Genomic DNA, 56,322 nt, shown 5'->3' with positions numbered 1-56,322 from the left:
GGTATCGGCCAGGCTCACACGATCCGCACCGGCGTCGAGCAGTGCCTGCATCAATCGCAATACCTCGGCGGGATCGACTGCACCCTGCAAGGTACAGCCGAAAGCGGTGCCCACCCCGCCTTCGATGAGCGTGCGCGCGCCCGCCGCGTCGCGCGCCGCGCGCATCCGGGCGACCTCCGCCACCACCTCATCCGGCGTTTTGCGCAAGTTCGCCTGGCTGTGCAAGGCGCTGGCCGACAGCGGCACGACGATCACGTCGGCCTGCGCGGCAAAAGCCCGCTCGGCGCCCTTCAGATTGGGTACGAGCACCGATACCGTCAAGCCGGGCAACGTGCGCGCGTGCGCCACCACGATCTCGGTATCCGCCAGTTGCGGCAAGAGCCGCGCCGGCACGAACGATCCCGCTTCGATCTCTCGCTGACCTGCGGCATACGCGGCATCGATCCACGCAAGCTTGTTCTCGGTGCTGACGATGGTGGCCACGCTTTGCAATCCGTCGCGCAGGCCGACCTCGCGGATCGTGGCGCGCGCCGGCCACGCGGCAGGGCGCGACGCTGCTGCGCCGCCCGTGTTGCCCTGGCCCAATGCGCCTCGCATGCCGCCTTGTGAATTGCCTGCCGTCATGTCGTCTCCTCTCCGGTCTCATCGTCTGGTTTGAGTTTAGGATTTCTGATCGGAGATTGAACTGCTGATTCAGAAGCCCTATGCTTCCGAAACGGAATATCTCAAGGCTCTTCTCATGCGCGATCTCGACATGACCACTTTGCGGCTGTTCGTGGCCGTCTGCGAGCAGCACAGCATCGCGCGCGCGGGCGAAGCCGCCAATATCGTGGGATCGGCCATCAGCAAGCGGCTGGCGGCGCTGGAAGACACGGTGGGCATGAAGCTGCTCGTGCGCGGCCGCCGCGGCGTGGCACCCACGCCGGCCGGTGAAGCCCTGCTCGACCACGCGCGCGCCATCCTGGGCAATGTCGCCCGGATCGAACGCGACATCGGCGCGTTCTCCTCCGGCGTCAAAGGTCAGGTGCGCATCCTTGCCACCGCTTCCGTCCTGGCGGCCTCGCTGGCCGAAGACGTGGCGACGTTTCTGCACGATCCCGCGCATGCCGATATCCGTGTCGATATGGAAGAAGGACTGAGCCATCACATCATCCGCGGCGTGCGCGACGGCGTGGCGTCGCTCGGCATGTGCTGGGATGCGGCAGACTTTCTGGGTCTGGCCTGCCTGCCCTATGGCGGCGATCGATTGGCCGTGGCGGTGCACCCGCGGCATCCGCTGGCGCGGTATCGCGAGGTGTCGCTGACCGACACGCTCGATCATGAGCAGGTCACCTTGCCGGATGCCAGCGCCGTGACCCGTACGCTCACGCAGCTCGCCCGGCAGAGCGGCAAAACCCTCATGCGGCGCGTGATCGTGTCCAACCTCGACTCCGCCATGCGCGTGGTGGGCGCCAACCTTGCCATCGCCATCGTGCCTACCACCACGGCCCAGTACTACGCCGCCTCGAAAGCAATGCGGGTGGTGGCGCTCACGGACGACTGGGCCGACCGCCGCTTTGCCCTCTGCTTTCGCGGCGAGGGCGAACTGTCGGCGGCGGCGCGGCTGCTGCGCGACCATCTGGTTGCCGCACGAGCGCCAGCGGCCGCACCGTTAGGCCCAAGTTAGCGGTACGCTTGAGCGCACAACAAAATCCCCCAACGATGAGGATGGGATGGAGACATACGACTACATCATTGTGGGCGCGGGCTCGGCCGGCTGCGTGCTGGCCAATCGCCTGAGCGCCAATCCCGCCCATCGCGTACTGCTGATCGAGGCCGGCGGGCGCGACAACTATCACTGGATTCACATTCCCGTCGGTTATCTGTACTGCATCGGCAATCCCCGCACGGATTGGATGTACAAGACGCAGCACGAGGCCGGCCTGGATGGCCGCGCGCTCATCTATCCGCGTGGCCGCGTACTCGGCGGCTCATCGTCGATCAACGGCATGATCTATATGCGCGGCCAGCGCCAGGACTACGACGACTGGGCCCGGCTCACCGGCGACGAGCGCTGGAACTGGGATCACGTGCTGCCCGTGTTCAAGGGCAGCGAAGACCATTACCGCGGCGCCGACGCGCATCATGGCGCCGGTGGCGAGTGGCGGGTCGAAGCGCAACGCCTGCGCTGGGACATCCTGGAATCCTTTGCCGAGGCCGCGCGCCACGAAGGCATCCCGCGTGTGACCGATTTCAACGGCGGCGACAACTTCGGCGCCAGCTATTTCGACGTGAATCAGAAAAGCGGCTGGCGCTGGAACACGGCCAAAGCCTTTCTGCGCCCGGTCAAGCGCCGGCGCAACCTGCATGTGCTCACCCAGGCAGCGGTACGCCACCTCACGTTCGAGGGCACCACGTGTACCGGCGTGGTGCTGGATCATCAGGGCAAAACGCGCGACGTACGCGCCAGCCGCGAAGTCATTCTGGCGGCCGGCGCCGTCAATTCACCGCTCTTGCTCGAGCGCTCCGGCATCGGCCAGGCGGATCGCCTGCGCGACGCCGGCATCGCCCTGCGCCACGACTTGCCCGGCGTGGGCGAAAACCTGCAGGACCATCTGCAATTGCGCGTGGTGGTCAAAGTGCAAGGCGTGAAAACGCTCAACAAAATGGTGGCCACCTGGTTGGGTAAGGCCGGTATCGGCATCGAGTATCTGCTCAAGCGCACCGGGCCCATGAGCATGGCGCCATCGCAGTTGGGCGTATTTGCAAAGTCGGATCCGGCGCAGCAGCGCGCCAATCTCGAGTTCCATGTGCAACCGCTGTCATTGGGGGCTTTCGGCGAAGCACTGCACGCCTTCGATGCGTTCACGGCCAGCGTGTGCAACTTGCGCCCCACCTCGCGGGGCTCGGTGCACATCGATGGCACGGGTGCCACGCAGGGGCCGATCATCGCGCCCAACTATCTCAGCACGGCCGAAGACCGCCGCGTGGCCATCGATGCGATCCGCCTGGTCCGGCGCATTGTGCAAGCGCCCGCGTTAGCCGGCTATCGGCCCGAGGAGTGGTTGCCTGGCCCCGCCGCACAAAGCGATGCGGAACTGGCTCAGGCCGCAGCCAAAATCGGCACCACCATTTTCCATCCGGTAGGGACCTGCACCATGGGCAAGCATGCCGACGAAGGCGCGGTCGTGGATAGCGAACTGCGCGTGCATGGATTGCAGTCGCTGCGGGTGATCGATGCGTCGATCATGCCCACCATCACGTCAGGCAACACCAACTCCCCCACCATCATGATCGCCGAACGCGGCGCCGCCTTGATCCAGGCGGCGGCACGTGAGCGCTGACGGCACGTTCGCGGTGCCTGCAACGTCGTAGCCGCGCACGACAGGAAGCGCGCGTGCGCGGCTACGCCCGGCATGGCGGCGCCAAGCGGGTACCGCTGTGATTCATGATGGTGCAACCGCCCGATTTCAGGCATGAGTTCTACTTATGCGTAGCGGATTTTTAATCGTTTGCGACGCTGCGCGGGCGACCCTAGACTGCCCTGGCATCGTCTTCGCGGCCCGCCTGTTTCCAGGCTCGGCCGATCGCCTTTATCCAGGAGTTTCGGTCATGTCTCGCATGCGTTGTCTGCTCATCAGCCTCTCGATCGCCGCCGGCGCCTGCCTGGCACCCCTGGCCCACGCCGCCGATCCTTATCCCAATCGCGCCGTGCGCGCCGTCATTCCCTTTCCTGCCGGCGGCATCAACGACACCATCGGCCGCGTGCTGTTCAAGCACCTGTCTGATACCTTGCCCGGCAACATCGTGGTCGAGAACAAGCCCGGTGCCGGCGGCACGATCGGCACGCTGAACGCCATCAACAGCCCCGCCGACGGCTACACGCTGCTGCTGGGCGCAGCCAGCACGATCGCCGTGGCGCCCAATCTCTACAAGGATGTGGGCTATAGCGCCGAAAAGAATCTGATTGCCGTGGGCGGCATTGCTGCGGTGCCAAGCGTGGTGATCGTGGCCGAACAATCGCCCTACACAAAGTGGTCCGATCTGGTGGCGGCGGACAAGGCCAAGCCGGGCAGCCTGAACTACGGATCGGCCGGGTCGGGCACCAGCCATCATGTGCAGGCCGAGCTGCTCAATCTGCGCGCCGGCACCAAGTTCATGCATGTGCCGTACAAAGGCGGCGCCCCCGCCATGACCGATCTGATCGGCGGTCAGCTCGACCTGCTGGTCGATCCCTTGCCCACCACACTGGCCAATGTGAAAGCCGGCCGCGTGCGCGCCCTCGCCGTCACCACCGACACCCGCGTGCCCGAGTTGCCTGACGTGCCCACATTAAAAGAACTGGGGCTCGACTACAATGCGAGCACATGGTTTGGCCTATTCGTGCCGGCCGGCACGCCGCCCGATGCGGTCGCCAAACTCAGCGCCGGCCTCGCGGCCGCTCTGGCCGACAACGCATTGCAAGCCGACTTCCGCAGCCGCGGCATCGCGCCGCTGACCATGGACGCCCCGGCGTTTACCGCTTACGTGCGCGATGAAGACCGCACCTGGCGCGACGTCATCACCCAGGCGGGCATTCAGGTGCAATAGTGCCGGCCGCCGCAACTGCCGCGCGCGCTATGCCAGTCACGAGAAATCTGCCGCCGCTTACCACCATCCGTGCTTTCGAAGCGGCCGCCCGCCATCGATCGTTCACGCTCGCGGCCGAAGAACTCAGTGTCACGCAAAGCGCAGTCAGCCTGCAGATCCGCAAGCTCGAAGCGTTTCTTGATAAACGGTTGTTCGTGCGCGGGGCGCGGCAGGTGGAATTGTCCGAAGCCGGCTTCGTGTATTTCGAAACCTGCCGGCGGATTCTTGCCGAACTCGAAACGGCCACGCATCGCGTGCGGGACCGGCAGCGCCGCGAAGTGCTCACGGTCAACACCATCCCTACGATCGGCCAACTCTGGCTGATGCCGCGCCTGGCCGAGTTCACCGCCCAGCATCGCGACATCGAGATTCGCGTGGTGTCCGACATCCGGCCGCTCGATATGCTGGCCGATGGCGTCGATCTCGCCATTCGCGTGGGGCCGCTCGCCGGCACGCGTTACCCGCGCGACGCGCCCGGCGTCGATCTCACGCTGGTCAAGAACTGGGACGGCATCTGCGCCGACTTCCTGTTCGACGACATCCTGGTACCGGTCATGTCGCGCGATCTGCATGCGCAAGGCGGTCCGATCACCTCGCTCGACGACCTGACGTCATTCGAACTCATCCACACCGCCAGCCGCCCCGATGCGTGGCGCGACTGGTTGCGCGCGCAAGGCGCGTCGCTGCCGGCCAAACGCGCCAAGCTCGAATACGGCCACTTCTACATCGCCATGCGGGCCGCGCAAGAGCACAAGGGCATTGCGCTGATCCCGGAGATCCTGCTGGACGGCTACCCCGGACGCAACGAGCTGGTGCTGCCCATGCGCCCCGCCACGCCGCTCAAAAGCGCCGGCGCGTATTACCTCTTAACCCACAACGGCGCGCACGACCGCCCCGCCATCGCCACCTTCCGCACCTGGGTGCTGAACGAGGCGCGGCAATCGGGCAACGCCGCGCCGGCATTGTCTTAACCCTCGTTTCTGTGAGCAGATCATCATGACCCACTATCGTGTTGGCATCGCCGGTTTCGGCGCCATCGGAAAATCGTTGGCACAAGCCCTCGACGCCGGTATTCCCGGTCTCACGCTTACGGCCATCGGCGTTCGCGAGCCGGCCAAGGCGCCTGCAATCGACTGGCAGCACGACGCGCCGCGCTTCACCACGATCGACGACATGGTCGACGATTGCGACGTCGTCATCGAATGCGCACCGGCCGCCCTACTGCATCGCATCGCCGCGCCGTTTCTGCGCGCCGGAAAGAAAGTGATCGTGTTGAGCTCGGGTGCATTGCTGCAGAACGAAGACTTGATCCCGCTCGCCGCCGAGCATGGCGGTCAGATCATCGTGCCGTCGGGCGCCATCCTGGGCCTCGATGCGCTGACGGCTGCGGCGGAAAACACGATCCACTCGGTCACGATGATCACCCGCAAACCGGTGCGCGGTTTGCTGGGCGCGCCGTTCCTGGTCGAACAGGGCATCGATATCGCCGGCATCACCGAACCCAAGCTGATCTTCAAAGGCTCGCCGCGCGAGGCCGCGATTGGTTTCCCCGCCAACCTCAACGTGGCGGTGAGCGTGTCGCTGGCCGGCATCGGGCCCGATCGCACCACGCTCGAGATCTGGGCCGATCCTGATATCGATCGCAACACGCACCGCGTGGAAGTCGATGCCGATTCCGCCTCGTTCACGATGGAAATTCGCAATATCCCATCGGAAAATCCCAAGACGGGCCGCATCACTGCGCTGAGCGTATTGTCGGCCTTGCGCAAACTGACGGGGCCGCTGCGCGTCGGCACGTAAGGCGTCGTCCGTCGGCTCCTCGGTCTCACCGGACGGTTGCAGCCCGGTGGGGCGGCACCGCCGCGTAGCGCCGGCCAGATCGCGTTATTGCACCTGATCCGCCGCAACGTCCAACGGCACGTCCGGCACACTTGCCGATCGCGTGCCGGGCAACGGCGGATTGCTCGCTGCGTGATAGGTATTCACCACCGAGATCTTTACATGATCGGTCGCGTTCTGGCTGGCCGCGTGCAGCGTGCGGCAATGAAACAGCAGCACGTCGCCGGGCGCGAGCGTAAGGGGAATCGCCTGCGCGAGCACCGGCACATTGCGCGGATCGTCGGCCACGAAAAACTGCTCGCTATCGAATTGATCTGCAGCAAACGTCATCGCGTGCGAACCCGGCACGACCCACAAACCACCGTTTTCCGACGATTCGTGGCCGAGCGCCAACCACGTCGACACCAGATCGGGCCGCCCGAACGACCAATACCGGATATCGCGATGCCAACCGGTGAGGCTGCCGTAAAGCGGATGCTTGGTCATCACGCAGTTGTGATGCGCGCGCGACAGCAAGGCGGGTTCATCGAAATAGGCCGTCATCCAGGCCGCGATGGCGGGGTCGCAGGCCCAGGCGGCAAAGGCCGCATCGCGCGCGTACGCGTCGCGCAAACGCCGGATGGTTGCGCCACCGTCTGCCTCACGTGACGCCGGTGCCCCGGGATAACGCAGATCGGCCTCGAACTCCAGCGAGCCCGCAGGCACCAATAACGTATCGTTGACCACCGCCAGCATGGCCTCCCGGCGCGCCGCCGGCACCATGCCGTGAACAATCACATAACCCTGCTCGCGCAGAACCGCTATCTGGTCTTTCGTTGTGGTGGTCACACTATCCGCGCCTTGGCGCCTGACTGCTGGAAAACCCTATTCTTCCACAACGGTGCAGGTTGCGGGAGGCCGCACTGCCCTCTGAGAACAACGCCACCGTTGGTCGCTGCGGCGTCGCGGCCTCCCCATACGGATCATGTTCGGGTTTTCGCTAGTGTGACAACCGACCGGCGCCGCTATACTTGCGCCAAGTCATACGACAACATACAACTAGTGGAGACAGCATGGCCCTCGATCGTCGACAGTTTCTGACTGCGGCGGCTTCCCTGCCGCTGACCGGTCTTTCCTTGCCCGCGTGGGCGCAACAGACATGGCCGTCGCGCCCTGTGCGCATCGTGGTGCCGTATCCTCCCGGCGGGTCGTCGGACATCATCGCGCGCCTTATCAGCCAGCCCCTCTCGGAAGTGCTGAAACAGACGGTCGTGGTCGAGAACAAACCCGGTGCCAATGGCAACGTTGGGGCTGGACTTGTCGTACAAGCTGCGGAAGAAGGGCACACCGTGCTGCTGTGCGACGTGGGCGCGCTGGCCATCAGCCCGTCCGTCTACACCAAGCTGACGTTCGATCCGGCAAAGGATCTGCGCGGCGTCAGCATGCTGGCGTACTCGCCGCACGTGCTTGCCGTGCATCCTGACGTGAAGGCCAATACCTTGGGCGAATTGGTGGCCTTGTCGCAGAAGGAACGCCTGAATTTCGCCGTCACGGCGATCGGCAGCGCGCCCCACCTGGCAGCCGTGGCCGTCGAGCAAGCGACCAAGGCGAAGTGGGAATACGTGCCCTACAAGGGCGGCTCGCAAGCCGTGACGGACACCATCGGCGGGCAAACGCAGATCATCATGAACGGCCTGCTCGCCACGTTGCCGCACATCAAGAGCGGCAAGCTTCGGCCCATTGCGATCTCCAAGCGTGAGCGCATGACGCTGGTGCCGAACATCCCGACAATCGCCGAACAGGGTGTGCCGAACTTCGAATCCGGCACGTGGCAGGGCATCATGTCGCCCAATACGTTGCCCGAGGCAACCGCCAAGATGCTGGCCGAGCGCCTGGCCGCCATCGTCAATCAACCCGACATCGCCGCCAAGCTCAACGAGCAGGGTGCCGAAATCGTGGTGATGGATCCGGCCAAGCTCAACGCGTTCTTCGAATCGGAACGTCAGCGCTGGGCCAAGATCGTGGCCAGCGCCGATATCCGTCTCGACTAAGCGTTCTCGGCAGCTTCGGCTGCCGCGGTCAGCGCCAGGCTGCGGGACTTCACCACCCGGTGAACGAACTGCAGCTTGCCGACCACGGCATGGGGCAGCACGAAGGGATAAAAATCCCGTTGCCCCATGCTGCGCGACAACTCGTTGAGCACACCGGTGAGCTCCACCCAGGTGTTCACGAGATTCAAAAACTCCTCCGCATCCGGCGCGTCCTTGTCGATCAGCACGTCCTTCGTGAAAGACGCGTAATCGCGCTTGACTACGCGCGTGCTGATCCCGAAACTGAGCGCCGTATCGAGCGTATCCATCATGTGCAGGTAATGCGCCCAGGTTTCGGCCCAGTCTTCCCAGGGATGGCAGGCGGCATACGTACTGATGAAGCGGGTTGGCCAGTCTTCGGGCGGACCGTTTTCATAATTGTTCTTGAGGGCTTCCGCATAGTCCTGCCGCTCATCGCCGAACACCTCGCGAAAGTGGGCCAGCCACCGCGTCGGCTTGATCAACAGATCCCAGTAATAGTGGCCCACTTCGTGCCTGAAATGACCCAGCAGCGTGCGATACGGCTCATGCATGTCTTCGCGCAGTTTTGCGCGATAGGCATCGTCGGCTTCGAGCACGTTGATCGTGATCACGCCCTCGTCGTGTCCGGTGAGCGGCGCCTTGCCGTTCTCATCAGGCCCGAGCAGATCGAACGTCAGTCCGCCATCGTGCGGCACGATCGCCGGCGTCACAGGCAAACCCAGCGTCAGCAACTGTGCGACCAACCGCCGCTTGGCAGCTTCGAGTTTGCACCAGCGCTCGCCGTTCTCAGGAATCGACAGATCAGGGATCATGCGATTGAGCTGGCACGCCAGGCACAGATCGTGGCCGTCTGCGGCCGGCACGAGCCAGTTGCACACGGCGGGCATCGTCAAATTGGCGCACCGCTTGTAAACCGTATCGTCGCCGGCATCCGTCATTACCCAGGTATCGGGCGCGGTGCCGGGCGTGAGTGCGTGCACCTCACCCAGATCGGGGGCATACCCCAGCTGCAGACCGCACGCCAGACACTGCGTATTGTCCAGAAATACCGGCTGGCCACAGGTGCAATGGAAGATCTTGCCGCTTGAGCCTGACGGCCGGTACTTATGCGCGTCGACCAGGCGCGAACCGATGACATCGAAAAAATTGCTCATGCGCGAAACGCCGTAAAAAGAAGGGGATGGGGGATGCGGGGAGCGAGAATGAAGCAACTAACGCGCCCAAAAACGCCGGCACACGACAGCATCGGGCAGCCGCCACGGTACTCCCTATCACGCGCAGCCGTCCGGCCGGGTTAACCTTCACGTCAAGCCGCCCGCGGCACCCGATTGCCGGTTTCCAGGCTCCACATTCCTGACACGATGACATCTACCGCAGACAATCTCGCCACCATCAGCCAAGAACTCCGATCGGCGGCCGCCGTTCTGGACGCCTTTCTCAGCGACGCCGATCAGTTGGCACGCGTGGACGCGGCCGCGCGGATGCTGGCGACCGCGTTCGACCGTGGCGCAAAGGCGATTTCCTGCGGCAACGGCGGCTCGCACTGCGACGCCATGCACTTCGCCGAGGAACTCACCGGGCGCTTTCGCGACGACCGCAAGGGGTTCGCTGCCATCGCGATCTCGGATGTCAGTCACATCTCCTGCGTCGGCAACGACTTTGGCTTCGACTACATCTTTTCGCGGTATGTGGATGCGGTCGGGCGCCCTGGCGACGTGCTGTTTGCGCTGTCGACCTCCGGCAACTCGGCCAACGTGGTCAATGCGCTGGCGTCCGCCCGTGCAGCCGGCATGACGTCGATCGTGCTCACCGGCAAAGACGGCGGCCGCATCGCGCGCGAGAACCTGGCCGACATCGTGATCACCGTCCCGCACCATGGCTATGCCGATCGCATCCAGGAAGTGCACATCAAGGTGATCCACATCCTGATTTTGCTGATCGAGCGCCTGGCGCGATCCTGAACCCCATCCCACACCCTCGGAGTTGCTTGTGCCCTACGTCAAGATCGACATGTTGAAAGGCCGTTCGGAAGAACAAAAGGCAGCCATTGCCGCGACCGTCACCCAGGCCCTGGTAGAACACGGCGGCGCCAATGCCGCCAGTGTGTTCGTGGTGTTTCAGGATGTCGAGGCCGGCGATTGGGCCACGGGCGGCACCCTTGTGTCGCAGAAGCCCAAACACGGCTGAGCGGCCTCACACGGCCCGCGCGTGCGCCTCGCCGGTCGCAAGCGCCGCAATCTCCTCTTCAGTCAACGCCCGCGTCGCCAGATCGGCGCGCGGCGGATGCGTGGCCAACCCCCGCAATGCCGGCACCGGCTCGCGCAATGCGCTCAGGTCCGGCACGGGCCGGCGCAATTGCGGATCGTAGGCAAACGCGTGCTCCATCGCCAGCCCACACGCGAGCACGTGGGCGTCGCCGCGAAAACGCCCCACGACCTGCAAGCCGAACGGCATGCCGCGCCCGTCTACACCGCACGGTAGCGCCAGCGCGGGATTGGTCAGCAAGGTCACCCCATAGGTCAACCCCAGCCAGTGGTAGTAGTTGCGCGCCGGCTTGCCCTCGATGGTCTCGGCATAGAGCGTGGACCACGGGAAGGCCGACACCGGCGTGGTCGGCGACAACACGATGTCGTAGTCGCGATAAATCTCCTGGAACGAGCGAAACATCTTCGTCTGCGCCAGATGGGCCCACGCCCGATCGGCCAGCGTCATCTGCGCACCGATCTCGTAGTTGGCGCGCACATTGGGCCCCAGCAGACCGGGATCGCGTTCATACGTGTCGCGAAAGGCCGCCACGAAACTCTCGGCGCGGATCACATCGAAACAGCGATCGGCATCAGGCAGTGAGATCGCCACGGGATCGCAGCATTTGAAAAACCGGCGCATCGCCGCAATCTTGGCGCGAAACGCCACACGAATCTCTTCGTCGACCGGGCAGACACCGAAGTCTTCGGTGTAGGCCACGCGCAGATTGCCGAGATCCACCGGCCGCAGTTGCGCAAACGAGGCGCCATCGGAGGTGTACGACAGCGGATCGCAATCATCCAGCGCGATGCTGGCCGAGAACTGCAAGCAGGCGTCGGCCACCGTGCGCCCCATGGGTCCCACCACCGAGATGGGCGTCCATCCCAGTTGCCGCCGTTCGACCGGCACCAGGCCAGGCGAGGGCCGAAAGCCCACCACACCGCACTTGGCGGCGGGAATTCGCAACGACCCGCCCGTATCCGATCCGGTGCACAGCGGCAGCATGTCGGTCGCCAGCGCCGCAGCCGATCCCCCCGACGAACCGCCCGCGTTGAGCATGGGGTTGAACGGATTGCCGGTGGCGCCCCACACCGGATTGCGCGAGTTCGCCCCCGCGCCCATCTCGGGCACATTGGTTTTTCCCACCACCACGGCCCCGGCGGCGCGCAGGCGGCCCACCAACGCGTTGTCGCGGGCCGGCACGTGATTCAGGAAGTTGGGCGAGCCGTGCGTGGTCAGTAACCCGCCGGTGTCTTCGAGATCCTTCACCCCCAACGGCAAACCGTGCAGCACGCCCAATGTGTCGCCCCGCATCATGGCGGCCTCAGCAGCTCGCGCTTCGGCACGCGCACGGTCGTAGCAGGTGGCCGTGACCGCATTCACAGCAGGATTGATCGCTTCGATGCGCGCGATGCAGGCTTCCAGCACCTCAACGGGCGACAGGGACTTGGCGCCGATCCGGCGTCGCATCTCGACGGCGGACAGTTGCAGGATCGAATTGGAATCGCTCATCGCGGAGTGCTCCTGTGCGCGGCACATCGCGTGCCGCATGTGGGGTTACTGGGCCTTGATGCCGGCGCGTTTGGCGATCTCGGCGAAGCGCGGCGTTTCTTCCACGATCGTACGCTGCACCCCTGCGCCATCCATGAAGGTCGGCTCAAAGCCGCCATTGCGCAGTTGCTCTTGCGTGGCTTGGTCGGCAAGGGTTGCGGCCAATGCCTTGGTCAGCTTTTCGCGCGCCTCGGGCGGCGTGCCTTTGGGTGCAAACACGGCGATCCAGGTGTCCATGTTGACGGCGGGATAGCCGCTTTCGGCAACCGTCGGCACGTCGGGCAGGAAGCCCGATCGTTGCGCGGTGGTGACGGCGATCGGCTTCACCTTGCCCGATTTGATGTGCGGCATGGCCGACACCACCGTGTCGAACAAGATCGGGATCTGCCCGCCGATCAGATCCGTGATGGCCGGCGAACTGCCTTTGTAGGGAATGTGCGTCATGCGCGTACCGGCCGCTTCCTGGAACATCTCGCCCGCAAAGTGCGACACCGTACCGATGCCGAACGAGCCGTACGAGAACTTGTCCGGATGGGGCTTCACGGCAGCGACCAGGCCCTTCACGTCCGAAAAGGGCTCTTGCGGATTGGCCACGATGATCAAGGCCGCGCGGCCCACCATGCCGACCGGCTCGAAATCGCGCACGGTGTCGTACGGCAACTTGTCGTAGATGGCCGGGTTGACGGTGAATGTGGTGCCCGAACTCAACAGCAGGGTGTAGCCATCCGGCTGGGCGCGCGCCACATACTGCGCCCCCAGGATCGTGCCGGCACCCGCCTTGTTTTCCACGATGATCGACTGGTTCAACTCGCGGCCCAATCCCTTCGCGAGAATGCGGCCCAGCACATCGCCCGCACCACCCGGCGGGAAGGGCACCACAAGCTGCACGGGCCGCTCGGGATACTCGGCGGCGCGTGCCGCCCCCGCGCTCAACACTGCCGCCATGGCGGCCATCAGAACGACGATCTTGCTCGACTTCAACATCATGATTTTTTCCCCTTGTATGTTCAGTCATCGCTCACGCGCGTCCCTCGGACGTGCGCGTAGATTCGTACGGCTAACGCAAGCGCGCGGGCAGCAACGCATCGGCGTCCACACCGTGTGCCCGCAGCGCGTCGGGCACCGGCTCGCCCAGCAGTTGCGATTCGGCCAGTTCGGACACGCCAGCCGCCGACTGGATGCCGTAGCCGCCTTGCGCGGCCAGCCAGAAAAATCGCGGCGCGGCGTTATCCCAACCGATCACGAGATCGCCGTCGGCCACAAACGATCGCAGGCCCGCCCACACATGTTTGGGTCGGCGGATCTGCAAGGTGGTCGCGGTCTCGATATGGTAGATACCGGTGGCCACATCCAGTTCTTCCGCCACCACATCGTGCGGATCGACGGGATCGGCGTTGGCCGGCGACCCCAGCAACTGGCCGGCGTCGGGTTTGAAGTAGAAGGTTTCGTCCAGGCTGGCCACGGTGGGCCAGGCGGCAAAGTCGCCGTCGTCCGGGCCGGCAAACGTAAACGCCGTACGCCGGCAGGGTTGCAGGCCGATCGGGGTCACACCGCATAAGCGCGCCACGTCGTCGGCCCAGGCACCGGCCGCATTCACCACCGTGCCCGCGCGAATCACCGCGCCATCGGCCAAGGTCAACGACCACAGCGCCGAGCGGCGCTCGGCCGCCACCAGCGCCGCTTTGCACCGCAACTGACCACCGCGCTTGCGCATGGCGCCCAGAAAGCCTTGATGCAACGCATGCACATCCAGATCGCGTGCATCGGTTTCGAGAATGGCGCCACCCACCCGTTCAGGACGCAGGCAGGGCACCAGCGCGCAGGCGGCCGCGGCGTCGATCAACGACACATTGGGCGACCGCGCGTGTAACGCAGCAAACTCGGTCTCCAGCAGTGCGCGTTGCTCGGGCGTCGCGATGTAGAGGCAACCGCGTTCCGCCAGAATCGGATGATCGGTGAAGCCCTCGGGCGGGTGCTCGTAAAACGCGCGACTCGCCCGTGTGAGCGCCTGGATCTGCGCCGTGCCATAGGTTTCCATGAACATCGCGGCCGACCGGCCCGTCGAGTGATAGCCCGGCTGATCCTCGCGCTCGAGCACCAGCACACTGGCGTGCGCGGCCAGGCGATAGCCCAGCGACGCGCCGGCGATGCCGCCCCCCACGATCACATAGTCGAAAACCGTATCGGCCGAATTTTCCTGCGCAATCATTGCACCATCCAGAATTCTCATTTATGAGAATTCTCTGATACGAAAACATAGGCGTCAATGCAAAATGACGGCACAATCCCCGCAAACAACGATTTCAAGGGAAATCCCCAGGAGTTCCATCGCATGCCCAAAGGCACGCTTGCCGTTACCCCGCAGGATCCAACCATCGACCGCGCCAGCATGGGCATGCGGCTGCGTGCCGTGCGCAAGGCGCATGGATTGACGCTCAAGGCCTTGTCGGCGCAAACCGGCGTGGCGCTTTCCACACTCTCGAAAATGGAACTGGGCCAGGTCTCGATCGGCTACGAAAAGTTCGCCGCCGTGGCGCGCGCGTTGAAGGTCGACATCGGTGAGTTGTTCGGCGCACCCGGTAGCGCGGCCGGTGCGCCCGCGCCGACGGCGGTGCATTCCGTCATGGCCGGCACACCGAGCTATCGCGGCAGCACGTACGAATACCGCCTGCTGGCTGGTGATTTTCCCGCACGCCGCATGACACCGATGTTCGGCCGCATTCACGCGCGCAGCGAAAGCGAGTTCGACGATTACGTGCGCCATGAAGGCCAGGAATTCATCATCGTGTTGTCGGGCAAGGTGCGCCTGCAATTCGTCACCGGCGAAGTGCTCGAACTCGCCAAGCATGACTCCGCCTATTTCGACAGCAGCGTGGGGCACATGTACTTGAGCCTGAGCCGGGCGCCCGCAGAAATCATGGTCGTGATGGCGGAATGATGCGCGCGATGGCTGGCGTCTGCCCCGCCGCACGTAACGCCCAGGGCTGTGCTCGGTGCGTGCAACGCCTGAGCATTCTCCGTTACAGCCTATCCAGCCGCGAGCGCAGGTCGGCTGCCTGCGCCTGCAGCGCCGCGCGATCGCCGGCCGACATCGCGGCGAGTTGCCGATAGGGCATCGCCAGCCGGCGGTTGACCGACAACATCGCTTCATTGCGCAAAAAGAAATCCCAGTACAGCGCATTGAAGGGACAGGCCCGCTCGCCCAGCCGGGCACGCTTGTCGTAGTGACAGCCCTTGCAGTAATCGCTCATGCGATCGATGTACGCCGCGCTGGACACGTACGGCTTGGTGGCCAGTTGGCCGCCATCCACGAACTGGCTCATGCCCAACGTATTGGGCGCCTCCACCCACTCGAACGCGTCGATATACACCCCGAGATACCACGCGTGCACGGCCTGCGGATCGCAACCTGCCAGGAGCGCAAAATTGCCGATGACCATCAGCCGCTGGATGTGATGGGCGTGCGCATCATCCAGCGACTGGCCCACCGCATGCGCCAGGCATCGCATTCGCGTTTTGCCGTCCCAGAACCAACCGGGCAGGGGCAGCGTATGGCCGAACGTATTCTGCTCGGTATAGCCCGGCATATGCGCCCAGTACACCCCTCGCACATACTCGCGCCATCCCAGGATCTGCCGGATGAATCCTTCCACCGCCGCGAGCGGCGCATGGCCGCTGCGCCAGGCCGCCTCGGCCCGCGCCACCACCTCTTGCGGCGTGAGCATCTTGGTATTCAGCGCAAACGACAGCAGCGAATGAAACAAGCGCGGTGCCACGGTATTCATCGCATCCTGAAAGTCGCCGAAGTGCGGCAACGCCTCATCGATGAAATCGTCCAGATGCGCCAACGCCTCGCGCCGGTTGAGCGGCCATACGAAGCGCGAAGCCTGCGGGCGGCCAAAACTCTTCACGCCCGCCGCCACAATGGTGTCCCACAGCGCGCCGTGGTCGTGCAGGGGCCGCTTGTCGAACGGCTCCTGTGGCTTGCCGCGCCACGGCTTGCGGTTGTCGTGATCGAAGTTCCATTGGCCGCCGGCGGGCGCGTCGCCGGCGTCGAGCAGCACGCGGTGCTTGATGCGCATGCGCCGGTAGAAATCTTCCATCAACCAGTGCGGCCGCCCGGCAAAGATCGCCGCCGCTTCATCGCGGGCGGTGTAGAAATGCGCGCTATCGACACAGGTGCAGACGATGGCGGAGCGCTGCGCGTAGTCGGCCAATTGCGCATCGAGCCGCCACTCGTCCGGCGCTTGATACTCGACGGTGCGGACCGCGTCGCGCGCGATCAGGCGGTCGAGATTGACGGTGATGGCGTGTGCGTTGTCCGGGTCGTCGATCGCCAGGTAATGCACGCGATGCCCGGCCGCACGCAGGGATTGCGCAAAGTCGCGCATGGCTGCGAAGATCGCAATGATTTTCTGTGCGTGGTGCAGCACGTAGTCCGTTTCCTGCCGCACCTCCATCAGCACGTAGGCCACGTCCTCCCGCACGTCGTCGAACCACGGATGGTGAGGATTGAGTTGATCGCCCAGGATGAGTCGCAGCGTGGTCATGCCGCGATTCTAGACCAGCCTGATCAAGCCACCATTCCCAGGAACTGCTGCAACTCGGGCGTTTGCGGATCGGTGAAGAGCGCCTCCGGCGCACCGATCTCATGCACTCTGCCCTGATGCATGAACACCACGCGATCGCATACCTGGCGTGCGAAGCGCATCTCGTGCGTCACCATCAGGAGCGTCATGCCGTCGGCCGCGAGTTCACCCACCACGCCCAGCACTTCGTTGACGAGTTCGGGATCGAGCGCGGAAGTGATCTCGTCGCACAGCAGCGCGATGGGCTGCATCGCCAAAGCGCGCGCGATCGCCACGCGTTGCTGCTGGCCGCCGGAAAGCTCTTCGGGCCACGCATCGAATTTGTGGGCCAAGCCTACACGGTCCATCATCACGCGCGCCAAGGCTTCGGCATCGCGCTCCGGCACGCGCTTGGTGACCATCGGCGACAGCATCACATTGCGCCCCGCCGTCAGGTGCGGGAAAAGGTTGAACTGCTGAAAGATCATGCCCACTTTCAGCCGCAGCGCACGCAGGTGCATCTCGCTGTCGGCCAGCTTCGCATCGGCCACCATGATCGCGCCGCTGTCGATGGTCTCAAGGCCGTTGATACAGCGCAGCAGCGTGCTCTTTCCCGAGCCGCTCTTGCCGATGATGGCGATGACTTCACCCGGCTCGATGCGCAACGTCACGCCTTTGAGCACTTCGTTGTCACCGAAACTTTTGCGGACGTCTTCAAGGGCGATAAGAGGCATTCAGCTTCCTTTCCAAACGCAGACTGAGGCGTGACAACGGCCAGCACAGCGCGAAGTAGAACAGCGCGGCATAGGCATACACGGTAAAGGGTTGGAATGTGGCATTCGTGATGATCGTGCTGGCCTTGGACAGTTCGGTGAAGCCGATGATGGACGTGAGCGCCGTGCTCTTGACGATCTGCACCGAGAATCCCACGGTGGGTGCCACGGCCACGCGCAGCGCCTGCGGCAGGATCACGTAGCGCATCTGATGCACATACCCCATCGCCAGACTGGACGAGCCCTCCCATTGCCCCTTGGCGATCGAGTCGACGCAACCGCGCCAGATCTCGGCCAGAAACGCCGCCGACCACAGCGTGAGCGCCACGCCGGCGGCAAGCCACGCAGGCACGTCGATACCGGCCAACGACATGCCGAAAAACGCCAGGAAGAGCTGCATCAACAGCGGCGTGCCCTGGAACAGTTCGATATAAACCCACGCGGTGCGCTGCAGGATCTTGTTGCGCGAGCTGCGCATCATCAACACGACCAGACCGAGCGCCGTGCCGGTCACAAACGTCACCAACGCCAGCACCACGGTCCAGCGCGCGGCGAGCAACAGATTGCGCAGGATGTCCCACGTCGAGAACTCGATCATCGCGTGCTCCGCCTGAAAAGCCGCTGCCCCAGCATCCGCAGCAATTGGCGCAACGCCAAGGCCAACACGAGATAGATCCCGGTGGTGACGAAGTACACCTCGAAGGCACGGAAACTACGCGACTGGATGAAGTTGGCCGCAAACGTCAGATCTTCGGCCGCAATCTGCGACACCACTGCGGAGCCCAGCATGACGATCACGATCTGCGACGATAGCGCCGGCCAGATGCGCGTCATCGCGGGCTTGAGCACCACGTAGCGAAACACCTGAAAGCGCGTCATCGCCAGGCTCGACCCGGCTTCATATTGCCCGCGTGGCGTGGCCGCGATGCCCGCCCGGATGATCTCCGCGCTGTAGGCGCCCAGGTTCAGCGCCATGGCAAGGCAGGCAGCCTGCATCTCGCCCATCTGGATGCCGATGGCGGGCAGGCCGAAGAAGATGAAAAAGAGTTGAATCAGGAAGGGCGTATTGCGGATGAGTTCGACATACGTCGTGACCACGGGCCGCAACGCCATGGGCCCTTGCGTGCGCGCCCAAGCACACGCGATGCCGATCGCCACGCCGATGACGGCACCGAACGCAATCAATTCGGCGGTGACGCCGATGCCCGTCAAGAGCACCGGGGTGTAGTCGAATACCGAGGCGAATTCGAAACGGTACGCCATCGCCGCGGGCCTCGCTTAAAGTCCGGCCGGCAGGTCGGCGCCCAACCACTTCTGCGAGATCGCTGCCAGCGTGCCGTCCTTCTTGGATTCAGCCAGCACCGCGTTCACACGCGCCTGCAGCTTTGATTCACCCTTGTTCAAGCCGATGAAGCAGGGCGAGTCCTTGATCAGGAATTTCTTCTCGGGTTTCTTCGGCGGGTTCTTGGCCAGAATCGCCGCCGCGACCACGTTGCCGGTCGCCACCAACTGCACCTGACCCGACAGGAACGAGGTGATCGTGCCGTTGTTGTCTTCGTAGCGCTTGATCGTGGCGGTCGCCGGCGCGATCTTCGAGAGCTCGATATCTTCGATCGATCCGCGCGTGACGCCGACGGTCTTCCCCGCAAGATCCTCCGCCTTCTCGACCTTCATGTCGGCCGGACCGAAGACGCCGTTGAAGAACGGCGCATAGGCATCGGTGAAGTCGATCGCTTTCTCACGCTCGGGATTTTTGCCCAGGCTCGACACCACCAGATCGACTTTGTTCGTCTGCAAGTACGGCAACCGGTTTGCGCTCGTGACCGGCACGAGCTCGACCTTCACGCCCAGCTTCTTGGCGATCAGCTCGGCGGTGTCGATGTCGTAGCCGCGCGGTTTCAGATCGGTGCCCACCGAGCCGAACGGCGGAAAGTCTTGGGGCACCGCGACCTTGAGGACGCTGGCTTTCATGATGTCGTCCAAGGCATCGGCATGCGCCAGAGGGCCCGCCGTCAGCACGAGGGCGGCACACAGGGACAGCAAAAGGTTTCTACGCTTCATTGACGAATCTCCAAGATGCCGCTGGGCGGTGCACTGATCTGTTATTTGCACACCATAACGGTATACAAAACGAGTCAATGCAAAATCCATGCCATGTGCGCATGCCCCTGCACACTGGCCAAACGGCCGGCAGGGCAATCGAAGATTGCGTGTTTTCGGTGCGTGTTGCGCCATTCTGGCGCACGCGATGCACCAGAATGGAACGCGAGGATCAGGTCAACAGTGCCGTGATGAGATTGGATTCGGCCGGCAGCTCATCGGTGAAGTTCAACGCGTGCTCGACGTGTTCGAGATGCTCCACCATCAGACGGCAGGCGAGCTCGACGTCACCGGCTTTCGCCGCCTTGAGAAAGGCATGGTGCTCGTCGGAAGAACATGCCGCGTCCAGACTCGACTGATACAGCACCGTGATGATGGCGCTGCGTGCCGACAGCTCGCGCAGCATTTCGGTCAGGACCGAATTGCCCACGGTATCGGCGAGCAGAATATGGAAGTCGGCCAGCAACCCATTCCGCAATTGCACATCGTCCGCCTTCACGGCGCGGCGCTCTTGCTGCAGATGTCGCTCGATGCGTTTGTAGTCGGCCGGTGTGGCACGCGCCACGAACTCGCGCGCCAGTGCGGTTTCGAGAATTCGCCGCACGGCAAAGATCTCGCGCGCCTCGGCAGCGCTGGGCTTGCTCACGAAGGCACCCTTTTCGGGTACGGTGCGGATCAGTTTGTCCTTCGACAGCATCAGCAAGGCGGCGCGGATCTTGGTGCGGCTGACGTCGTAGGCGCGGGCCAATGCTTCTTCGCGCAGCCGCGTGCCAGGCGGCAGGCGGTGTGCCACGATCGCCGCAGCGATATCCTGGGCGATGTATTCGGCGCTGACGTCCGAAGGTGGGGTACGGGTAGTGGCCATGTCGCCGCATAGTCTACCGAAATCCTTGACCAGATATTGCATACAATATTTACATGCACTAAATTGATCGCGCCGCGAAGCCAATCCCGCTGCCCTTCAGTCGATGCCGCCGAGGCCGCCGGGTTCATTGCGTTGCTGACGGCTCTCCCACCTTTGCCACCACCGCTGCCTCATGCCTACTCCCGCCTCCCTCGTCATTCGCGATTTTCTAAGCCACCAGCAGCCGGCCCAGACCGATTTCCTGCAAGCGTTGGTGCAGGTGCCGTCGGACAATCCGTCGGGCGATTGCGCGCCGCATGCCGCGCGCGCGCAAACCCTTCTGGAAGCGTTGGGATTCGCGGTGCGTGCCTACCCCGTTCCCCAGAAACTGGTCGGTGCCTGCGGCATGCGCTCCGCGACCAATCTGATAGTGCGCCACGTCTTCGGCGCGGGCACCGGACCGGTGATCGCGCTGAACGCACATGGCGACGTGGTGCCGCCGGGCGCGGGTTGGACGCACGATCCCTATGGCGGTGAGATCGTTCAGGACGCCGAACATGGCCCCGTGATGTTCGGCCGCGGCGTGGCGGTCTCCAAATCCGATTTCGCCACCTACACCTGGGCGCTGCTGGCGCTGCGCGAAGCAGAACGGCAAGGTGCCTCATTCGATGGCACCGTCGAATTGCACTTCACCTACGACGAAGAAACGGGCGGCGAAATCGGCCCCAAGTATTTGCTGGACGCTGGACTGAGCGCACCCGATTTTGCACTGTCGGCCGGGTTCTCGTACGGCATCACGTCGGCTCATAACGGCTGCCTGCACGTTGAAGTGACCGTGCACGGCAAGCAGGCGCACGCCGCCATGCCCCACACCGGTGTGGACGCTTTGGAAGCCGCCACGCACATCCTGCGCGCGCTGTACGACTTCCGCGCCGCCCTGGCCCAAACGCATTCGGCCACGCCCGGCATCGATACGCCAGGGTTGAACGTGGGCCTGATCTCGGGCGGCATCAACACCAATGTGGTGCCCGATACCGTGAACTTTCGCGTCGACCGCCGCATGATTCCCGAAGAGGCAGGACACGATGCCGAACACGAATTGCGCACACTGATCGAAACGGCCGCCGCCGAACGGCCCGGCATCACCGTAGACGTGCGCCGCATCATGCTGGCGCAGCCGTTGGCGCAATTGCCGGGCGCGGAAATCCTGATCGACGCGCTTCGCGCACATGCCCAGGCAGCGTTCAATACCGAGATCCCGGTGCAAGGCGTCCCCCTCTATACCGACGCGCGTCACTACACGCATCGCGGCATTCCTACGGTGCTGTATGGCGCCGGCCCGCGTACGCTGATGGAAGCGCGCGGCCACAACACCGACGAAAATTTGCGCTTGAACGATCTGTATGGCGCCACGCGCGTCGTGGCATTGACGCTGGCGGACCTGTTGGCTGCGAAATCGGCTACCTCGGCGCGCGGGTAACCTCAATGAGCGCGTGATTGTCTCGGAACGCGAGACTATTACTTCACGAATGCCGTGTTTATCCGGCAACTGGAATCGACAACACTCTCGCCATTCAAACGCTTAACGATGGCGGCTCACCGAGCCGCCTTGAGCGTCGTCTCGGAGTTCGTCATGATCGATTCACGCACCGCGCCCTACGGCGCCTTCCTGATGCGTCTCGCCTTGGGCGTCATGTTCCTGGCCCACGGCTGCACCAAGTTATTTGTTTTTACGCCGGCAGGTACGGCAGGCTTTTTCGCCAAGATCGGCTTTCCAGGATGGCTGGCCTATCCGGTCATCGCGTTCGAAGTCATTGGCGGCCTGCTGCTTATCCTGGGTGCGTTCTCGCGCTGGGTGGCTGCCATTGCTGTAGTGCAATTGTTCGCAGCATCCACGGTGCACTTCGGCAACGGCTGGGGCTTCTCCAACCCCAACGGTTGCTGGGAATACCCGATCTTTCTGTGCGTGATCGCAGCGGCCGTGGCATTGGTGGGCGATGGGGCCTTCGCGCTTAAGCCCTCCGCCAAACGGGTTTAAGCGGTAAGCACGCCCACCGCCTACGCCGCAATCTCGACCGCTCTCAAGAAGCGCTCGACCACCCGTGCGGCCGTGCGCACATCGTCCACCGTGACGATCTCGAGCGGGTTGTGGCTGATGCCGCCATTGCCACAGCGCACGAACAGCATGCTGGTCGACGCGATATCCGCCACGCACATCGCGTCGTGCCCCGCGCCCGAAGGCAGCGTCAGCACCTCCACGCCTTCGGCCGCAATCGCGTCGGCCCATGCGCCACGTTGCGCCTCGGCGCAAGGCGATGCCGGCGCCCGCATGATTTCCTCACTGGACCAGGCAATACCGCGCCGGAGGCAGATGGCGTCGATGGCCGCGGCGATATCGGCAAGCGCCGCATCGCGCACAGCATCGTCGCCCGACCGCACATCGATCGAAAACCGGCACGCGCCGGGAATCACATTGATCGAGCCGCCGGGTACTTCCAGCTGGCCGACCGTGCCCACCAGCCCCGGCACCTGATTGCAACGCGATTCCACGAACAGCACGATCTCGGCAGCGGCAGCCGCCGCATCGCGTCGCATGGTCATGGGCGTCGTGCCCGCGTGCCCCGCCAATCCCGTCAGTGTGATCAGGCGCCGCACACTGCCGGCAATGGCGCTCACCACCCCAACCGGCAACCCGCGATCCAACAGCACCGGGCCCTGTTCGATGTGCACTTCGAAATAGTGGCGCACGCGTTTCGCATCCACCCGGGCACCTGCGATCTCGTCCGGGTTCAACCCGGCGCCGGCAATGGCCTCGCGCATGGGCACGCCCTTGACGTCGACCCGATCGAGCAGCGCAAAATCGAACGTGCCGATGAATGCCGACGATCCGAGAAAGGTGCTGCCGTAGCGCACGCCTTCTTCCTCGGCAAACGCCACCACTTCGAAATCGTAGGGAAGCCGCTCACCGCGCGCGTGCAGATCGGCCACGATGGCGATGGGCAGCAGGATCCCGAGCCGCCCGTCGTAGCGCCCGCCATTGCGCACCGTATCGTAATGACTCCCCGTCACCACCGCCGCCGGATGCTCGACCTCGGGATTGGCACGGTAGCAGCCGATCACGTTGCCCACCGGATCGTGACGCACCGCGTCGAACCCCGCCTCGCGCATCCACTGCGCCAGTTGATGCGCCACCGCGCGGTGGGCCGGGGTCATGTAGGTACACGTCAGGTGATCGGGGTGGTCGGAATGCGCGGCTAGAACATCGGCCCATCGCATGACGTTCGTGGCCGGATCGGCCGTGGGACTCATAAGATTGGTCATCGAAACGGTCTCAGTGCAAAACGGCGGGAGGAGGCCGTATTTAACGATACCGCACAATTTTTGTATACGAATCGCACCGCGATCGTTTTCGGACAGGCACATCGTATGCTTGATGGGTTCGACAAACCTACACGAGGAGCATCCCATGACTTACCGCAAACTGCTCGCCATCGCGACCGCCAGCATGGCGCTCAGCGCCTGCTCGGTTGGCGCGGGCTACAACCCGAATCGCGACCCCAGTCCGCCCACAGGCGAACGTCCGGTCAATCCGTACAGCAATGGCGGCTTCAGCGATCCGGGCCCCAATTACCCGCCCACGGGCAAGTGATCGTCCGCTTGCGATAACCATCGCCACAACGTCGAGCGGCTGATGCCCAGCTCATGGGCCGCCGCCTGGCGATTGCCATCATGCCGCTTCAGCGCGGCGACAGCGCTTGCATGATGCGATGGCCAGTCGATCCCGTCATCGTTTGCGTTGCTCGCGATCAGCTCCGGGCACTCATGCCGCAGCCCTGCCCAGTCCACCGTGTCGATCGTACTGAACTGCGTCATGAACACGGCGATGCGCTCGCACAGGTTTTCCAGCTCCCGCACATTGCCGGGCCAACCGTAGGCCTGCAGCATCGGCGCATACACCCCAAGCACCGCCGCCACGTCCAGTACGCACCCGACGCGTTCAAACTGCCGCTTGAGCAACACGCCGGCCAGCAGGACCACATCTTCTCGTCGCTCGCGCAATGGGGCCAGCGCCAGACGCAACGTGTTGATCCGATAGTACAGATCGCGTCGGAACCGCTGGGTATCGATCAACTTTTCCAACGGTTGATGGGTGGCCGCGACGATGCGCACATCGACCGGGATCGCCGCCGTCGCGCCCAGGCGCGTCACCTCACGCTCCTGCAGCACGCGCAGTAACCGGCTCTGCAGCGGCATCGGCATGTCGCCGATTTCATCAAGAAACAGCGTTCCGGTGTGCGCCGCCTCAAACAAACCCGGCTTGCCGCCTCGCCGCGAACCGGTAAAGGCGCCGTCCTCGTAGCCGAACAATTCGCTCTCCAGCAACGTTTCGGGGAAAGCCGCGCAGTTCACCGCGATGAAAGGCCGCGTCGCACGTGCGCCGGCGTTGTGCATGGCCTGCGCAAAAAGCTCCTTGCCCACGCCGCTCTCGCCCCGGATGAGCACCGTTGAATCGGTGTGCGCGTAGCGCTTGGCCGCCGCCAACGTTTGACGAAACGATGGGCTCGCGCCGATCAACTGCTCGAAGGAATGTTTGGCGCTGCGCTGCAGCCGGCGATGCTGCATGCGCAGGCTCACGTCGGCTTCCTGAATCTGTCGCGCGTCATACAACGTGAGCGCAGCGCCCGCCACCATGCCGCGCTCATGGATCGGCGAGCGATTGACGATCCAGTCGCGGCCCTGAAACCGCTGCACGCGGCCGCGCTCGTCGGCGCCATGCTCGAGCGTGGCCAGTAAGGACAGCTCGGGCTGCAGGCGCGCCAGGTCTTGCCCCATCAAGGCGTCGCTTGCCACCCCCATGAGCTGTTGCATGCGCGGGTTGGCAGCGATGACCCGATTTTCCCCGTCGACGGCGAGCACGGCATCCTGCAGCGTATGCAGCACGCTGTTCAAGCGTTCGTACCGGCCCGCCTCGAGACGCGCCACTCGCGCAAGTTCCAATGCATCGTTGAAACCTTGCCGGATGCTCGCTTGCGAGTAGGCCAGGAAACCCGTCAGGCCGGCTTGCTCGGCCAGCTCCACCACCAGGCTGGAACCCACGATCACACGAAAGCCGTCGCGGCGCAGGGTTTCGAAATGCTGGCGGGCGTCGGCGGGCGTTTGATACGCGTACTGCGCGATCTGGATATTGAGCAGTGCCTTGACCGCGTCGAGTTCGGGGATGGTGGCGCCATACATCACGATGCCCACGCGATCCGCCAACTCGCGGGCCTTGAGCAGCGCCTGCAGGATGTCGAACCCGGTCAGCTGAATGGTTGCAACGGGTGCCTGCAGTCCGCCACGCAGCACATGCGCATTCGACCCGGCACTGACGAACACATCGGCCGCCCCACGCTCGGCCCGATCGCGCGCAATGCCCAGGGTGCGGTCGAAGGTGCCGTCGACGACTTCGATTTCGGCACGATCGGCGTACTCGGCGACGACCGGGGCCGCCAGTTCACGGATGTGGCGGTAACTGAGAAAGCAGACGCGCGGCAGATCGCGCCGGAGTGAAGGATATCGGGCCATGTTCGACAAACGTTTCATTGCGACGTTTCGATTGTCGCACTGGGATTAAATGAAACATGGATTATTTGTACCGCAAGAATTTTCCTAGTGTATTCAATGGGTTGAATCTCATCCGAAATTGGCATCGATATTGCAATAGTGCTGTTCAAACCGAACAAGGAGACAGCGCTTTGGCACTCGAACACATCACCGTTCTCGACCTTACCCACATGTTGTCGGGCCCGTACGGCACCATGCTGCTGGCCGATCTGGGCGCACGCACGATCAAAGTGGAGCCGCCCGGCAAGGGTGAGGGCACGCGCCGGCTGCTCGAAAACGACCCCGACTATTCGCGCAACGGCATGGGCGCCTACTACCTCACGCTGAATCGCAACAAGCAAAGTGTGTGCGTGGACTTGAAGAGCGAGGCGGGCCGAGAAGTGTTCATGGATCTGGTGCGCCAGGCCGATGTGGTGTTCGACAACTTCAGCGTGGGCGTCACCAAGCGGCTGGGCATCGATTACGCCGCCCTCTCGCAGATCAATCCGCGCATCGTCACCTGCTCGGTCACGGGCTTCGGCCAGACGGGTCCGGATACCGAACGTCCCGCCTTCGACCAGGTCGTGCAGGCAATGGGCGGCGGCATGTCGATCACCGGCACGCCCGAAACCGGCCCCACGCGCAGCGGCATCCCGATGGGCGATCTGGGCGGTGGCCTGTTCGGCGCGATGGGTGTTCTGGCCGCCCTGGCCGAACGTGAGAAAACCGGCTGCGGCCAGCACGTGGATATCTCGATGCTGGATGCGCAAATCTCGCTCTTGAACTACATGGCCACGATGCACTTGATGTCGGGCATCGTGCCCGAAGGCATCGGCAACAGCCACTTCGTTCACGTGCCCTACAACAGCTTTCCCACCAAGGACGGCTACATCATCATCGCTTGCATCGGCGACGCATTCTGGGAGCGTTTCGTGGCGTGCGTACAGGTGCCCAGCCTGATGAAGCCCGAGTATGTACAGCAACCCGTGCGTTTTGCCGCGCGCAAGGAAATCGACGCCATCATCTCGGAAGCGCTGCAGCAGGAAACCACCGCCTATTGGCTTGAACGTTTGCGCGCCGCACGCATTCCGTGCGGCCCGGTGAACACGTTCGATCAAGCATTGAGCGATACCCAAGTGCAGGCGCGCGACATGGTGGTGGACGTGGATCTCGGCGATGGCGAAACGCTGAAGATGCCGGGCAATCCCATCAAGCTTTCCGCGCAACGTACGCAAACGTTCACGTCGCCACCGGCGCTCGGCGCGCACACCGCCAGCATTCTTGCCGGCATGGGTTACAGCGAAGACAAGCTCGCCGCGCTCACCCGCGACGGCGTGATTGCCTGAATCCAGAGGAGATCGACCATGGAACGTCTCTTCATCACCGACGTCGCCCCGCGCGACGGCCTGCAGAATCAACCCGTGCTGGTGGGGCTGGACACCAAACTCACGCTGATCGATCGGCTCGTGGCGGCCGGCGTGGAAAGCATCGAAGCCACCAGCTTCGTGTCGCCTAAAGCCGTGCCGCAGATGGCGGATGCGGGTGAGCTCATTCCGCGGGTGCGCACGCAGCACCCAGGCCTGCGCGCCTCGGCGCTGGTGCCCAACATGAAAGGCCTCGAACGCGCACATGCCGCGGGCGCGGAAGAAATCGCCGTCGTGCTCTCGGCCACCGAAATCATGAACCTGAAGAACATCAACATGGGGCTGGCACAGGCCACCGACGTAAGCGAGCAAACGGTGCGTGAAGCGATCCGTCTGGGCTTGCGCACCCGCGCCTACGTGGCGGTGGCGTTCGACTGTCCGTTCGAAGGCCCGACGTCGCTCGATGCCGTACACACGTGCGTGGCGCGCATGGCCGAGGCGGGCGCCCAGGAAATCGTCATCGCCGACACCATCGGCTCTGCATCGCCCGGCGCGGTCAGCGAGCGCCTGACTGCGCTGCTGCGCGATCTGCCTGCCGATCGTCTCGCCGTGCACTTTCACGATACGCGCGGCATGGCGGTGGCCAATGCGTGGGCTGCGCTGCAAGCAGGCATCCGGCGTTTCGACGCCAGCGTGGGCGGCATCGGCGGCTGCCCGTTCGCACCGGGTGCAGCCGGCAATCTGGCAACAGAAGACCTCGTCCTCATGGCCGAAGCCAGCGGCTACACCACCGGCATATCGTTGGACAGCCTGCTCGACATCATCGATTTTGCGGAAACCGCGCTGCAACGCCCGCTCGGCGGACGCTCGGTCGCGTGGCAACGCAAACAACGCAGCAAGATCGCCTCATAACAGCGGTTCGCATCACCTAAAAAAACCATAACGAAGACAACATCATGAATAAGCTAGGGAGGTCGCGCCGCGGCCTGCTGGCAGGCGCCTTCGCGCTGCTGGCACCGCTTTCGATCGCGACGCACGCGATGGCCGCCGAGCCATTGAACAAGTTTCCCGACAAGCCTGTAATCCTCGTAGTGCCCTACGCCGCTGGCGGTGGAACGGACATCGTCGGCCGCAACATCGCTCAGCGGCTCTCCACGCTTTGGGGCCAATCGGTGGTGGTGGAAAATCGCAGCGGCGCCAACGGCGTGATCGGGTCGAGCATGGTGTCCAAATCGCCGCCCGATGGCCACACGCTGATGCTGGTGGTGGGCTCGCACGCCATCAACCCCGTGCTGATGAAGTCGATGCCGTACGACACCACGACGGCCTTCACCCCCATCACCCGCATCGCGGATTCCCCCATGGTGCTGGTGGCGGCCGCGAAAGGCCCGTATCCCACGCTCAAGGACGCGCTCACAGCCGCGCGCACCCAGGAGATGCCGCTGGGCTTTTCCGAAGGGCACACGCGCCTTACCGGCGAGATGATCCGCCAGGCCGGCAACCTGAAAACGCTGGGCGTGCCATACAAAGGCGGCGGTCCGTTGATGATCGACATCATGGGCGGACACGTTCCCATGGGCGTGACAAGCGTTCTTACCGCCATGCCGCATGTGCAGTCGGGCAATCTGCGCGTGCTGGGCGTGGCCGACGACAAACGCTCGGCGGTGTTTCCCGATGCGATGACGTTCAAGGAAGCCGGATTGGGCGATGTGAAATCACTGAGCTGGTACGGCTTGCTCGGCCCGGCTGGCATGCCCGACGCCTTGGTCGCGAAGATTCGTGACGACATCAAGAAGGTCACCCAGGATCCTGCGGTGGTCAAGCAAATGCAGGAGCAGGGCGCCGAGATCGTGGTCGATGAACCGGCGGCCTTCAAGGCCTTTCTCGTCGACGAAACCCGCAAGTGGGCGGCCGTGGCCGAACGCGGCGGCATCAAAGCAGAATAAAGGAGACGCGCATGCCCCACCTACTTTCACGCCTCATTGCCGTCGCGCTCTGCGCCCTGCCCATCGCGGCCGCCCACAGCGCCGACTATCCAACGCGTCCCATTCGGCTCATCGTGCCGTTTGCGCCCGGTGGCGTCACCGACACGGGCGCGCGCATCGTGGCCGATAAACTCGGCCAGCGCCTGGGCCAGACGGTGGTGGTCGAAAATCGCCCGGGTGCGGCCGGCAACATCGGCACGCAAGCCGTGGTGAATGCCGAGCCCGATGGCTACACACTGGTCGTGGGCTTTGACGGCACCATCGTCATCAACCCACATGTGTATACGAAGATCGGTTTCGATCCCCTCAAGGACTTCACGCCCGTCAGCAAGATCGGCGACGCCGTGCTGATCCTGGTCGCCAATCCCAAAGTGCCGGTCAAAACGCTGCAGGAATTGATCGCGTATTCCAAGGCCCAACCGAATGGCGTGTCGTACGGCAGCGCAGGCACCGGCAGTACGCCGCATCTGGGTGGCGAATTGTTCAAGCTGCGCACCGGTGCCAAACTCGAACATATCCCCTATAAGGGCGGCGGCCAGGCCATGACCGATGTGGTGGGCGGCACCATCCCGCTGCTCTACACCGCCGTCGCGGGTGCCTATCCGTTCGTGCAGAAGGATCAGGTACGGGCGCTCGCCGTATCGAGCAAACAACGCCTGGCGTCCTTGCCCGATGTGCCCACGTTCGAAGAGTCGGGCGTGCCCGATTTCGAGGTCAATTCGTGGATCGGCATTCTGGCGCCGAAGGGCACACCCGCCCCCATCACACACAAGCTCCAGGAAAGCATCCGCGCGGTGGTGATGGACCCGGCCACGCGCGAACGCCTGGCCGGCTTGGGCATCGTGTCCTCAGGCAACACGCCTGAGGAATTCGGCCAGCAGATCCGGGAGGATCTGGCGAAGTACGAAGCGGTGGTCAAACAAGTCGGCATCAAAGTCGACGGTAGCTGACCGCCGTTGGGCCGCTCGATCGGTGGACCGATGATCCACCGATCAGTCTGCGGATCGGTTCGTCGAGCAATCCAGCCGATCTGCCCGCCGATCGGGTTCCCGATGAGCGGGCCCCTGCAGCCTTCAACTTCAAGCCGCCGGAAAAACCGGCTCGCCCAGATTCAGCATCAGGCGATTGGCCCAAGCGAAGATCGCAACCGAGTGCACGAGATCGAGAATCTCGGCCTCGTTCAAGCCCACCGCTTCCAGCGCCTTGATATCTGCCGGTGCAATCTCGCCCGGCTTCTCGGTCAATGCCACCGAGAACGCCGCAATCGCCTTTTCGCGCGCATCGGTGCCGGCCGTGCGCGGATCTTCAAACACCTGTTCGATCGCATCCGTGCGCTTGGCCAATTGCTCGAAACGCTGCGCGTGCACCGACGCGCAATACACGCAGCCGTTGATGCGCGAGGTCACCGTCGCACCCAGTTCGCGCTCGGCGCGCGCCATGCCGCCCGGGGCGTACATGATGGCGTTGAACGCGGCCGAACGCTGGCGCAGGATATCGGGCTGATGCACCAGAAAGCGGTAGTAGTCGGAAACCTTCGCCTTGGGATGGCTTTCTTCCAGCACGGCGATCTGTTCAGGCGTCGCCGCATCGATGTCGACGATATCGAGCCAGGCATCCCACTCCAGCGACTCGTTGGTAAAGCCATGCGATTTGATGAGGGTGGTCATGCTGCAACTCCTTGGGCACGCGCGGCCGCCATGGCTTTCAGGCTGGCCACCAGGCGCACTTGATACGACAAAAACGCAATCAATTGCGCAATCGTCACCACGTCGGGTGTGCTCACGCCGGCCGCCGGCAATGTCTCGAGCGCGGCCTTGTCGCCTTTCACCGGATCGAGGATCAGCGTGCGGGTAAAGGCCAGAATGGCGCGCAAGGCGGTGTCGGGCACGCCATCGATCTTGTCGTTCTCGACGGCCGCAATCAAGCCCGCATCCGCGCCTTGTTCGTTCAAGCGCGTGCGATAGTGTTCGGCCAGTTCGGACGCGGGCGTCAAGGCGCACGCATACAGCGCCACCAGCAGACGATCGGTCAACGACACGCCGGCCAGGGCCGGATCGAACAACGCGTCGTAGCTGCCTTGCGTGGCCACGGCCACTTTGTCGCGCTGATGCCGCACGGCATGCAACGCGTCGCCGGCCTGAATGCCAACGATACGATCGATCAGATCGTCGGCAGGGGAATACACGGGAGTCGTCATCGTCGCGTTGTCCTTAAGATGATTGAGATTGCGAAGCGCGCGCGGCTGCGGCCACGGCGTCGTCGAGAAACTGCTTCACACCGGCCCACGATTCGGCGTCGGCGCGTGCGTTATCGGTGGGATTGCCGCCGCTGGTGCTGATCTTGCCCGATACCGGATGCGCATACACAAGCTGGGTGGTGGGCAGGTAGGGAAACAAAATCGAATGCCCGCCGTTCTCGTAGTCGAGCCACGATACGGGGTAGGGATGCGACACCTCCGCCAGCTTGTCGCGCACCATTTGCGAATACAGGCTGGACGGCCAGGAGCCATCGTCGGTGGCCGAGAGCAACATCACCGGCCCCTTGATCGCCTCGACGCGGATGCGTGCGCGTGCGACGGCTTCCGGATCCTGCAGCGCGGTCAGGATCGCGCGCTCATGCCGATGCGGGGCCGGGCCGTCGTCGAACGGCTGCCACGTGGCGGTGCGGTTGTTTTCCCACACATGCGGGATCGGCTTGCCGTCGAGCAGCCACGTCGGCCCTTCACGGCCTACGGCCGGATCGGCGGCGTTCTGCCCGCTGTGCACCACCGCGCCCGGCACATAGGCGATCACGGCAGACACCGCTTCCGGATATGTGGCGCCCAACAGCAGCACCAGCTCACCGCCGCGTGACTGGCCGCTGATCGCCACGAAATCGTGCGCGGGTTTGACGTGCGTGCGCACCCAGTCGAGACCGGCTTTGAAATACTCGAGGGGCGTATTCGAAATGTAGTCCGACAGCCCCGGCGCCTTGAAGTAACCGAGCGCCAATGCCGCATAACCGCGCGAGGCATACAGCGCCGCGCGCGGCTCGTTGATACCGCCGCCCGAACCGTTCAGCACCACGACCGCCGGATGCGGTCCCGGACCGGCAGGCGTGAATAACGTGCCGACCAATCCATCTTCGCGCACGTCGCGGCGCGTCACACCCTCGCCGGCCAACCGCTGCACGAACGCGCCTTGGGTGACGACACCATCCGCCTGCACCGCAACGGTCGTGGTCAATGGCGCACTCGGCGTTTCGCCGAAGAAATCCCGGCTCTTCGAATCGACCGGCGCTTGCGACCACACCAGCCCCATCGCTGCCACGCCCGCGTAATCGCCGGCGATCGGCGCATCGCGCGTGAGATCGACCGTGCCTTGTGCATCGGCCTTGAACGTGGCGTGCGCTTGCCACGTCACGCCGCCTGCGCGCAGCGTGGTCGCCGTGATCGCCACCGTACTGCCTGGCGTGGCACCCGAGACCACGATGTGCCGCGGCACATCGATCAACTCGTCTGCGGGCGTAATGCTCAACATGACTTCACTCATTGCTGCTCCACACGCCGCGAGGCTTGGCGCCCCGCGGCAATCGGGGTTTACTTCTCGGTCTTGGTGACCATCATGGCGGCCGTGCGATCGCTCGTCATCGGCTTGACCATCAGGCCCTTCTTGGCGGCCCAGATATTGCGGTAGTGGTACAGCGGGAAAATGCCCACGTCGTCAGACACGACCTTCACCGATTCACGCAAGATCGCTTCGCGCTTGGGCACGTCGAATTCCGATGTCGCCTGCTCCAACGCACGATCGACCGCCGGGTTGCTGTAGTGCCCCCAGTTCGAAGCGCCCAATCCCTTCTTGGCATCTACTGTGGCGAGCACGTTCACCAAGGCATAGCTGGCCTCGCCCGTGCCGTTACCCCAGGCGAGCATGCTGACGGCGTACTCGTTCTTGTTGGCACGGCCTGAGTACACGGCCCATGGCACCACTTCCACTTGCGTCTTCACGCCGATCCGCGTCCAGAATTGCGCCACGGCCTGGGCCGTTTCGGGGCCTTGCGGATAGCGATCGTTGGGCGCGTGCATAGTGAGCTTGAAGCCCTCCGGAAAGCCGGCTTCGGTCAACAGCTTTTTGGCCTCGGCCACATCGTTGGGGATGTCGGTGACCTGCGGGTTGTAGCCGAAGGTGTTCTTGGGCATCCACTGATTGGCCTCGGTGGCCGCGCCCTGCAGAATGCGGTCCGTGAGCGCCTTGCGGTTGATTGCCAGGTTCAGCGCACGACGCACGCGCACGTCCAGCAGCGGGTTCTTCTCGAGCGGCTTGCCGGCGTTATCGGTGATGTACTGATTGGGTGCAGGGTTGAAGCTCGGTTGCAGCAGCATCACGCGCAAGCCGTCGTACGGATACACGCTCACGTTGGGCGATTCTTTCAAGCGCGCCAGATCGGAAACGGACACCTTATCGATCACGTCCACGTCGCCCGAGAGCAGGGCGGCCGTGCGCGATGCAGCCTGATTGATGTAGCGATAGTTGATCTTTTCCCACGGTTGCTTGGCGCCCCAGTAACCGTCGTAGCGTTCCATCACCACGCGGTCACCCGGCGTATACGAGACGAACTTGTACGGGCCGGTGCCGATCACCGCCTTGCCCGAGTTGTAGTCCTCGGTCGTCGATTTCTCACCCACATGCTTGCTCACCACATGCACCGAGGCCAGATTCAGCGGCAGGTCGGGATTGGGCACCGTGGTTTTCACCACCAGCGTCAGCGGATCGGGTGCGCTCATCGACGCGATCGTGCGCAGATAGCCGCCGTACGTGGCCACGCTGCCCGGCACTGCTTTGGCGCGCGTGTACGAGTAGATCAGGTCGTCGGCGGTAAACGCCTGGCCATCCTGCCACTTCACGTTGGGGCGCAGCTTGAATTCCCACGTGTTGTTGTCCAACGGCTTCCAGCTCAAGGCAAGCCCCGGCTGCAGCGCGTTGTCCTTGTTTTCGATCAGCAGATCCCAGAAATGCAGCGCCACCGAACGGTCGCCCGCATGGTTGTTGAGTTGGGGGTCGAGCGACGACAGGGGATCGGCAAACCCGATCGTCAGCGTCTGGGCGCCGGCCGCGCCGGCGGTGGCCAGCATCGCTGCGGTAAGCGTGGATAAGAGCAGCTTCTTCATGAAGGATCCTTGGAAGAAAAATAAGGTCAGGCGATATCGTTTAAATGGCAGGCGCTGAGATGATTGATCGCGATCCCGCGCAATGTGGGCACCTCGGTCTTACAGCGCGGCAGCGCGTGCGGGCAGCGCGGATGAAAATGACAGCCGGACGGCGGATTGATCGGGCTGGGAATCTCGCCCTTGATCGCCGTAAAGGTTTTGTGTCGCGACGCGAGCGACGGAATTTCCGCCAGCAACGCCTGGGTGTAGGGGTGATTGGGCCGAGCGAACACCTCTTCCACAGTGGCCGTCTCGACCACGCGACCGAGATACATGATCACCACGCGATCCGACACGTGTTCCACCACACCCAGATCGTGGCTGATGAAGAGATACGTCAAGTTGAGTTCTTCGCGCAGATCCATGAACAGATTCAAAATCTGCGCCTGGATCGACACGTCCAGCGCTGCGACGGCTTCGTCGCAGACCAGCATGTCGGGCTGCACCGCGAGCGCACGCGCAATGCCGATACGTTGCCGCTGGCCGCCGCTGAACTGATGCGGATAACGATGACGCAAGGCCGGGTCGAGGCCCGCACGCTGCATCTGTGCGCACACGTAGTCATCGAAGTTCGCGCGATCGACCAGGCCGTGAATGCGTGCGGCTTCGCCCACGATCTCGTCCACGCGCAGGCGCGGATTCAAGCTCGAATAGGGATCCTGGAAAATCATCTGCACCTTCAGCCGCGCGGCATGCGCTTGCGTGCCCGACATCTCGCTCGCCCGCAGACCATTGATGCGCACCTCGCCCGCCGACGGCGTCATCAGCCCGGCGGCGATGCGGCCCAGTGTGGATTTGCCGCAGCCCGACTCACCCACCAGACCCACCACTTCGCCCGGCCGGATGGCCAGGTCGACGTGATCGACCGCGCGCGTGATCGCCGGCGCTTTCGAAAGGCCCAGGCGCTGCATCGTGCGGCCCACGGCGCCCACCGGGCGCTCACCGAATCGTTTGCTCACGCCGCTCAACTCGATCAGCGGACGCCCTTGCGCGCGAGACGCGTTCGGCTCCGCGCCCACACCGTTGACGATGGCGTCACGGCCCATCACATCGCTCGCAGCGTGGCGATCCGCAGCATCCCTGTCTTGAATCGTCGTGTTCATGCCGTCACCTCGCGGCGAATCTCGTCTACAGCGGGGTGAAAGCAGCGCACCAGCCGATGCGGCACCGGCCGCGTCGTGTCCGGCCGCTGACCACAGATTTCCGATGCACGCGAACAGCGCGCCGAGAACGCACAGCCTTCAGGCAGCGACAGCAGATTGGGCGTCATCCCGGGAATCTGGCGCAGCCGTTGGCCACGCTTGTTATTGCTGGGCAGGCTGCCGATCAAGCCGGCGGTGTAGGGGTGCAAAGGGCGGTCGAGCACATCGTCCACACGGCCTTGCTCGACGATGCGCCCGGCGTACATCACGGCCACGTCGTCGGCCAGACCGGCCACAACCGACAAGTCGTGCGTGATCCAGATCAACGCCGTGCCGTTCTGCCGCGCAAGCTTCTGCACTTCCGACAGGATCTGCGCTTGAATGGTCACGTCCAATGCGGTGGTGGGCTCGTCGGCAATGATGAGGTCGGGCTGATGCAGGAGCGCAATCGCGATCGCCACACGCTGGCGCATCCCGCCGGACAACTGATGCGGATAGGCCAGCAGGCGCTCGTCCGGACTTGGGATGCCCATCATGCCCAGCGTTTCACGCGCCCGGTCGCGCGCGACGCTGCGGCTCACACGCGTATGGGCCAACACCGCCTCGATCATTTGCGCATCCACCCGCAAGACGGGGTTGAGCGTCATCATCGGATCCTGGAAGATCATGGCGATGCGATTGCCTTGCAGCGTGCGCATCTCGCGCGGCTTCATGCCCACGAGTTCGCGGCCTTGAAACAGGATCTCGCCACCGACGATACGACCCGGCGCATCCACCAGGCCCATGATCGAAAAACCGGTCACGGATTTGCCCGAGCCGGACTCGCCCACGAGCCCCAGAATGCGGCCGCGCTCGAGCGTGAACGACACATCGTCCACGGCCGGCAGCACGCCGGCGCGGGTATGAAAATGCGTGCGCAGATTGCGCACTTCAAGCGTAGGGGCCGACGTCATTTGTGCAGCCTCGGATTCAACACATCGCGCAGCCGGTCGCCGACCAGATTGATGGCGACGATGGTCACGAGCAGCGCGATGCCGGGATAGAAGCTGATCCAGTACTGACCGGACAGCATGAACTGATAGCCGTTGGAAATCAGCAGGCCGAGCGATGGTTCGGTGATCGGCACACCCAGCCCCAGAAAGCTCAGGGTGGCTTCGAGCGTGATCGCGCGCGCGATCTGCAACGTGCCGATCACGATCAACGGCGGCAGGCAGTTGGGCAAAATATGCCGCACCATGATGCGCCAGTTGGGGATATCCAGGCAGCGCGCAGCTTCCACGTATTCGCGCTGGCGCTCGACCAGTGCCTGGCCGCGCACGGTGCGCGCGTAATAGGCCCACTCCAGAATCACGAGCGTCAGCACCACGTTGCCCACGCCTTTACCCAGGTAGGCCAGGATCATCATGGCCACCAGGATCGACGGGAACGACAGCAGCAAGTCGACCACACGCATGATCAACGCATCGACCTTGCCGCCGCAGTACGCGGCGATAAGGCCCAGCAACGTGCCCACGATGCCGGCAATCACGGCCGAGCCCACGCCCACCGTCAAACTGATGCGCAAGCCGTACAGGATGCCCGAGAACAGATCGCGGCCCTGGCCGTCAGTGCCCAGCAGATAGTTGAAGGTGTCCAGCCCGTTGCGCGTGCCCGGTGGCAGTCGCGAATCAAGCACGTCGAGCTGCATCAGGTCATACGGGTTCTGCGGCGTGATCCACGGCGCAAACGCGGCCGCCGCCACCAGCAGCACCGTCAGCAACAGGCCAAAAATGGCAACCTTGCTGGAGAAGAATTCCGCCAGCAACCGTCGGCCGGGCGACTCCTGACCCACCGGTTTGGGCGCCGGCGCGGCCGTCTTGATCGTGGCGCTCATGCCGAGGCCTCCAGCCGCACACGCGGATCCAGCAGTTTGTACAAGATGTCCACGATCAGGTTGAGCGTGACGAACAGGCACACCACCACGACCAGGTAGGACACGATCACCGGACGATCTAGCGCATTGATGCTATCCAGAATCAACTTGCCCGCCCCCGGCCACGAAAAGATGGTTTCCGTGACCACCGCGAAGGCGATCGTCGAACCGAGCTCCAGGCCCAGCACCGTCACCAGCGGAATCAACGTGTTGCGCAGCACGTGCACGCCCACCACACGCAACGGCGACAAGCCTTTCGCGCGCGCGAACTTCACATAATCGAGCGGCAACACTTCACGCACACCGGCACGCGTCAGGCGGATCACCAGCGAAATCTTGAAAAGCGACAGGTTGAGTGCCGGCAGGATCATGTGCCGCAGGCCGTCGGCCGTCAGCCACGACCACTGCACGCCAAACACTTCCACCGTGCTGCCGCGTCCGCTGGATGGCAGCCATCCCAGGCTCACGCTGAACGCCATGATCAGCATCAGTCCCACCCAGAACGTGGGCAACGAAAAGCCGACGATGCTGCTCGTCATCACCAGCTTGGAAAAGGCACTCTCCGGATACAGCCCGGCGATCAATCCCAACGGCACGCCGATGACGACGGCCAGCAGCAGGGCCGCCACCGCCAGCTCCAGCGTGGCCGGCAAGCGTTGCAGGATCAGTTTGATGGCCGATTCGTTGTAGACGAAGCTCTTGCCCAGATTGCCGTGGATGGCCCCATTCAAGAACGACAGGTATTGCTGCCACAAGGGCTTGTCCAGCCCCATCTCGGTAATGATGCGCGCACGCTCGACTTGATCGACGTCCTGACCGATCAGGATATCGATCGGATTGCCAATGGCATGCAAGCCGGCAAACACAATCATCGTCATCAAGAGCACCACGACGATGGCCTGCGCGAAGCGGCGAAATAGCCATCCGGTCATGACGTGCGCTCCGTAGCCGACACGTCGTGTTCACTTGCGGTGTCGGCACGGTCGGTCGATGCAGATGCAGATGCCGTCATATCGTCCGCCGGCGGCGGCGCCGGCGTCCATTCATCGCCAAACACTTCCGGCTCACTGAACGCCAGCATCGTCGCGTAGTGCGTGTCGATGTCTTCGGCGTAGAACAGCCCGGCGATGCCTTGCGCCAGGCGCTTGGCGCCGTCGCTGATCGCGGGGATATCGCCCGACACCGTGCCGTGCGTAAGCGCGGCCGGATAGCAGAAGCAGTGCACGCGCGACAACCCTGGCAACTCACCGGGAATCCTTTCCTGCAGTTCGAACGCCGGCCCCAGATCGGGCGAATCGGACAGCTCCTGATCTTCATCGCCGGGCGCGGGCACATAGCGATCCTTCCACGCCCGGATATGCGGCGCGATTACGGCGAACTCCGGTCGTCCGTACCAGTCGATGCGAAAACCTGTGGAGGCAATCAGAAAATCGGCCGTGAACGTGCCTTTCACCGTGCGAATCTTCAGCGCGTCATCCACAAGGGCCGCGTCGACGATCCCCGCGCCCAGATTGAACCGGGCATTGGGGTGGCGCGACACGCGCAGCGTGCTGCCGCGCGGCGGCGGCACCTGCTGCACATTGATGTAGTGACGGATCTTCCATTTCCAGTCGTCGGGCAGGTTCAAATGCCCAAAGGTGAGCCCAGGATTGCCTGCGCCCTTGCCCTTGTTCACCCGCGGAATATCCTGGCGGCGGATCAACAGATCGACGCTGGCAGCACCCGCCTCCAACGCCGTGGCGGCGCTGTCCATCGCGGACGAACCGGCGCCGATCACGGCCACTCGTTTGCCCGCCAACTGCGCGTAATCCATCACGTCGGACGAATGCGCCCAGCGATCGCGCGGCAACGCGCGCACGAAGTCCGGCACATACGCGCCACCCAGTCCATCGCGCCCGGTGGCCAGCACCACCCGCCGCGCGAGCACCGTGAGCGGACCTTCGGGCGACGCGAGATCGAGCGCGACCACGCCATCGGCCTGCGGACGAACCGCCAGCACGCGATGCCCATTGCGCACATCCAGGTCCAGCACGCGGCGGTACCACCGCAGATAATCCATCCACTGCAAGCGCGGAATCTTGTCCAACGCGTCCCAGGCGGCTGCACCGAACTGCGCCTCGAAGAACGCGCGAAACGTCAATGCCGGAAGCCCAAGTGCGGGGCCGGTAAGTTGCTTGGGCGAGCGCAGGGTTTCCATGCGCGCGGTCGTGGCCCACGGGCCCTCGAAGCCGGCAGGGGCCCGATCGAAAATCGTGGCACGCACGCCAATGTGCTTGAGCGCCGCACAGGCCGCCAGGCCCGCCATCCCGCCGCCGATAATGGCCACGTCCAACACCGGTTGACCGGCATGCTCACGCACAGGCACCCACTGTTTGGCGGGCAATTCGAGCCACGACAGATCTTGGCGCAGGCGTGCTTCGAGCGTCGCCAGTCCGGCAGCATCGCCTGCGCGCGGTGTCGCATTCGGCGATCCTTGGGGTTGCGCCGTAACGGCCGACGATCCAGCCGCGGGTTCGGCCGGCACGGCGCCCGAGGGATGAGAAGCAGGGTGTGTCGCAGTCATGACTCGACGGTTTCCGTAAAAGTAGGTTCGTCGCCATAAAGCGATTGCAAAACGGCCGCGTGCTCATTGGCCTCACGCCGCACGAAGCCCGGAAGCAGATCGGCAGCGGCGCGCTCCAGCGCATCGATCAGCGTCTGCACGGCAGGCGTCAACGGCTTGGCCAGCGGCGTGATCACGCCAAACAAAAAGGGGATATCCGCATCGATCGGCCGCACCGCCACGCCCTCGATGGGGGCACCGTACGCCGTCACCGGTTCGAGCACCGAAATACCGAGGCCCGCGCGCACAGCCGTCATCGCGTTGAGCGACGAATTGGTTTCGATCAACCCGCGCGTGATCACGCCCGCCTGCGCAAACGCCTGGTCCAGACGGCGGCGCAAGCGAAAGGGGTTCGACATGGTGATGATGCGTTGCCCGGCCAAAGCCGAAAGCGGCACCACATCCAGCTCGGCCAACGCGCCATCAGCCGGCACTGCGACCGCACAGGGCGCCTGGCCGATCCAGTGCACGGTCAGCCCGCGGTGCTCCACCGGCAGACTCGTCACGCCCAATTGCACGGCATCGGTCAGCACGGCATGCACCACATGCTCGGGCGAGGCGCTGCGCAACTGAATCTGGGTGGGACAGGTCTGGGATGAGATGGCAGCCAACGCGATGGGCAGCAAACCGGCCGACAACGCAGGTGTGGCCGCCAGCCGCAGCGGCCGGCCGTCGCCGCGGGCGATTTCTTCGGCACGCGTGCGGATCTGCTTCATGCCGACCAGCGCGCGCTCCACGTCTTCATACAGCAGAAAGCCTTGCTCGGTGGGCGTCACACGCGGGCCGCTGCGCGTAAACAGCGCATAGCCGATCTCACTTTCAAGATCCTGCAGCAAGCGGCTGATGGCAGGCTGCGAGCGCCCAAGCATGCGCCCGGCGGCCGTCACGCTGCCCGCCGACATCACCGCTGCGAAGGCTTCCAGTTGCCGTAGTTCCATCTGACCTGCTTTATGTGGTTCTTGCATTCTGATGGCTTCAGTATGCACAGATGAAATACTTAATGGATATAAGCTAATACCCGAATACGGGGGTCGGACGGCCCAAATCAGATTTCTCGTAATAACCACGGCTCTAGATGGCGACTGCATGGCACCATCGATCACCTTAGGCTCAACATTTTCCTGCCTGGATCAACGGCTCGCGCTCACGCGTCATCGATCAATCCAACCCTGCGGTCAGGGGCGTCCACGCCGCCAGCGCCGACCTTGCAATCTTCTCGAGTGCGGCCCGCTTGGCACCGTCGCGGGCCTGGATCGACATCCCTTGCTGCACCGTCACGAAGAAGCGCGCGACCGCCTCCAGATCAACCGTGGGTGCAATCTCACCGCTCTCGACCCCCCGCGCAAGCTGAAGGGCGAGGTCTTGTGTGTTCTGCGCGCGCCTGGCCACCAGCTCGGCACGCAATGCCTCATTTGCCTCATTGGCGTGGAGCCCCGATAGGGTCACCAGACATCCGCGCGGCTTGTCCCTTCGGGTAAATGCGCGCGCGGTCGTCATCAGAAACGCCTCGACCGCGCCATAGGCGGTGTCTGCAGACATGACTGCCGCCCAGATATCTGCCCCATCTACGGTGACGTAGCGCTCCACGGCCTCACGGAACAACGCTTCCTTCGAGCCGAACGCGGCATAGAGGCTGGGCGACCCGATGCCCATTGCCGCAATCAGATCGTTCATGGACGCGGCTTCGAAGCCCTTGTCCCAAAACACCTCCATTGCCCGGGCAAGGGCTTCGTCACGATCAAATGCTCTCGGTCTTCCTCTGACAGCCATAACCTTCCTGAATTCTGTGTTGATCGACATATATTTATCTTGACACATCGGCGGCACCATTTCTATTCTATGTCGATCAACACAGAAATAGAGTTACCGATGCCATCGATGGAAGGCATGCGCGCCCTGGTCGCTGGAGCTTGCCCTGGCATCGGCGCCGCGATCTCGCGTCAACTCGCACGCCAGTCGAGACGTCCGTCGGCAGTCCGCATGACCAACGCCTGAGCCACCCACGTTTTACCAAGGAGAATGCCATGTTCGAAAGACTATTGAAGCAAGCGATGTTCGCCGTTGCACTGCTCTTCGCATCGCAGGTGTCGGCAGCGCCAGACCTGCCGCCGGAAGAATTTCCTGCGCCACCCGGATTCACACCCGCCTATCAGACCGTTGACGGCGTCAAGCTGCATTACCTGAAGGGCGGCCAGGGGCCGATGGTCTTGCTCGTTCACGGCTTCGCGCAAACCTGGTACGAGTGGCACCAGATCATGCCGCTGCTCGCCAAAACCCATACCGTGGTCGCCATCGATCTGCCAGGGCTGGGTCAATCGGAGGCGCCCAAGTCCTATGCCGGGCAAGACGTGGCCAAACTGATCCATCAGTTCGCGAAGTCGCATAGTCCGGATGCGCCGTTCGATCTCGTGTCGCACGACATCGGCAACTGGAATACCTTTCCGATGGTGGCCGAGCATCCCAAAGACTTCAAGCATGTGGTCTTCATGGAAGCCCCCCTTCCCGATGAAGGCATCTATACGTTCCCGTCCTTCACGCCTCAGGGCGAGTCACCCATGTGGCACTTCAGCTTCTTTGCCGCCGGCGGCAATTTTGCGGAGAAGCTGGTCGCAGGGCGTGAAGACATCTTTTTCGATCACTTCATCAAGTCGCACGCCGTCAACAAGGCAGTGTTCACGCCGGAGTTGATTGGTGCATACGCGCGCTCCTATGCCAAACCGCAGTCGTTCCACGCCGCGATGGAATACTATCGCGCGCTTCCCGAAACGCAGGTCCGCAACATTCCGCTGTTCAAGAACAAGCTGACGATGAAGACGATGGCCATTGGCGGCGGATCGCCCGTGTCGGTAGGGCAGTTCCAGGTCGATCAACTTGCGAAGTACACCACCAACATGAAAGGTGTGGTGATTCCGAACTGCGGACACTGGGTGCCTGAAGAATGCACCGAAACGTTCAACGCGACGATCATCGATTTCCTTGCCGGGAAATGACCGGCACGGCCGTTTGCTTGAACGGAACCCAAGCCGCCGCAGCGCTACTGAGGCTTGCTGGTCGCGGGTTTGAGGGCGGCCAGCGCCGCCAGCACGGCCACGTCGGCACCCGCAGGTGCGGTGGCCACCGCCATACGCACCTGCTGCAGCACGGTGGGGTTGAAGTCGGCTGCCATGTCGGCATGCACGGCGATCTGCCGGGTGGCGTCATCGAGCAGCAAATCCGGCGATACGCCCACCGCATCCAGCGGGTCGCCGCCAGCGCGGTGCACCCGGGCGGTGGTCAGCACCAGGGCGCCCTGATCGGCGGGCAACGCGAGCACCGTCTGGATGGTACCGGCACCCACGGTCTTTGCACCGATCAGCAAGGCGCGGCGGTGATCCTGCATCGCAGCCGCCACGATCTCCGCGCCGGCAGCGGTGCGATGATCCACGAGCACGACCACCGGCACATCATGTGGCACGACATGGTCGCGGGCGCGTAACGGGCGGGCATCGGCTGGGGTGCGGCCAAGCAGACTGCCGATCCTGGACCCTTCGCGCAAAACCAGCCCGGCGACCTGTTCGGACACGTCGAGCAGCCCGCCGGCGTTGCCGCGCAGATCCAGCACCAGGCCTGCCAACGGCGCGTCGGCGCGGGCGGACACGGCATCGAACGCCTCTCGCAACTTGCCGCCGGTTGTGCTGTCGAACGCGGCAACGCGGATCACCGCCACCGCGCCGTGCATTTCCCAACGCACGGTGGGCGGTGCCTGCACCGGGCCGCGCACGGGCTGCACGACGATCGTATCCCCCGCGCCCGCCCGCCTCAGCGCGACCATAACGGGGGTGCCGGGCGTGCCGCGCAACAATGCAACCGCTTCGGGGAGCGGCAAGCGCTCGGTCGCACGGCCATCAATACTGGTAACGATGTCGCCCGCCTGAATACCGACGCGCTCGCCCGGGCTGCCAGGCAGCGGCCGCACGACGGTCAGCGCGCCGTCACGCATCGTCAGCTCAAGGCCCACCGACGCAGGCGGCGGCGCCAACTCGGCGGACGTAGCGACCCGGCTATAGGCGTCCAGACTGGCCACCATGCCCCGGAGCGCTGCATTCAGTGCCGTCTCGCGCGGCGCGCCGTTGGCGAAACGCAGGATTTCGCCGGCCAGGATTCGAGTCTGCGGCGTCATGCCCTCGGCCTGCTGCGCGGCCAGCACGGACTGCTCAATCGCGGCCTGGCGCGACGGTTGTTCGGCGCCCGGCAGCGCCTTCAATGCCTGCAACCCGTTCGCCATCAATATGCGCGGGTCGACCGGGTCAACGTACTGATCCACGATCTGCGTCATGGCGGCCGCAAGCGTGGCCTCGATCTCAGGTCTCGCCATCGCGGCGGCGAGCGGCGTCTGCGCAAGGCCGCTCACAAAGAGCAGGGCGCACGTCAATCGCCGCATCGCGCAGATCATGCGGCCACCGATCACTGCACCTTCACGCGTACGGCCGCGCCGGGACGCGGCTCGAACGCAGGCACGGTGCGTTGCTTCAATTCCTCGCCCTTTGCACTCCACACGCGCGTGTCGGTGGGGAAGTCCTCGCTGCGCGTCATCCGGTCGACCTGAGCGGCCACCACTTTGCCGGCGCCGTCGATCTCGGGATTCCAGCCGTACACCCCCCACTGGCCGTACCAGACGACCGGCGCATCGGTATCCAGCCGGCGGTCGGGGCACATCACCAGGCCCTTATCCAGCAGCACGCGCAGGCCGCCCACCGGCACCAGTTTGACGGCCGGCGTCGTGCGATCCTTGCTGTGCCCCGGGCACACGTTGGCGCTGCGGGCAACGGTCGTCTCGACGACCTCGCGATCCGATTGGGCAAAGGCGGTGGTTGTGGCGCAGATCGCGAAGGCAGCGGTCAGAGCGAGCAAACGAGGGCGTGTCATGCGTGGCCTCCAGGCGTAAGAACATTCGGTTGAACAGATTCGAACGCGGCGCGAGAAGCCGCACTCATCGGGTGCGGCGATCTTAGCAGCCGCCCGGTTGCGCCTGCCGTTACAGGTGCGACAGAACGCACTCCAGGTCTGCGACGCGGTGTCCACATGGAAAGCGCATTTCGCAACGGTAGGGGTCAAGCCGGGTGATATCGCTTCGTTGGCGCGTCAGATCGATCGCCCGTTTCTGTTGCAGCAACGCGAGAGCGTTTAGCGCCCGCTCCTGCACCGTGGGTTGCTGCTCAAGCGTTGCCCCATTCCGCCACAAAAGTGTCGCGAAACGCCCGCAGCATCACCATGCGCGCTTCGCCCAAGCGCCGCGCCGCGTCGGTTTGCATACTGGCCGGCAGCGTGGCGAGCTTGCGCTCGATGTGATCCAGCGCGTACGCCTGATCGTCCAGTTCGCGATGCACGGCCAGCGGATCCGTGGGATGCGCGAAGGCCGACCCCATACGCCCGGCGGTGTAATACAAGCGGGCAAGGCCCACGGCGCCCAGCGCATCCAGCCGATCGGCATCCTGCACGATCTGCGCTTCGATGGTGGTGGGCGTGATGCCGGCCGAGAAGCTGTGTGCTTCGATGGCGTGAGCGACGCCGGGGAGCTTTTCCGCCGGAAAACCTGCCTCAGCCAGGCGCTCGCAGGCCAGGCGCGCGGCCATCGTGGAGGCTTGCGCGCGATCGGGATGGTTCTTGGGCAGGTTCACCAGATCGTGCAGATAAGCCGCTGCCTGCACCACCATGGCGTCGGCTTCCGGGTGATCCGCCAGCAGCGTTTGCGCCACGTTCCACACGCGGTTCAGGTGATTGATGTCGTGCGCGCCATCGTCGTCATGCACATCGGCGGTGGCCAAGGCAATGAGACGCGGTTTCCAGGTATCGAGCAAAGAGGACATGCGAAGGGCGAGCGCCGGGCGGGCGAGGCAATATGGGGAGCCAGAGCATAAGCGATCTGTAAAACGATTTCCGGGAAGATGATCCTGGCCGACCGCTATGCGCACCTCAAATGATGCCGCCATTCGCCCGCAGCGTTTGCCCATTGATCCATGCACCATCCGGTCCCGCGAGCGTCGCCACTACCGCTGCGATATCCTCAGGCTCGCCCAGGCGTTCGAGCGGCGCCATTTTGGCCAGGCGGTCGACCAGCTCGGGGGACTTGCCGTGCATGAAAAGATCCGTGGCCGTGGGACCCGGAGCGACCGCGTTGACGGTAATGCCGCGCCCGCGTAATTCCTTCGTCAGCACGCTCGTCATCGCCTCCACTGCCGCCTTCGTGGCGGCGTACACGCCATAGCCCGGTTGCAACATGCCCACCACCGAGCTGGAAAAATTGACGATGCGCCCGCCGTCACGCAGGCGCTTGGCGGCCTCGCGCAACGTATTGAACGTGCCCTTCAGATTGACGGCGATCTGCCGATCGAACACGGCGTCGTCGGTCTCCGCGATGTTCGATAGCGTCATGATGCCGGCATTGTTCACCAGCACATCCAAGCCGCCGAATTCGGCATCGATGCGATCGAACATCGCGCCTACGGCGGCCGGATCCGACACATCCGCCTTGATGGCGACGGCATGCCCGCCTGCACCGGCAATCTTGGCCACCAGCGCCTCTGCCGGCTTGGCGTCACCCGAATAATTGACGACCAAGGCAAAGCCATCGCGGGCCAGGCGCTGGGCGACGGCCGCGCCAATACCGCGCGAGGCACCGGTGACGAGCGCGACTTTCTGGGGTTGGGTTGACATGGCAAGGCTCCTTGAATAGGTAAGCCCTCAGTGTCTGCCGTTCCAGTCGTTAGATAAAGCCGACAACATTGATGTCTTTGTTCAAAATAATCGAACAATCAACAGTCGCTTTTCTGCGATCGCCACGCCCCCCGATTTGCCTTGGGCCAAGCGGCGTCAATCCTTCGAGTGCAACGTGGCCCAGGTCCGTTGCAGCATGGACGCCAGCGCCACCAGCATCGGCTCGCCCGCGCGTTCGGGCGACACGATGAAGCCCAGCGTGCCGTCGGCCTTGGCCGATCCCCAGACCACAAAATCGCCCGCCGCCGATCCCTGCAGCGCAATTTCCTCGCGCAGCAACGCGCATCCGGCACCTGCCCGTACCATCGCGTTCAAATTGGCGTGATCGTCGTTCTGCATCACCACGCGCGGCCGCAAGCCGTGGCGCTCGAACATATCGCGCAACAGCAGATGCGTATGACTTCCGGCGGGCCCGTCCAGCCACGGCAACTGCGCCAGCTCCTGCCAACCGCCCTTCTTCACCCCATCGGCCAGATCGTTGGGCACGGCCACGCGATAGCGCACGCTGCGCAGCGGCATCCATTGCAAGCCGCGCGGTGGATTGGCCGCGATCGTGAGCGCCGCCGCCAACTTGCCGCTGCCCACCTGCTCGGCCAACGCGCCGGTCGCCAACACATAGGTCTGCAGTTCGACCAATGGCAGATGCCGTGTCACGCGGCTGGCGAGCTCACCCAGACGCAAAAAATCCGGTTGTTCGCTGGGCACGCCCAGCTCGAGCACGCCATGCAGCGCGCCTTGCAGCGCCTGCGCCTCGGCCTTCAATTGATTGCCTTGCGCGAGCAGCGCTTCAGCCGTGACCAGCAACGCTTCTCCAGCGCGGGCCAATGTCAGCCGCCCGCCCGTCCGATCGAACAGCGCCACGCCCAGGCTTTGCTCGAGCGCCTTGATCTGCGCCGTCACGGCGGGCTGGGTGAGCGACAACGATTCGGCAGCGCGCGTCAGGTTGCCCAAGCGGGCCACCTTTACGAACGCACGAATCTGATAAATCTCCATACCCGAATCATGCCGCCAAAAGGCGGATTTGACTCGGCTCCAGGCCTACGGCCACGGGTGCGCCGATCGGAAAGATCGACAAGCCTGCCAGATGCGATTGATCGGCCGTGAGTTGCCGATCTCCCACCTGTACCTCATAGCGTGTGAACTCGCCCTGGAATTCGCTGGCCTGCACCACACCCGGTAGCCACACATAGCGGCCATCGCCGTTGCCGCCGGCCATGTCGATCTGCACCGTGTGCGGCCTGAAGCTGGCCGCCAGGCGCGGCGTATCCGGCACCTCGCCCGCCACCGGCAATTGCAGATCGCCCACGCCTTCCACCGCCAGCACGAGGCTATTGCTCGTGCGCTCCTTTACCGCACCTTCGAGCACATTCATCGTGCCTACGAAGTTCGCCACGAAACGATTGACCGGAAAGTCGAACAGCGTATTGGGCGACCCGATCTGCTGCACCACGCCGTGATCGAGCACCGCCATCCGGTCGGCCGTCGTCATGGCCTCTTCCTGATCGTGCGTGACGAAGATCGTCGTGATGCCGAGACGCCGTTGCAGCGACAACAACTCGCGCCGCATCTGCACCCGCAGCTTCTTATCCAGATTGGACAGCGGCTCATCGAGCAACAGCACCTGCGGCTCGATCACGATCGTGCGCGCCAACGCCACGCGTTGCTGCTGGCCGCCCGACAGCTCATTGGGCCGCCGCTTTGCATATTGCGACAGCCCCACGAGCGCCAACGCCGCTTCGGTACGTTCGCGAATCTCGTTGCGCGGCAGCTTGCGCTCCACCAGCCCAAAGGCCACGTTATCCCACACCGTCATGTGCGGCCACAAGGCATAGCTCTGAAACACCATGCCGATATTGCGCTTCCAGGGCGGGCTGCTGCTCACATCCTTGCCATCCACCAGCAGCGTGCCTTGCGATTGCCGATTGAAGCCCGCAATCAGGCGCAGCAACGTGGACTTGCCCGATCCGGAGGGGCCGAGCAAGGCAAAGAACTCGCCCGGTTCGATCACGATGTTGAGATCCTTCAACACTTCCGTCTTGCCGTAAGACAGCGAGATATTGCGGCATTCGACGCTGACTTTCTTCATGATGTCTTGAGCTCCGGAAGTTCCGATTCGGCATGCGCCGGGCGCTGTCGCGCCGTCGTACGTTCGATCAACAAATGACTGGCGTAGGTGCCGATGGCCACGGCCAATACCGCCAATACGCCGAGCGCCGCACCCGGCCCGCGGCCCGACGGGCTTTGCATGTACAGGTAGATGCCGTAGCTCATGGGCGCCTGGCTTTCGCGCGTGACCAGCATGATGGTGGCCGAGAGTTCCACGGCCGCCGTGATGAAGCTGGTGACGAAGCCCGCCAGCATGCCGCCCACCATCAACGGCACCACTACCCGCTTGATCGTGCGCCAGCGATTGGCCCCCATCGACTGCGCCGCCTCTTCGAGCGACACATTGATTTGCTGCAACGCCGCCACGCACGAGCGCAACGCATAAGGCAGCCGTCGCACCGAATACGCGATCATGATGAGGATCCACGACGACGTCAGCATCTCGCCGGTAAACGGGATTTCTACCCCTCGGAAGGTGCGCAGCAAACCGATCGCCAATACGATCCCGGGGATTGCCAATGCCGCCGACGCGAACCAGTCCAGCCAATGGCGCGCAGGCAGCCGCGTGCGCAACAGCAGATACGCGATCGCGGTTCCCAAGATGACATCGATACCGGCCGCAAGACCGCAGTACAGCAGCGTATTGGCAATCATGCCGCTGGAGTCTTCGAACACCGCGTTGTAGTGGGCCAGCGTATAGCCATCGGGTAGGGGTGCGAAGCTCCACACACTGGCAAACGACAGCAACAACACCCCGATATGCGGCGAGAGCACGAGCAGCAGCACCAGGAAAATCCAGCTGTAGGCAAGCACGCTTTCGCCCTTGCCGAGCTTGCGCTTCTGAATCGATCCGCCCCCCTTTTGCAGGGTGGAATAATCCTTGCCCTTCAACACCCGCGCCGAGAGCCACAATGCGGCAATCGAAAACGCGATGATGATCACGCTGATCACATAGCCCAACGGATCTTCCAGGCCCACTTGTGTGATGCGCAGGTATGCCTGCGGCGCGAGCATATTGGTGGCGCCCAGCACCAGCGGCGTACCCAGATCGTCGAACACCTTGATGAAGACGAGCGACGTGCCCGCCACATAGCCCGGCAATGCCAGCGGAAAAATGATGCGCCGAAAGAGCCGGAATCCACGCGAGCCCAGGTTGAACGCCGCCTCTTCCATCGAACCATCGATCGCGCGCAACGACACAACGAGGTTCATCAGGATGAACGGGAAGTAGTGCAGCGACTCCACGAAGATGACGCTGTTGAGTCCCTCCATCAACGGCAGATTGATGCCGAACCATTCGCCCAGCAGCAGGTTCACGCTGCCCGACCGGCCGAAGATCAGCTGCATCGCCACCGCCCCCACGAAGGGCGGCATGATGAGCGGCAGGATGCCAAGCGTCTGGATGATCAATGCGCCGCGAAACTCGAAGCGCACCGTGAAGTACGCCAACGGCACCGCAATCAGCGACGCAATCAGCGACGACCATCCGGCCACGTAGAGGCTATTGAAAAACGCCTCCTGCATCAGCGGCTGATTGAAGAACGCCATGAAGTGGCCGAACGTCAGACTGCCGTCCGAGTTCACGAACGCCGTGTAGAACACGGTGGCCACCGGCACGATGAGAAACAGGGCGAGGAACACGAGCACCAGCAGCGCAGCCGCCACCGGGCCCTTGCTCAGGCCATAGCGTTGAGACAGGTTCATGATGCTGCGGCTTAAAGAGCGGCGGCCTGATTCGCCAGCTTCACGGCCTGCTCATAATTGGCGCGCGCTTTGCCGTTCCATTCGCCTTCCAGCTGCGTGATCTGCTGGCTCACGGCCGAATCGCGCTTGTCACCGGAAAAGGTCTTCAAGAAGGCCGCGTCGCCCGCCTGCTTCGCGTTCACCAAGGGGTCCCAGGTGAGCTTGCGCGCCTCGGCCAGCAATTCGGCCGGTTTGCCCGATTTCGCCTTGTCACCCAGCTTGCGTTCGGCGTCGTAGATCGCCTTGGTGGCCTGCTGCAGTTCCTTCAAGCGGAACGTGATGGTCTGGTCGTAAAGCGACTGCACGAGGTAATACCGGCTTTGCGACACGTCCACATCGAAGTGCACTTTGCTGCGCTTGGCAATCTCGGCGGGATCCGGATAGCCCTCCGGAATCTTGCCCTTCAATTCCGAATACGGCAGCACCGGCAGACGTGAGATCTTCGGCTCGAGCAGCACTTCCTGGCCTGCCTGATCGAGCGTGAACTTGATGAAGGTTTTGGCTTCGGCGGCGTTCTTGGCGCCTTCGATCAACGCGATATTGGCGGGCACGATCGCCGTTTCGCTGGGATACACGAACTCCACCGGGAACTTCGAGAACTTGCTCGACAGCCCGAAGAAGTCGATCACCGGCCCGGCTGCGAACTGGCCGTTGTTCACGCCGTCCGGCACACCGAACGACCGCTCGGTGACTGCGCTGCTGTTGCCCGACATGCGCAGCAACGTGCGCCAGCCCTCCTCCCAGCCTTCGCCCTGCAGAATCGTCTCTGCCGTCAAATGCATCGTGCCCGAACGCGACGGCGACGTGATGCCCACATGACCGAACCACTCGGGTGCCAGCAGATCCTTCCACTCCACCGGATTCGGCAGCTTGTTCGCCTTCACATAACGCGTGTTGTACATGATGCCGTAGCCCGCCAGCGCCTGACCGAAGTACATGCCACCCGGATCGTTGATCGGAAAGCTGCCGATCTTGTCGGGCACTTTCGGGTTGGCGATATCGGCGGCCTTCGCCAGCAGCTTGTCGCGATTGAGCACCTCGAAGGCATCCGGCGCACTCGCCCAGAACACATCCGGGCGCTGACCGGCAGGCGTCTCGCGCACGTACGCAATGCCGGCCACGGTGTTCTTGTTCAGGATCTCCAAGGTAATGCCCGGGTTCGCCTTCTCGAAAGCGTTCTTGTAGGCCTGCGTGAGATCTTTCGGAAACGAGGTGATCACCGTAACGGTGCCGGCCTGTGCGGCGAGGGCGGCGCTGGAAAGCGCCAGCGCCAAAGCGAGGTGACGGACGTGTGCCATGTTGTCTTCTCCGGGTATGTTTTTTAATCGTTGTAGGCGCACCTTAGGCCTCGAAGATCACCCGCGTCCAATCAGAATTTCTGATGCGGGGTATTAGCGGCAACGAAAAAAGGGCTCCCGCAGGAGCCCTTCTCTTCACCCCGGCCGCAGCGTGTGCGGGCAGGATCGACGCTTACTTCTTCGTCGTGTCTTTCAGTTGCGGCAGGGCCGAGCCGGCCGGCGACGCCAAAAGGCCCGCCTTCACGTACGTGCCCAGCTTTTCGCGGGTATCCACGATATCCAGATTGCGCATCGTGAGTTGGCCGATACGGTCTTGCGGCGAGAAGGTCGACTCGCCCTTTTCCATCGTCAAGCGCTCGGGCTTGTAGGTAAGGTTGGACGAGACCGTATCCAGAATCGAGTAATCGTTGCCGCGGCGCAGTTCGACCGTGACTTCGCCGGTGATGGCGCTGGCCACCCAGCGCTGTGCCGTTTCGCGCAGCATGATGGCTTGCGAATCGAACCAGCGGCCTTGATACAGCAGGCGGCCCAGCTTGCGGCCGTTGTCGCGGTACTGCTCGATCGTGTCTTCGTTGTGGATGCCGGTGACCAGACGCTCGTAGGCGATGAACAGCAGCGCCAGGCCCGGGGCCTCGTAGATGCCACGGCTCTTGGCTTCGATGATGCGGTTTTCGATCTGGTCGCTCATGCCCAGGCCGTGACGCCCACCGATGCGGTTGGCTTCCATCAGCAGTTCGACGGGGTCGGTGTAGGTCACGCCATTCAGCGCCACCGGTTGACCTTCCTCGAAACGCACGCTGACCGTCTCGGCCTTCACCACCACATCGTCGCGCCAGAACGCTACGCCCATGATCGGCTGCACGATCTTGATGCCGGAATTCAGATGTTCCAGATCCTTGGCTTCATGCGTGGCACCCAGCATGTTCGAATCGGTGGAGTACGCCTTCTCGGACGACATCTTGTAGTCGAAACCGGCCGCGCGCATGTACTCGGACATCTCGGTGCGGCCGCCGAGCTCATCGATGAACGCTTGGTCCAGCCACGGCTTGTAGATCTTGAGATCGGGATTCGTGAGCAGACCGTAGCGGTAGAACCGCTCGATGTCGTTGCCCTTGAACGTGCTGCCGTCACCCCAGATGTTGACGTCGTCTTCCTTCATCGCCGCCACCAGCATCGTGCCGGTGACTGCACGGCCGATCGGGGTGGTGTTGAAGTACGTGATGCCGGCGGTCGAAATGTGGAAAGCGCCGCTTTGCAGCGCAGCAATGCCCTCGGCCACCAACTGCTTGCGGCAGTCGATCAGGCGGGCGTTCTCGGCACCATATTCTTTGGCACGGCGCGGAATCGCGTCGTAATCCGGCTCATCCGGCTGACCCAGGTTCGCCGTGTAGGCGTACGGAATGGCGCCCTTGTGGCGCATCCACAGCAACGCGGCGCTGGTATCCAGGCCGCCCGAAAAGGCGATGCCGACCTTTTGGCCGGTGGGGAGGTGAGGCAGAATAGTGGTCATGGGGCGTGATCTTGGGCGCGGCAGGCGCCTGTCGGTTAAGCGTGAAAGCAACCCCATATGATACTTGGTGAACCTGTTGGCGGGCAAAGCGGCCCGCCCAATCGGTGCAACCGGCCGAATTACCGGCGCAGTGTCCGCGGCTTGGCCGCCTCACTCAGGTGCCAGTTCACCACTTCCACGAGCGATTTCATCGTGAACGGCTTTTGCAGAAACGCCACGTAGCCGCTGCACTGATCGGCCACTTTCGACTCGGGCGTCGCGCTCATCATGATCACGGGCACTTCGTCCAGGAATGCGTTATCGCGCATGGCCGTCAACAACGGCACGCCGCCCATGTCGGGCATGGTCACATCGGAAAGCGCGAGATCCGGCCGCACGTGCAACATGGTCGACAGCGCATGCAAACCATTGGCCTCGGTATATACCTCGTGGCCTTCGTCGACCAAGCATTCTCGCAACGTACCCACGACATCCGGGTCGTCGTCCACAATCACTATCTTTGCCACGTATTCAATCTCGAGGTCACCGCGCCGTGCCGATTCGCAGGGCCACGATGACGTGTTTTTAAGCAATGGGGTTCTTACCGCCGCCCGGACTATAACGCCGTTCGTCTCCTGGCCCCGCGTTGAGTGGCCGGAACGGTGTCCGCACCGGCCGGGTCCCTCAGCAAGCGAAGTGCCGCAGAATGCGAGCAGGCCGATCGGAGGTGAACGCGCTGCGCCTCTTTTTCCTGACAGTGCACCGCACCATGTTTCCACCCGCCAGCATGCAACGTGGGCTATGACTCGCGCGAGGCGCCACAGTTCCAGCAGGTCGCGAATTGTGGCTCCAGCCATTCCTCGCAGGCCGGGCAATGCCAGTTCGGCGCGACCGATGTCGAACCCCGTCGGCTCTGATCGATCAATGCGTTTGCCTGCACCTCGTCGCGTGCATGCTCGATCCAGATTTCCGGCCCGCACTGATCGGTGGGGATATCGCCCAGGGCACCTTGCAGATACTGGTTGTGAACTGTGCAGGAGATGTTGGCTTGTTCAAGCAGGTTGGCCCAGTGCTGGGCCATCATCATATTGGGCGCGCGTAACAGCCGGATCATGATCGTCGTATCGCAAAGCTCGCGAAAGCAGGATTGCCAAGGCCCGAGCATATCGCAGGATCGGCAGGCTCCGCGGCCGCAAGCCCCCGGGGGTGGCGCGAAGCGCATGGGGCGCAGCACAGCTTGCCCGGTTGGTTTGGCCAGGCAGCGCACGGCACCAATCTTGCGCTGAACCGGCATTCCCTCAACCGGAGCCGCGTTCATGGCCACGATGCACATTCCCGAATACCCGAAGCCCACATTCGATACCGCGCAGCAAACGCCGCCAGGCAAAACCAATGCCATGACGCCCCGCCCGGACCACGGCGAAACAACCTATCGTGGATCGGACCGCCTGGCCGGCAAGGTCGCCATCATTACCGGCGCCGATAGCGGCATCGGCCGCGCCGTGGCCATCGCCTATGCCCGGGAAGGCGCCGACCTCGTGCTGTCTTACCTGGATGAGCACGATGATGCGAAGGAAACCGAAAAGTGGGTCAAGGAAGCGGGCCGGGAGGCGGTACTGATTCCGGGCGACATCGCCGATCCTGCGCATGCTGAAAACATTGTCAAGCAAGCCATGGTGCAATTCGGGCGGCTGGACGTGGTCGTCAACAATGCGGCGTATCAAAACCCGGTCGATGAGATCGAAGACATCACCGTCGAGGATTGGCAACGACACTACGCCGTCAATATCCACGCCATGTTCTATCTCATCAAGGCCGCCCTGCCGCATTTGAAGGCTGGCGCCTCGATCGTCAACACAGCATCGATCAATGCCAAGAAGCCGGTCGCCAACCAGTTGGCCTACTCGTCGACCAAAGCCGCCATCACCAACTTTACATCGGGCCTCGCACAATCGTTGGCCAAACGCGGCATTCGCGCCAACGCTGTGCTGCCCGGTCCCATATGGACGCCGTTGATTCCGTCGACGATGAAGCCCGAGGAAGTCGCCAAGTTCGGTACGCAAGTGCCCTTCGATCGCCCCGGTCAACCGGCCGAGTTGGCGCCCTCATATGTGATGCTCGCCTCCGACGAAAGCAGCTACACTTCCGGCGCCATGATCACGGTGGCGGGCGGCGCGTCGATTCTTTGATATGACCCACGCGCCGGATTTCACAAGGAGTGCGGTGCGTGTTGTTTGGTCAAGTTGAAGGGAACAAGATTCGTGGTGTGGGCTACGCCATCGCAGCCGTGCTGTGCCTGGCAGGGGCCGCCGGCAGCGCTCAGGCCTCGACCGTCATCGCGTGCGACTGGGGTGGCAAGATCACCAGCGAGCCGCAGATCGTGCGCGAGATCGGCGCCGACAAGCGCGAGATCGTCACCACGCGCTTCGGCATGGCGCTCTCGCAGTCAGCCAAGGCGCGGGCCACACGCAACGATGACGACTGCACCCACGAAGAGAAGGAAGCGGTAAACATCAAGTTGTCGGGCGCACATGCCAACCTGCGCAAAGGCGACGCCATACTTCTGCGCTACGGCTACATCG

General features: G+C 63.5%; 55 protein-coding genes (2 of these 55 running past the window's edge). 19 read left to right on the top strand and 36 right to left on the bottom strand.

Annotated features, from left to right (window positions below; all coding sequences use genetic code 11):
* Positions 1–597, bottom strand: partial view of a hydroxymethylglutaryl-CoA lyase gene (locus EYW45_RS03610; protein WP_161134572.1) — the 5' portion only. The gene continues 393 nt to the left of window position 1, outside the view; 597 of the gene's 990 nt are visible here — the first part of the coding sequence; it begins with the start codon at positions 595–597; its stop codon lies off the left edge, out of view.
* A gap of 142 nt (positions 598–739) precedes the next feature.
* Here EYW45_RS03610 and EYW45_RS03605 point away from each other — a divergent pair, with 142 nt between their 5' ends.
* The 5 genes from EYW45_RS03605 to EYW45_RS03585 all read left to right on the top strand — a co-directional run bounded on the left by EYW45_RS03605 (position 740) and on the right by EYW45_RS03585 (position 6,408).
* Positions 740–1,666, top strand: coding sequence for a LysR family transcriptional regulator (locus tag EYW45_RS03605; protein WP_161134014.1), 927 nt, complete (start codon positions 740–742; stop codon positions 1,664–1,666).
* Positions 1,667–1,712: 46 nt separating this feature from the next.
* Positions 1,713–3,323 (top strand): GMC family oxidoreductase, encoded by a 1,611-nt coding sequence (locus tag EYW45_RS03600; RefSeq protein WP_161134013.1) that lies wholly within the window; start codon positions 1,713–1,715, stop codon positions 3,321–3,323.
* Positions 3,324–3,591: 268 nt separating this feature from the next.
* Positions 3,592–4,569 (top strand): Bug family tripartite tricarboxylate transporter substrate binding protein, encoded by a 978-nt coding sequence (locus EYW45_RS03595; RefSeq protein ID WP_161134012.1) that lies wholly within the window; start codon positions 3,592–3,594, stop codon positions 4,567–4,569.
* A gap of 29 nt (positions 4,570–4,598) precedes the next feature.
* Entirely contained in the window at positions 4,599–5,579 is a 981-nt protein-coding gene (locus EYW45_RS03590) for a LysR substrate-binding domain-containing protein (protein WP_161134011.1), read from the top strand.
* A 25-nt stretch (positions 5,580–5,604) separates the two neighbouring features.
* Positions 5,605–6,408: an aspartate dehydrogenase gene (locus tag EYW45_RS03585; protein WP_161134010.1), complete on the top strand. Its 804-nt coding sequence runs from the start codon at positions 5,605–5,607 to the stop codon at positions 6,406–6,408.
* Between the two features lie 84 nt (positions 6,409–6,492).
* Here EYW45_RS03585 and EYW45_RS03580 read toward each other — a convergent pair whose 3' ends face one another.
* Positions 6,493–7,275 (bottom strand): phytanoyl-CoA dioxygenase family protein, encoded by a 783-nt coding sequence (locus EYW45_RS03580; RefSeq protein ID WP_328703588.1) that lies wholly within the window; start codon positions 7,273–7,275, stop codon positions 6,493–6,495.
* Between the two features lie 224 nt (positions 7,276–7,499).
* On the opposite strand from EYW45_RS03580, the gene EYW45_RS03575 reads away from it, so the two are divergent.
* On the top strand, positions 7,500–8,477 hold the full coding sequence (locus tag EYW45_RS03575; RefSeq protein WP_161134009.1) for a Bug family tripartite tricarboxylate transporter substrate binding protein: 978 nt from the start codon (positions 7,500–7,502) through the stop codon (positions 8,475–8,477).
* Here EYW45_RS03575 and EYW45_RS03570 read toward each other — a convergent pair.
* Entirely contained in the window at positions 8,474–9,652 is a 1,179-nt protein-coding gene (locus EYW45_RS03570) for a zinc-binding metallopeptidase family protein (RefSeq protein ID WP_161134008.1), read from the bottom strand. The genes EYW45_RS03575 and EYW45_RS03570 overlap by 4 nt on opposite strands.
* 207 nt (positions 9,653–9,859) lie before the next feature.
* On the opposite strand from EYW45_RS03570, the gene lpcA reads away from it, so the two are divergent.
* Both lpcA and EYW45_RS03560 read left to right on the top strand, forming a co-directional pair.
* Positions 9,860–10,459 carry a D-sedoheptulose 7-phosphate isomerase gene (gene lpcA, locus EYW45_RS03565; protein WP_161134007.1) on the top strand — a complete coding sequence of 200 codons (600 nt, stop codon included), beginning with the start codon at positions 9,860–9,862 and terminating at the stop codon, positions 10,457–10,459.
* Positions 10,460–10,487: 28 nt separating this feature from the next.
* Positions 10,488–10,685 (top strand): 2-hydroxymuconate tautomerase, encoded by a 198-nt coding sequence (locus tag EYW45_RS03560; RefSeq protein WP_161134006.1) that lies wholly within the window; start codon positions 10,488–10,490, stop codon positions 10,683–10,685.
* 6 nt (positions 10,686–10,691) lie between these two features.
* Here EYW45_RS03560 and EYW45_RS03555 read toward each other — a convergent pair whose 3' ends face one another.
* The 3 genes from EYW45_RS03555 to EYW45_RS03545 all read right to left on the bottom strand — a co-directional run bounded on the left by EYW45_RS03555 (position 10,692) and on the right by EYW45_RS03545 (position 14,523).
* Entirely contained in the window at positions 10,692–12,254 is a 1,563-nt protein-coding gene (locus tag EYW45_RS03555; RefSeq protein ID WP_161134005.1) for an amidase, read from the bottom strand.
* Between the two features lie 45 nt (positions 12,255–12,299).
* On the bottom strand, positions 12,300–13,280 hold the full coding sequence (locus EYW45_RS03550) for a Bug family tripartite tricarboxylate transporter substrate binding protein (protein WP_235938821.1): 981 nt from the start codon (positions 13,278–13,280) through the stop codon (positions 12,300–12,302).
* Between the two features lie 70 nt (positions 13,281–13,350).
* Positions 13,351–14,523 (bottom strand): NAD(P)/FAD-dependent oxidoreductase, encoded by a 1,173-nt coding sequence (locus tag EYW45_RS03545; protein WP_235938819.1) that lies wholly within the window; start codon positions 14,521–14,523, stop codon positions 13,351–13,353.
* 102 nt (positions 14,524–14,625) lie between these two features.
* Between EYW45_RS03545 and EYW45_RS03540 the strand changes: the two genes are divergently transcribed.
* On the top strand, positions 14,626–15,231 hold the full coding sequence (locus EYW45_RS03540) for a helix-turn-helix domain-containing protein (RefSeq protein ID WP_161134004.1): 606 nt from the start codon (positions 14,626–14,628) through the stop codon (positions 15,229–15,231).
* 82 nt (positions 15,232–15,313) lie between these two features.
* On the opposite strand, the gene EYW45_RS03535 is transcribed toward EYW45_RS03540, so the two are convergent.
* The 6 genes from EYW45_RS03535 to EYW45_RS03510 form a co-directional block, all read right to left on the bottom strand.
* Positions 15,314–16,843 carry a cryptochrome/photolyase family protein gene (locus EYW45_RS03535; RefSeq protein ID WP_161134003.1) on the bottom strand — a complete coding sequence of 510 codons (1,530 nt, stop codon included), beginning with the start codon at positions 16,841–16,843 and terminating at the stop codon, positions 15,314–15,316.
* Positions 16,844–16,866: 23 nt separating this feature from the next.
* Positions 16,867–17,595, bottom strand: a complete 729-nt coding sequence (locus EYW45_RS03530) for an amino acid ABC transporter ATP-binding protein (RefSeq protein WP_161134002.1) — start codon at positions 17,593–17,595, stop codon at positions 16,867–16,869.
* Positions 17,576–18,232, bottom strand: coding sequence for an amino acid ABC transporter permease (locus EYW45_RS03525; protein ID WP_161134001.1), 657 nt, complete (start codon positions 18,230–18,232; stop codon positions 17,576–17,578). The genes EYW45_RS03530 and EYW45_RS03525 overlap by 20 nt, the downstream gene beginning before the upstream one ends.
* Positions 18,229–18,897 (bottom strand): amino acid ABC transporter permease, encoded by a 669-nt coding sequence (locus EYW45_RS03520; protein ID WP_161134000.1) that lies wholly within the window; start codon positions 18,895–18,897, stop codon positions 18,229–18,231. The genes EYW45_RS03525 and EYW45_RS03520 overlap by 4 nt, the downstream gene beginning before the upstream one ends.
* A gap of 15 nt (positions 18,898–18,912) precedes the next feature.
* A complete protein-coding gene (locus tag EYW45_RS03515) occupies positions 18,913–19,695 on the bottom strand; it encodes a transporter substrate-binding domain-containing protein (protein ID WP_161133999.1) in 783 nt (260 codons plus the stop codon).
* A 211-nt stretch (positions 19,696–19,906) separates the two neighbouring features.
* Complete coding sequence (locus EYW45_RS03510; protein WP_161133998.1) at positions 19,907–20,599, bottom strand: GntR family transcriptional regulator; 693 nt, start codon at positions 20,597–20,599, stop codon at positions 19,907–19,909.
* A gap of 172 nt (positions 20,600–20,771) precedes the next feature.
* Between EYW45_RS03510 and EYW45_RS03505 the strand changes: the two genes are divergently transcribed.
* Complete coding sequence (locus EYW45_RS03505; RefSeq protein ID WP_161133997.1) at positions 20,772–22,058, top strand: M20/M25/M40 family metallo-hydrolase; 1,287 nt, start codon at positions 20,772–20,774, stop codon at positions 22,056–22,058.
* Positions 22,059–22,211: 153 nt separating this feature from the next.
* A complete protein-coding gene (locus EYW45_RS03500; protein WP_161133996.1) occupies positions 22,212–22,616 on the top strand; it encodes a DoxX family protein in 405 nt (134 codons plus the stop codon).
* Positions 22,617–22,636: 20 nt separating this feature from the next.
* On the opposite strand, the gene EYW45_RS03495 is transcribed toward EYW45_RS03500, so the two are convergent.
* Positions 22,637–23,899, bottom strand: coding sequence for an allantoate amidohydrolase (locus EYW45_RS03495; RefSeq protein WP_235938817.1), 1,263 nt, complete (start codon positions 23,897–23,899; stop codon positions 22,637–22,639).
* A 145-nt stretch (positions 23,900–24,044) separates the two neighbouring features.
* On the opposite strand from EYW45_RS03495, the gene EYW45_RS03490 reads away from it, so the two are divergent.
* The gene (locus EYW45_RS03490) at positions 24,045–24,227 is read left to right on the top strand and encodes a hypothetical protein (RefSeq protein WP_161133995.1); all 183 of its coding nucleotides are present in this window, start codon (positions 24,045–24,047) and stop codon (positions 24,225–24,227) included.
* Here the strand turns inward: EYW45_RS03490 and prpR are convergent.
* Positions 24,206–26,161: a propionate catabolism operon regulatory protein PrpR gene (prpR, locus tag EYW45_RS03485; RefSeq protein ID WP_161133994.1), complete on the bottom strand. Its 1,956-nt coding sequence runs from the start codon at positions 26,159–26,161 to the stop codon at positions 24,206–24,208. The genes EYW45_RS03490 and prpR overlap by 22 nt on opposite strands.
* Before the next feature lie 152 nt (positions 26,162–26,313).
* Between prpR and EYW45_RS03480 the strand changes: the two genes are divergently transcribed.
* Genes EYW45_RS03480 through EYW45_RS03465 form a run of 4 tightly spaced genes read left to right on the top strand, consistent with a single transcriptional unit; the run spans position 26,314 to position 30,460 of the window.
* Positions 26,314–27,507 carry a CaiB/BaiF CoA transferase family protein gene (locus EYW45_RS03480; RefSeq protein ID WP_161133993.1) on the top strand — a complete coding sequence of 398 codons (1,194 nt, stop codon included), beginning with the start codon at positions 26,314–26,316 and terminating at the stop codon, positions 27,505–27,507.
* Between the two features lie 18 nt (positions 27,508–27,525).
* Entirely contained in the window at positions 27,526–28,437 is a 912-nt protein-coding gene (locus EYW45_RS03475) for a hydroxymethylglutaryl-CoA lyase (protein WP_161133992.1), read from the top strand.
* Between the two features lie 44 nt (positions 28,438–28,481).
* A complete protein-coding gene (locus EYW45_RS03470; RefSeq protein ID WP_161133991.1) occupies positions 28,482–29,471 on the top strand; it encodes a tripartite tricarboxylate transporter substrate binding protein in 990 nt (329 codons plus the stop codon).
* A gap of 11 nt (positions 29,472–29,482) precedes the next feature.
* Positions 29,483–30,460, top strand: a complete 978-nt coding sequence (locus EYW45_RS03465; protein WP_161133990.1) for a Bug family tripartite tricarboxylate transporter substrate binding protein — start codon at positions 29,483–29,485, stop codon at positions 30,458–30,460.
* A gap of 129 nt (positions 30,461–30,589) precedes the next feature.
* On the opposite strand, the gene EYW45_RS03460 is transcribed toward EYW45_RS03465, so the two are convergent.
* From EYW45_RS03460 to EYW45_RS03410, 11 genes are all read right to left on the bottom strand, one after another.
* On the bottom strand, positions 30,590–31,177 hold the full coding sequence (locus EYW45_RS03460; protein ID WP_161133989.1) for a peroxidase-related enzyme: 588 nt from the start codon (positions 31,175–31,177) through the stop codon (positions 30,590–30,592).
* Positions 31,174–31,707: a CMD domain-containing protein gene (locus tag EYW45_RS03455; RefSeq protein WP_161133988.1), complete on the bottom strand. Its 534-nt coding sequence runs from the start codon at positions 31,705–31,707 to the stop codon at positions 31,174–31,176. Before EYW45_RS03455 ends, EYW45_RS03460 begins: the two co-directional genes overlap by 4 nt.
* A gap of 13 nt (positions 31,708–31,720) precedes the next feature.
* On the bottom strand, positions 31,721–33,040 hold the full coding sequence (locus tag EYW45_RS03450) for an acyl-CoA thioester hydrolase/BAAT C-terminal domain-containing protein (RefSeq protein ID WP_161133987.1): 1,320 nt from the start codon (positions 33,038–33,040) through the stop codon (positions 31,721–31,723).
* 47 nt (positions 33,041–33,087) lie between these two features.
* Positions 33,088–34,656 carry an ABC transporter substrate-binding protein gene (locus EYW45_RS03445; RefSeq protein ID WP_161133986.1) on the bottom strand — a complete coding sequence of 523 codons (1,569 nt, stop codon included), beginning with the start codon at positions 34,654–34,656 and terminating at the stop codon, positions 33,088–33,090.
* A gap of 26 nt (positions 34,657–34,682) precedes the next feature.
* Entirely contained in the window at positions 34,683–35,798 is a 1,116-nt protein-coding gene (locus EYW45_RS03440) for an ABC transporter ATP-binding protein (protein WP_235938815.1), read from the bottom strand.
* Complete coding sequence (locus EYW45_RS03435; protein WP_161133985.1) at positions 35,795–36,790, bottom strand: ABC transporter ATP-binding protein; 996 nt, start codon at positions 36,788–36,790, stop codon at positions 35,795–35,797. Before EYW45_RS03435 ends, EYW45_RS03440 begins: the two co-directional genes overlap by 4 nt.
* Positions 36,787–37,710, bottom strand: coding sequence for an ABC transporter permease (locus EYW45_RS03430; RefSeq protein WP_161133984.1), 924 nt, complete (start codon positions 37,708–37,710; stop codon positions 36,787–36,789). The genes EYW45_RS03435 and EYW45_RS03430 overlap by 4 nt, the downstream gene beginning before the upstream one ends.
* Positions 37,707–38,681 (bottom strand): ABC transporter permease, encoded by a 975-nt coding sequence (locus EYW45_RS03425; RefSeq protein ID WP_161133983.1) that lies wholly within the window; start codon positions 38,679–38,681, stop codon positions 37,707–37,709. The genes EYW45_RS03430 and EYW45_RS03425 overlap by 4 nt, the downstream gene beginning before the upstream one ends.
* On the bottom strand, positions 38,678–40,312 hold the full coding sequence (locus tag EYW45_RS03420; protein WP_161133982.1) for an NAD(P)-binding domain-containing protein: 1,635 nt from the start codon (positions 40,310–40,312) through the stop codon (positions 38,678–38,680). Before EYW45_RS03420 ends, EYW45_RS03425 begins: the two co-directional genes overlap by 4 nt.
* Positions 40,309–41,289, bottom strand: coding sequence for a LysR family transcriptional regulator (locus EYW45_RS03415; protein WP_161133981.1), 981 nt, complete (start codon positions 41,287–41,289; stop codon positions 40,309–40,311). Before EYW45_RS03415 ends, EYW45_RS03420 begins: the two co-directional genes overlap by 4 nt.
* Before the next feature lie 220 nt (positions 41,290–41,509).
* Complete coding sequence (locus tag EYW45_RS03410; protein ID WP_161134566.1) at positions 41,510–42,121, bottom strand: TetR/AcrR family transcriptional regulator; 612 nt, start codon at positions 42,119–42,121, stop codon at positions 41,510–41,512.
* A 254-nt stretch (positions 42,122–42,375) separates the two neighbouring features.
* On the opposite strand from EYW45_RS03410, the gene EYW45_RS03405 reads away from it, so the two are divergent.
* On the top strand, positions 42,376–43,341 hold the full coding sequence (locus tag EYW45_RS03405; protein ID WP_161133980.1) for an alpha/beta fold hydrolase: 966 nt from the start codon (positions 42,376–42,378) through the stop codon (positions 43,339–43,341).
* A 44-nt stretch (positions 43,342–43,385) separates the two neighbouring features.
* On the opposite strand, the gene EYW45_RS03400 is transcribed toward EYW45_RS03405, so the two are convergent.
* The 11 genes from EYW45_RS03400 to EYW45_RS24790 all read right to left on the bottom strand — a co-directional run bounded on the left by EYW45_RS03400 (position 43,386) and on the right by EYW45_RS24790 (position 55,058).
* Complete coding sequence (locus EYW45_RS03400) at positions 43,386–44,771, bottom strand: S41 family peptidase (protein WP_161133979.1); 1,386 nt, start codon at positions 44,769–44,771, stop codon at positions 43,386–43,388.
* Positions 44,772–44,794: 23 nt separating this feature from the next.
* Positions 44,795–45,256, bottom strand: a complete 462-nt coding sequence (locus tag EYW45_RS03395; protein ID WP_161133978.1) for a hypothetical protein — start codon at positions 45,254–45,256, stop codon at positions 44,795–44,797.
* 290 nt (positions 45,257–45,546) lie between these two features.
* Complete coding sequence (locus EYW45_RS03390; protein ID WP_161133977.1) at positions 45,547–46,197, bottom strand: HD domain-containing protein; 651 nt, start codon at positions 46,195–46,197, stop codon at positions 45,547–45,549.
* A gap of 106 nt (positions 46,198–46,303) precedes the next feature.
* A complete protein-coding gene (locus EYW45_RS03385; protein WP_161133976.1) occupies positions 46,304–47,044 on the bottom strand; it encodes an SDR family oxidoreductase in 741 nt (246 codons plus the stop codon).
* A 156-nt stretch (positions 47,045–47,200) separates the two neighbouring features.
* The gene (locus EYW45_RS03380) at positions 47,201–48,097 is read right to left on the bottom strand and encodes a LysR family transcriptional regulator (RefSeq protein ID WP_161133975.1); all 897 of its coding nucleotides are present in this window, start codon (positions 48,095–48,097) and stop codon (positions 47,201–47,203) included.
* Positions 48,098–48,104: 7 nt separating this feature from the next.
* Positions 48,105–49,190, bottom strand: a complete 1,086-nt coding sequence (locus EYW45_RS03375; protein WP_161133974.1) for an ABC transporter ATP-binding protein — start codon at positions 49,188–49,190, stop codon at positions 48,105–48,107.
* Positions 49,187–50,914: an ABC transporter permease gene (locus EYW45_RS03370; RefSeq protein ID WP_161133973.1), complete on the bottom strand. Its 1,728-nt coding sequence runs from the start codon at positions 50,912–50,914 to the stop codon at positions 49,187–49,189. Before EYW45_RS03370 ends, EYW45_RS03375 begins: the two co-directional genes overlap by 4 nt.
* 11 nt (positions 50,915–50,925) lie before the next feature.
* Positions 50,926–52,251: an ABC transporter substrate-binding protein gene (locus tag EYW45_RS03365; RefSeq protein WP_161133972.1), complete on the bottom strand. Its 1,326-nt coding sequence runs from the start codon at positions 52,249–52,251 to the stop codon at positions 50,926–50,928.
* A 172-nt stretch (positions 52,252–52,423) separates the two neighbouring features.
* Entirely contained in the window at positions 52,424–53,761 is a 1,338-nt protein-coding gene (gene argG / locus EYW45_RS03360) for an argininosuccinate synthase (protein WP_161133971.1), read from the bottom strand.
* A gap of 119 nt (positions 53,762–53,880) precedes the next feature.
* Positions 53,881–54,267 (bottom strand): response regulator, encoded by a 387-nt coding sequence (locus EYW45_RS24795; RefSeq protein WP_161133970.1) that lies wholly within the window; start codon positions 54,265–54,267, stop codon positions 53,881–53,883.
* A 272-nt stretch (positions 54,268–54,539) separates the two neighbouring features.
* A complete protein-coding gene (locus tag EYW45_RS24790; RefSeq protein ID WP_328703587.1) occupies positions 54,540–55,058 on the bottom strand; it encodes a putative signal transducing protein in 519 nt (172 codons plus the stop codon).
* Between the two features lie 7 nt (positions 55,059–55,065).
* Here EYW45_RS24790 and EYW45_RS03345 point away from each other — a divergent pair, with 7 nt between their 5' ends.
* Both EYW45_RS03345 and EYW45_RS03340 read left to right on the top strand, forming a co-directional pair.
* Positions 55,066–55,929 carry an SDR family oxidoreductase gene (locus EYW45_RS03345; RefSeq protein ID WP_161134564.1) on the top strand — a complete coding sequence of 288 codons (864 nt, stop codon included), beginning with the start codon at positions 55,066–55,068 and terminating at the stop codon, positions 55,927–55,929.
* Positions 55,930–55,967: 38 nt separating this feature from the next.
* Positions 55,968–56,322, top strand: the 5' portion of a protein-coding gene (locus EYW45_RS03340; protein ID WP_161133969.1) for a hypothetical protein. Its footprint extends 83 nt past the window's final position; the window shows 355 of its 438 coding nt (coding positions 1–355); it begins with the start codon at positions 55,968–55,970; the stop codon falls past the right edge of the window.

The organism is Schauerella aestuarii, from assembly GCF_009866805.1.
Lineage (GTDB): Bacteria > Pseudomonadota > Gammaproteobacteria > Burkholderiales > Burkholderiaceae_B > Schauerella > Schauerella aestuarii.
Note: the sequence above shows the minus strand (reverse complement) of the source record. Positions and strands in the feature narration are given on the sequence as shown.

Bases quoted from the DNA above. Each gene is read 5' to 3' on its own strand.
- EYW45_RS03605 (WP_161134014.1), top strand. From the start codon at position 740: ATGCGCGATCTCGACATGACCACTTTGCGGCTGTTCGTGGCCGTCTGC.
- EYW45_RS03600 (WP_161134013.1), top strand. From the start codon at position 1,713: ATGGAGACATACGACTACATCATTGTGGGCGCGGGCTCGGCCGGCTGC.
- EYW45_RS03595 (WP_161134012.1), top strand. From the start codon at position 3,592: ATGTCTCGCATGCGTTGTCTGCTCATCAGCCTCTCGATCGCCGCCGGC.
- EYW45_RS03590 (WP_161134011.1), top strand. From the start codon at position 4,599: ATGCCAGTCACGAGAAATCTGCCGCCGCTTACCACCATCCGTGCTTTC.
- EYW45_RS03585 (WP_161134010.1), top strand. From the start codon at position 5,605: ATGACCCACTATCGTGTTGGCATCGCCGGTTTCGGCGCCATCGGAAAA.
- EYW45_RS03575 (WP_161134009.1), top strand. From the start codon at position 7,500: ATGGCCCTCGATCGTCGACAGTTTCTGACTGCGGCGGCTTCCCTGCCG.
- EYW45_RS03570 (WP_161134008.1), bottom strand. From the start codon at position 9,652: ATGAGCAATTTTTTCGATGTCATCGGTTCGCGCCTGGTCGACGCGCAT.
- lpcA (WP_161134007.1), top strand. From the start codon at position 9,860: ATGACATCTACCGCAGACAATCTCGCCACCATCAGCCAAGAACTCCGA.
- EYW45_RS03555 (WP_161134005.1), bottom strand. From the start codon at position 12,254: ATGAGCGATTCCAATTCGATCCTGCAACTGTCCGCCGTCGAGATGCGA.
- EYW45_RS03550 (WP_235938821.1), bottom strand. From the start codon at position 13,280: ATGATGTTGAAGTCGAGCAAGATCGTCGTTCTGATGGCCGCCATGGCG.
- EYW45_RS03545 (WP_235938819.1), bottom strand. From the start codon at position 14,523: ATGAGAATTCTGGATGGTGCAATGATTGCGCAGGAAAATTCGGCCGAT.
- EYW45_RS03540 (WP_161134004.1), top strand. From the start codon at position 14,626: ATGCCCAAAGGCACGCTTGCCGTTACCCCGCAGGATCCAACCATCGAC.
- EYW45_RS03535 (WP_161134003.1), bottom strand. From the start codon at position 16,843: ATGACCACGCTGCGACTCATCCTGGGCGATCAACTCAATCCTCACCAT.
- EYW45_RS03530 (WP_161134002.1), bottom strand. From the start codon at position 17,595: ATGCCTCTTATCGCCCTTGAAGACGTCCGCAAAAGTTTCGGTGACAAC.
- EYW45_RS03525 (WP_161134001.1), bottom strand. From the start codon at position 18,232: ATGATCGAGTTCTCGACGTGGGACATCCTGCGCAATCTGTTGCTCGCC.
- EYW45_RS03520 (WP_161134000.1), bottom strand. From the start codon at position 18,897: ATGGCGTACCGTTTCGAATTCGCCTCGGTATTCGACTACACCCCGGTG.
- EYW45_RS03515 (WP_161133999.1), bottom strand. From the start codon at position 19,695: ATGAAGCGTAGAAACCTTTTGCTGTCCCTGTGTGCCGCCCTCGTGCTG.
- EYW45_RS03510 (WP_161133998.1), bottom strand. From the start codon at position 20,599: ATGGCCACTACCCGTACCCCACCTTCGGACGTCAGCGCCGAATACATC.
- EYW45_RS03505 (WP_161133997.1), top strand. From the start codon at position 20,772: ATGCCTACTCCCGCCTCCCTCGTCATTCGCGATTTTCTAAGCCACCAG.
- EYW45_RS03500 (WP_161133996.1), top strand. From the start codon at position 22,212: ATGATCGATTCACGCACCGCGCCCTACGGCGCCTTCCTGATGCGTCTC.
- EYW45_RS03495 (WP_235938817.1), bottom strand. From the start codon at position 23,899: ATGACCAATCTTATGAGTCCCACGGCCGATCCGGCCACGAACGTCATG.
- EYW45_RS03490 (WP_161133995.1), top strand. From the start codon at position 24,045: ATGACTTACCGCAAACTGCTCGCCATCGCGACCGCCAGCATGGCGCTC.
- prpR (WP_161133994.1), bottom strand. From the start codon at position 26,161: ATGAAACGTTTGTCGAACATGGCCCGATATCCTTCACTCCGGCGCGAT.
- EYW45_RS03475 (WP_161133992.1), top strand. From the start codon at position 27,526: ATGGAACGTCTCTTCATCACCGACGTCGCCCCGCGCGACGGCCTGCAG.
- EYW45_RS03470 (WP_161133991.1), top strand. From the start codon at position 28,482: ATGAATAAGCTAGGGAGGTCGCGCCGCGGCCTGCTGGCAGGCGCCTTC.
- EYW45_RS03465 (WP_161133990.1), top strand. From the start codon at position 29,483: ATGCCCCACCTACTTTCACGCCTCATTGCCGTCGCGCTCTGCGCCCTG.
- EYW45_RS03460 (WP_161133989.1), bottom strand. From the start codon at position 31,177: ATGACCACCCTCATCAAATCGCATGGCTTTACCAACGAGTCGCTGGAG.
- EYW45_RS03455 (WP_161133988.1), bottom strand. From the start codon at position 31,707: ATGACGACTCCCGTGTATTCCCCTGCCGACGATCTGATCGATCGTATC.
- EYW45_RS03450 (WP_161133987.1), bottom strand. From the start codon at position 33,040: ATGAGTGAAGTCATGTTGAGCATTACGCCCGCAGACGAGTTGATCGAT.
- EYW45_RS03445 (WP_161133986.1), bottom strand. From the start codon at position 34,656: ATGAAGAAGCTGCTCTTATCCACGCTTACCGCAGCGATGCTGGCCACC.
- EYW45_RS03440 (WP_235938815.1), bottom strand. From the start codon at position 35,798: ATGAACACGACGATTCAAGACAGGGATGCTGCGGATCGCCACGCTGCG.
- EYW45_RS03435 (WP_161133985.1), bottom strand. From the start codon at position 36,790: ATGACGTCGGCCCCTACGCTTGAAGTGCGCAATCTGCGCACGCATTTT.
- EYW45_RS03430 (WP_161133984.1), bottom strand. From the start codon at position 37,710: ATGAGCGCCACGATCAAGACGGCCGCGCCGGCGCCCAAACCGGTGGGT.
- EYW45_RS03425 (WP_161133983.1), bottom strand. From the start codon at position 38,681: ATGACCGGATGGCTATTTCGCCGCTTCGCGCAGGCCATCGTCGTGGTG.
- EYW45_RS03420 (WP_161133982.1), bottom strand. From the start codon at position 40,312: ATGACTGCGACACACCCTGCTTCTCATCCCTCGGGCGCCGTGCCGGCC.
- EYW45_RS03415 (WP_161133981.1), bottom strand. From the start codon at position 41,289: ATGGAACTACGGCAACTGGAAGCCTTCGCAGCGGTGATGTCGGCGGGC.
- EYW45_RS03410 (WP_161134566.1), bottom strand. From the start codon at position 42,121: ATGGCTGTCAGAGGAAGACCGAGAGCATTTGATCGTGACGAAGCCCTT.
- EYW45_RS03405 (WP_161133980.1), top strand. From the start codon at position 42,376: ATGTTCGAAAGACTATTGAAGCAAGCGATGTTCGCCGTTGCACTGCTC.
- EYW45_RS03400 (WP_161133979.1), bottom strand. From the start codon at position 44,771: ATGCGGCGATTGACGTGCGCCCTGCTCTTTGTGAGCGGCCTTGCGCAG.
- EYW45_RS03395 (WP_161133978.1), bottom strand. From the start codon at position 45,256: ATGACACGCCCTCGTTTGCTCGCTCTGACCGCTGCCTTCGCGATCTGC.
- EYW45_RS03390 (WP_161133977.1), bottom strand. From the start codon at position 46,197: ATGTCCTCTTTGCTCGATACCTGGAAACCGCGTCTCATTGCCTTGGCC.
- EYW45_RS03385 (WP_161133976.1), bottom strand. From the start codon at position 47,044: ATGTCAACCCAACCCCAGAAAGTCGCGCTCGTCACCGGTGCCTCGCGC.
- EYW45_RS03380 (WP_161133975.1), bottom strand. From the start codon at position 48,097: ATGGAGATTTATCAGATTCGTGCGTTCGTAAAGGTGGCCCGCTTGGGC.
- EYW45_RS03375 (WP_161133974.1), bottom strand. From the start codon at position 49,190: ATGAAGAAAGTCAGCGTCGAATGCCGCAATATCTCGCTGTCTTACGGC.
- EYW45_RS03370 (WP_161133973.1), bottom strand. From the start codon at position 50,914: ATGAACCTGTCTCAACGCTATGGCCTGAGCAAGGGCCCGGTGGCGGCT.
- EYW45_RS03365 (WP_161133972.1), bottom strand. From the start codon at position 52,251: ATGGCACACGTCCGTCACCTCGCTTTGGCGCTGGCGCTTTCCAGCGCC.
- argG (WP_161133971.1), bottom strand. From the start codon at position 53,761: ATGACCACTATTCTGCCTCACCTCCCCACCGGCCAAAAGGTCGGCATC.
- EYW45_RS24790 (WP_328703587.1), bottom strand. From the start codon at position 55,058: ATGAACGCGGCTCCGGTTGAGGGAATGCCGGTTCAGCGCAAGATTGGT.
- EYW45_RS03345 (WP_161134564.1), top strand. From the start codon at position 55,066: ATGCACATTCCCGAATACCCGAAGCCCACATTCGATACCGCGCAGCAA.